The sequence below is a fragment of the Caenimonas terrae genome, assembly GCF_042655405.1.
GTDB classification, from domain to species: Bacteria; Pseudomonadota; Gammaproteobacteria; order Burkholderiales; family Burkholderiaceae_C; genus Ramlibacter; species Ramlibacter terrae_A.
On sequence record NZ_JBHSMF010000009.1, the window covers coordinates 981,249 to 1,035,645 of the forward strand.

Annotated in this window: 54 protein-coding genes and 2 tRNA genes (1 of these 56 running past the window's edge); 36 read left to right on the forward strand and 20 right to left on the reverse strand. The window is 68.5% G+C overall.

Annotated features, from left to right (window positions below):
• On the reverse strand, positions 1-22 hold the beginning of the coding sequence (locus ACFPOE_RS18510; protein WP_376851765.1) for a LysR substrate-binding domain-containing protein. The gene continues 893 nt to the left of window position 1, outside the view; only the first 22 of its 915 coding nucleotides appear in the window; the start codon lies at positions 20-22; the stop codon falls past the left edge of the window.
• 119 nt (positions 23-141) lie between these two features.
• Between ACFPOE_RS18510 and ACFPOE_RS18515 the strand changes: the two genes are divergently transcribed.
• The 15 genes from ACFPOE_RS18515 to ACFPOE_RS18585 all read left to right on the forward strand — a co-directional run bounded on the left by ACFPOE_RS18515 (position 142) and on the right by ACFPOE_RS18585 (position 12,223).
• Entirely contained in the window at positions 142-858 is a 717-nt protein-coding gene (locus ACFPOE_RS18515; RefSeq protein WP_376851766.1) for a substrate-binding domain-containing protein, read from the forward strand.
• Positions 855-1,913 (forward strand): amidohydrolase family protein, encoded by a 1,059-nt coding sequence (locus ACFPOE_RS18520; protein WP_376851767.1) that lies wholly within the window; start codon positions 855-857, stop codon positions 1,911-1,913. Before ACFPOE_RS18515 ends, ACFPOE_RS18520 begins: the two co-directional genes overlap by 4 nt.
• Positions 1,914-1,950: 37 nt before the next feature.
• Positions 1,951-2,634, forward strand: a complete 684-nt coding sequence (gene ligK / locus ACFPOE_RS18525) for a 4-carboxy-4-hydroxy-2-oxoadipate aldolase/oxaloacetate decarboxylase (RefSeq protein WP_376851768.1) — start codon at positions 1,951-1,953, stop codon at positions 2,632-2,634.
• 12 nt (positions 2,635-2,646) lie between these two features.
• Positions 2,647-3,624, forward strand: a complete 978-nt coding sequence (locus tag ACFPOE_RS18530; RefSeq protein ID WP_376851769.1) for a tripartite tricarboxylate transporter substrate binding protein — start codon at positions 2,647-2,649, stop codon at positions 3,622-3,624.
• A 67-nt stretch (positions 3,625-3,691) separates the two neighbouring features.
• Positions 3,692-4,597 carry an amidohydrolase family protein gene (locus tag ACFPOE_RS18535; RefSeq protein WP_376851770.1) on the forward strand — a complete coding sequence of 302 codons (906 nt, stop codon included), beginning with the start codon at positions 3,692-3,694 and terminating at the stop codon, positions 4,595-4,597.
• A 2-nt stretch (positions 4,598-4,599) separates the two neighbouring features.
• On the forward strand, positions 4,600-5,040 hold the full coding sequence (ligA, locus tag ACFPOE_RS18540) for a protocatechuate 4,5-dioxygenase subunit alpha (protein WP_376851771.1): 441 nt from the start codon (positions 4,600-4,602) through the stop codon (positions 5,038-5,040).
• A gap of 1 nt (position 5,041) precedes the next feature.
• Positions 5,042-5,896 (forward strand): class III extradiol dioxygenase subunit beta, encoded by an 855-nt coding sequence (locus tag ACFPOE_RS18545; RefSeq protein ID WP_376851772.1) that lies wholly within the window; start codon positions 5,042-5,044, stop codon positions 5,894-5,896.
• A 69-nt stretch (positions 5,897-5,965) separates the two neighbouring features.
• Positions 5,966-6,922 (forward strand): Gfo/Idh/MocA family oxidoreductase, encoded by a 957-nt coding sequence (locus ACFPOE_RS18550; RefSeq protein WP_376851773.1) that lies wholly within the window; start codon positions 5,966-5,968, stop codon positions 6,920-6,922.
• Positions 6,922-7,923, forward strand: coding sequence for an aldo/keto reductase (locus ACFPOE_RS18555; protein ID WP_376851774.1), 1,002 nt, complete (start codon positions 6,922-6,924; stop codon positions 7,921-7,923). Before ACFPOE_RS18550 ends, ACFPOE_RS18555 begins: the two co-directional genes overlap by 1 nt.
• Positions 7,924-8,038: 115 nt before the next feature.
• A complete protein-coding gene (locus ACFPOE_RS18560) occupies positions 8,039-8,518 on the forward strand; it encodes a Spy/CpxP family protein refolding chaperone (protein WP_376851775.1) in 480 nt (159 codons plus the stop codon).
• Positions 8,519-8,522: 4 nt separating this feature from the next.
• Positions 8,523-9,209 carry a response regulator transcription factor gene (locus tag ACFPOE_RS18565; RefSeq protein WP_376851776.1) on the forward strand — a complete coding sequence of 229 codons (687 nt, stop codon included), beginning with the start codon at positions 8,523-8,525 and terminating at the stop codon, positions 9,207-9,209.
• A complete protein-coding gene (locus tag ACFPOE_RS18570) occupies positions 9,196-10,521 on the forward strand; it encodes a sensor histidine kinase (protein WP_376851777.1) in 1,326 nt (441 codons plus the stop codon). Before ACFPOE_RS18565 ends, ACFPOE_RS18570 begins: the two co-directional genes overlap by 14 nt.
• A gap of 118 nt (positions 10,522-10,639) precedes the next feature.
• Positions 10,640-11,056: a protocatechuate 4,5-dioxygenase subunit alpha gene (locus ACFPOE_RS18575; RefSeq protein ID WP_376851778.1), complete on the forward strand. Its 417-nt coding sequence runs from the start codon at positions 10,640-10,642 to the stop codon at positions 11,054-11,056.
• Positions 11,032-11,871: a class III extradiol dioxygenase family protein gene (locus tag ACFPOE_RS18580; protein ID WP_376851779.1), complete on the forward strand. Its 840-nt coding sequence runs from the start codon at positions 11,032-11,034 to the stop codon at positions 11,869-11,871. Before ACFPOE_RS18575 ends, ACFPOE_RS18580 begins: the two co-directional genes overlap by 25 nt.
• A gap of 103 nt (positions 11,872-11,974) precedes the next feature.
• Positions 11,975-12,223, forward strand: a complete 249-nt coding sequence (locus tag ACFPOE_RS18585; RefSeq protein WP_376851780.1) for a zinc ribbon domain-containing protein — start codon at positions 11,975-11,977, stop codon at positions 12,221-12,223.
• A gap of 159 nt (positions 12,224-12,382) precedes the next feature.
• Here ACFPOE_RS18585 and ACFPOE_RS18590 read toward each other — a convergent pair whose 3' ends face one another.
• Both ACFPOE_RS18590 and rpoD read right to left on the reverse strand, forming a co-directional pair.
• Entirely contained in the window at positions 12,383-13,456 is a 1,074-nt protein-coding gene (locus tag ACFPOE_RS18590; protein WP_376851781.1) for an AI-2E family transporter, read from the reverse strand.
• 359 nt (positions 13,457-13,815) lie between these two features.
• The gene (gene rpoD / locus ACFPOE_RS18595; RefSeq protein ID WP_376851782.1) at positions 13,816-16,032 is read right to left on the reverse strand and encodes an RNA polymerase sigma factor RpoD; all 2,217 of its coding nucleotides are present in this window, start codon (positions 16,030-16,032) and stop codon (positions 13,816-13,818) included.
• Between the two features lie 34 nt (positions 16,033-16,066).
• On the opposite strand from rpoD, the gene ACFPOE_RS18600 reads away from it, so the two are divergent.
• A complete protein-coding gene (locus ACFPOE_RS18600) occupies positions 16,067-16,192 on the forward strand; it encodes a hypothetical protein (RefSeq protein WP_376851783.1) in 126 nt (41 codons plus the stop codon).
• 264 nt (positions 16,193-16,456) lie between these two features.
• Here ACFPOE_RS18600 and dnaG read toward each other — a convergent pair whose 3' ends face one another.
• Positions 16,457-18,238 (reverse strand): DNA primase, encoded by a 1,782-nt coding sequence (dnaG, locus tag ACFPOE_RS18605; protein WP_376851784.1) that lies wholly within the window; start codon positions 18,236-18,238, stop codon positions 16,457-16,459.
• A 43-nt stretch (positions 18,239-18,281) separates the two neighbouring features.
• Here dnaG and ACFPOE_RS18610 point away from each other — a divergent pair, with 43 nt between their 5' ends.
• Together ACFPOE_RS18610 and ACFPOE_RS18615 are read left to right on the forward strand one after the other, a co-directional pair.
• Entirely contained in the window at positions 18,282-19,928 is a 1,647-nt protein-coding gene (locus ACFPOE_RS18610) for an acyl-CoA synthetase (protein ID WP_376851785.1), read from the forward strand.
• 37 nt (positions 19,929-19,965) lie between these two features.
• The gene (locus ACFPOE_RS18615; protein ID WP_376851786.1) at positions 19,966-20,877 is read left to right on the forward strand and encodes a YihY/virulence factor BrkB family protein; all 912 of its coding nucleotides are present in this window, start codon (positions 19,966-19,968) and stop codon (positions 20,875-20,877) included.
• Positions 20,878-20,887: 10 nt separating this feature from the next.
• Here ACFPOE_RS18615 and ACFPOE_RS18620 read toward each other — a convergent pair whose 3' ends face one another.
• From ACFPOE_RS18620 to ACFPOE_RS18645, 6 genes are read right to left on the reverse strand one after another with little or no spacing between them, the layout of a single operon-like run.
• Positions 20,888-21,631 carry an amino acid ABC transporter ATP-binding protein gene (locus ACFPOE_RS18620; protein ID WP_376851787.1) on the reverse strand — a complete coding sequence of 248 codons (744 nt, stop codon included), beginning with the start codon at positions 21,629-21,631 and terminating at the stop codon, positions 20,888-20,890.
• A gap of 21 nt (positions 21,632-21,652) precedes the next feature.
• On the reverse strand, positions 21,653-22,750 hold the full coding sequence (locus tag ACFPOE_RS18625) for an amino acid ABC transporter permease (protein ID WP_376851788.1): 1,098 nt from the start codon (positions 22,748-22,750) through the stop codon (positions 21,653-21,655).
• A 4-nt stretch (positions 22,751-22,754) separates the two neighbouring features.
• Positions 22,755-23,954, reverse strand: coding sequence for an amino acid ABC transporter permease (locus ACFPOE_RS18630; protein WP_376851789.1), 1,200 nt, complete (start codon positions 23,952-23,954; stop codon positions 22,755-22,757).
• The gene (locus ACFPOE_RS18635; protein ID WP_376851790.1) at positions 23,954-24,988 is read right to left on the reverse strand and encodes an amino acid ABC transporter substrate-binding protein; all 1,035 of its coding nucleotides are present in this window, start codon (positions 24,986-24,988) and stop codon (positions 23,954-23,956) included. Before ACFPOE_RS18635 ends, ACFPOE_RS18630 begins: the two co-directional genes overlap by 1 nt.
• 57 nt (positions 24,989-25,045) lie before the next feature.
• Positions 25,046-26,875, reverse strand: coding sequence for a gamma-glutamyltransferase family protein (locus ACFPOE_RS18640; RefSeq protein ID WP_376851791.1), 1,830 nt, complete (start codon positions 26,873-26,875; stop codon positions 25,046-25,048).
• A 15-nt stretch (positions 26,876-26,890) separates the two neighbouring features.
• Positions 26,891-27,649, reverse strand: coding sequence for a 3-hydroxyacyl-CoA dehydrogenase (locus tag ACFPOE_RS18645; RefSeq protein WP_376851792.1), 759 nt, complete (start codon positions 27,647-27,649; stop codon positions 26,891-26,893).
• Positions 27,650-27,790: 141 nt separating this feature from the next.
• Here ACFPOE_RS18645 and ACFPOE_RS18650 point away from each other — a divergent pair, with 141 nt between their 5' ends.
• On the forward strand, positions 27,791-28,693 hold the full coding sequence (locus tag ACFPOE_RS18650; protein ID WP_376851927.1) for a patatin-like phospholipase family protein: 903 nt from the start codon (positions 27,791-27,793) through the stop codon (positions 28,691-28,693).
• A gap of 160 nt (positions 28,694-28,853) precedes the next feature.
• On the opposite strand, the gene phaP is transcribed toward ACFPOE_RS18650, so the two are convergent.
• Positions 28,854-29,396, reverse strand: a complete 543-nt coding sequence (gene phaP, locus ACFPOE_RS18655) for a TIGR01841 family phasin (RefSeq protein ID WP_376851928.1) — start codon at positions 29,394-29,396, stop codon at positions 28,854-28,856.
• A 201-nt stretch (positions 29,397-29,597) separates the two neighbouring features.
• Between phaP and ACFPOE_RS18660 the strand changes: the two genes are divergently transcribed.
• The 3 genes from ACFPOE_RS18660 to ACFPOE_RS18670 are packed head-to-tail and all read left to right on the forward strand — an operon-like array spanning position 29,598 to position 31,683.
• A complete protein-coding gene (locus tag ACFPOE_RS18660; protein WP_376851793.1) occupies positions 29,598-30,527 on the forward strand; it encodes a histone deacetylase family protein in 930 nt (309 codons plus the stop codon).
• Positions 30,524-30,961, forward strand: a complete 438-nt coding sequence (locus tag ACFPOE_RS18665) for an acyl-CoA thioesterase (RefSeq protein ID WP_376851794.1) — start codon at positions 30,524-30,526, stop codon at positions 30,959-30,961. The genes ACFPOE_RS18660 and ACFPOE_RS18665 overlap by 4 nt, the downstream gene beginning before the upstream one ends.
• The gene (locus ACFPOE_RS18670) at positions 30,958-31,683 is read left to right on the forward strand and encodes a nitroreductase (RefSeq protein ID WP_376851795.1); all 726 of its coding nucleotides are present in this window, start codon (positions 30,958-30,960) and stop codon (positions 31,681-31,683) included. Before ACFPOE_RS18665 ends, ACFPOE_RS18670 begins: the two co-directional genes overlap by 4 nt.
• A 3-nt stretch (positions 31,684-31,686) precedes the next feature.
• On the opposite strand, the gene ACFPOE_RS18675 is transcribed toward ACFPOE_RS18670, so the two are convergent.
• Positions 31,687-32,283 carry a hypothetical protein gene (locus ACFPOE_RS18675; RefSeq protein WP_376851796.1) on the reverse strand — a complete coding sequence of 199 codons (597 nt, stop codon included), beginning with the start codon at positions 32,281-32,283 and terminating at the stop codon, positions 31,687-31,689.
• On the reverse strand, positions 32,280-32,504 hold the full coding sequence (locus ACFPOE_RS18680) for a CsbD family protein (RefSeq protein WP_376851797.1): 225 nt from the start codon (positions 32,502-32,504) through the stop codon (positions 32,280-32,282). The genes ACFPOE_RS18675 and ACFPOE_RS18680 overlap by 4 nt, the downstream gene beginning before the upstream one ends.
• Positions 32,505-32,741: 237 nt before the next feature.
• Here ACFPOE_RS18680 and ACFPOE_RS18685 point away from each other — a divergent pair, with 237 nt between their 5' ends.
• From ACFPOE_RS18685 to ACFPOE_RS18700, 4 genes are read left to right on the forward strand one after another with little or no spacing between them, the layout of a single operon-like run.
• Complete coding sequence (locus tag ACFPOE_RS18685) at positions 32,742-33,980, forward strand: citrate transporter (RefSeq protein WP_376851798.1); 1,239 nt, start codon at positions 32,742-32,744, stop codon at positions 33,978-33,980.
• Positions 33,977-34,960 (forward strand): 2-hydroxyacid dehydrogenase, encoded by a 984-nt coding sequence (locus tag ACFPOE_RS18690; RefSeq protein WP_376851799.1) that lies wholly within the window; start codon positions 33,977-33,979, stop codon positions 34,958-34,960. Before ACFPOE_RS18685 ends, ACFPOE_RS18690 begins: the two co-directional genes overlap by 4 nt.
• A 13-nt stretch (positions 34,961-34,973) precedes the next feature.
• Positions 34,974-36,317: a DNA recombination protein RmuC gene (locus ACFPOE_RS18695; protein ID WP_376851800.1), complete on the forward strand. Its 1,344-nt coding sequence runs from the start codon at positions 34,974-34,976 to the stop codon at positions 36,315-36,317.
• Positions 36,318-36,325: 8 nt separating this feature from the next.
• Complete coding sequence (locus ACFPOE_RS18700; RefSeq protein ID WP_376851801.1) at positions 36,326-37,468, forward strand: MFS transporter; 1,143 nt, start codon at positions 36,326-36,328, stop codon at positions 37,466-37,468.
• Positions 37,469-37,512: 44 nt separating this feature from the next.
• On the opposite strand, the gene ACFPOE_RS18705 is transcribed toward ACFPOE_RS18700, so the two are convergent.
• Positions 37,513-38,376, reverse strand: coding sequence for an LOG family protein (locus ACFPOE_RS18705; protein WP_376851802.1), 864 nt, complete (start codon positions 38,374-38,376; stop codon positions 37,513-37,515).
• 129 nt (positions 38,377-38,505) lie between these two features.
• Between ACFPOE_RS18705 and ACFPOE_RS18710 the strand changes: the two genes are divergently transcribed.
• The gene (locus ACFPOE_RS18710; protein ID WP_376851803.1) at positions 38,506-39,135 is read left to right on the forward strand and encodes a hypothetical protein; all 630 of its coding nucleotides are present in this window, start codon (positions 38,506-38,508) and stop codon (positions 39,133-39,135) included.
• Here the strand turns inward: ACFPOE_RS18710 and ACFPOE_RS18715 are convergent.
• Complete coding sequence (locus ACFPOE_RS18715; RefSeq protein ID WP_376851804.1) at positions 39,132-39,929, reverse strand: heme-dependent oxidative N-demethylase subunit alpha family protein; 798 nt, start codon at positions 39,927-39,929, stop codon at positions 39,132-39,134. The two genes, ACFPOE_RS18710 and ACFPOE_RS18715, sit on opposite strands and share 4 nt — an antisense overlap.
• Positions 39,930-39,996: 67 nt before the next feature.
• Positions 39,997-40,551 carry an elongation factor P gene (gene efp / locus ACFPOE_RS18720; protein WP_376851805.1) on the reverse strand — a complete coding sequence of 185 codons (555 nt, stop codon included), beginning with the start codon at positions 40,549-40,551 and terminating at the stop codon, positions 39,997-39,999.
• Between the two features lie 190 nt (positions 40,552-40,741).
• On the opposite strand from efp, the gene ACFPOE_RS18725 reads away from it, so the two are divergent.
• Complete coding sequence (locus ACFPOE_RS18725; protein WP_376851806.1) at positions 40,742-42,388, forward strand: phosphoethanolamine transferase; 1,647 nt, start codon at positions 40,742-40,744, stop codon at positions 42,386-42,388.
• Here ACFPOE_RS18725 and earP read toward each other — a convergent pair.
• A complete protein-coding gene (earP, locus tag ACFPOE_RS18730; protein ID WP_376851807.1) occupies positions 42,385-43,413 on the reverse strand; it encodes an elongation factor P maturation arginine rhamnosyltransferase EarP in 1,029 nt (342 codons plus the stop codon). The two genes, ACFPOE_RS18725 and earP, sit on opposite strands and share 4 nt — an antisense overlap.
• 21 nt (positions 43,414-43,434) lie before the next feature.
• On the opposite strand from earP, the gene uvrC reads away from it, so the two are divergent.
• The 8 genes from uvrC to ACFPOE_RS18770 all read left to right on the forward strand — a co-directional run bounded on the left by uvrC (position 43,435) and on the right by ACFPOE_RS18770 (position 51,668).
• Complete coding sequence (gene uvrC / locus ACFPOE_RS18735; protein WP_376851808.1) at positions 43,435-45,480, forward strand: excinuclease ABC subunit UvrC; 2,046 nt, start codon at positions 43,435-43,437, stop codon at positions 45,478-45,480.
• A gap of 67 nt (positions 45,481-45,547) precedes the next feature.
• Positions 45,548-46,114 (forward strand): CDP-diacylglycerol--glycerol-3-phosphate 3-phosphatidyltransferase, encoded by a 567-nt coding sequence (gene pgsA, locus ACFPOE_RS18740; RefSeq protein ID WP_376851809.1) that lies wholly within the window; start codon positions 45,548-45,550, stop codon positions 46,112-46,114.
• 4 nt (positions 46,115-46,118) lie between these two features.
• Positions 46,119-47,009, forward strand: a complete 891-nt coding sequence (locus ACFPOE_RS18745; RefSeq protein ID WP_376851810.1) for a DMT family transporter — start codon at positions 46,119-46,121, stop codon at positions 47,007-47,009.
• A 32-nt stretch (positions 47,010-47,041) separates the two neighbouring features.
• Positions 47,042-47,926, forward strand: coding sequence for an alpha/beta fold hydrolase (locus tag ACFPOE_RS18750; protein ID WP_376851811.1), 885 nt, complete (start codon positions 47,042-47,044; stop codon positions 47,924-47,926).
• Positions 47,923-49,008, forward strand: coding sequence for a tartrate dehydrogenase (locus ACFPOE_RS18755; protein ID WP_376851812.1), 1,086 nt, complete (start codon positions 47,923-47,925; stop codon positions 49,006-49,008). Before ACFPOE_RS18750 ends, ACFPOE_RS18755 begins: the two co-directional genes overlap by 4 nt.
• A 293-nt stretch (positions 49,009-49,301) precedes the next feature.
• A complete protein-coding gene (locus tag ACFPOE_RS18760) occupies positions 49,302-49,574 on the forward strand; it encodes an HU family DNA-binding protein (protein ID WP_141512898.1) in 273 nt (90 codons plus the stop codon).
• A gap of 23 nt (positions 49,575-49,597) precedes the next feature.
• Positions 49,598-49,673 (forward strand) — tRNA-Val (locus ACFPOE_RS18765).
• A gap of 60 nt (positions 49,674-49,733) precedes the next feature.
• Positions 49,734-51,668, forward strand: coding sequence for a SurA N-terminal domain-containing protein (locus ACFPOE_RS18770; protein WP_376851813.1), 1,935 nt, complete (start codon positions 49,734-49,736; stop codon positions 51,666-51,668).
• 9 nt (positions 51,669-51,677) lie between these two features.
• On the opposite strand, the gene ACFPOE_RS18775 is transcribed toward ACFPOE_RS18770, so the two are convergent.
• From ACFPOE_RS18775 to ACFPOE_RS18785, 3 genes are all read right to left on the reverse strand, one after another.
• Positions 51,678-53,201: a NosD domain-containing protein gene (locus ACFPOE_RS18775; RefSeq protein ID WP_376851814.1), complete on the reverse strand. Its 1,524-nt coding sequence runs from the start codon at positions 53,199-53,201 to the stop codon at positions 51,678-51,680.
• Positions 53,202-53,277: 76 nt separating this feature from the next.
• A tRNA-His gene (locus ACFPOE_RS18780) sits at positions 53,278-53,353 on the reverse strand.
• 50 nt (positions 53,354-53,403) lie between these two features.
• Complete coding sequence (locus ACFPOE_RS18785) at positions 53,404-54,378, reverse strand: NADPH:quinone oxidoreductase family protein (RefSeq protein WP_376851815.1); 975 nt, start codon at positions 54,376-54,378, stop codon at positions 53,404-53,406.
• Positions 54,379-54,397 lie beyond the last annotated feature (19 nt).

Consider the following 54,397-nt stretch of genomic DNA (forward strand, 5'->3'; position numbering starts at 1 on the left):
ATTCGAGTTGCTTGAGGTCCAAGGGATCAATCGGAAGAGGCAGTGGATTTGAATAGCGTGGAGGCAATTATGCTGGAATGCTATAGCTGCTAGTGGGCACATCAGCTTGGCTTGACCGGGTCCCGCACGCAGAATCCCCGCATGGCCTCCCTCCCCGCTCTCAAGGGCATTTCCTCCATGGCCACCCGCCAGCTGCTGGGCGAACTGCTGTCCGATTACCGGCAGCGCAGCGGCCAGGCCGTGGCGATCGAATCGGTCGGCGGCGTCGATGCGGCCAGGCGGGTGCAGGCCGGCGAGGCCTTCGACCTGGTGGTCCTGGCCTCGGACGCGATCGACAAGCTGGTCGCCGGCGGCAGCGTGCTCGCCGGCAGCAAGGTGGACCTGGTGCAGTCCGGCGTCGCCGTCGCCGTCCGGGCCGGTGCTGCGCGTCCGGACATCGCCAGCGAAGACGCGGTCAGGCGCGCCGTGCTGGCCGCGCCCACCATCGGCTATTCCACCGGCCCCAGCGGCGTCGCGCTGCAGAAGCTGTTCGAACGCTGGGGCGTCGCCGACCAGCTCAAGGCCCGCACCGTCCAGGCGCCGCCCGGCGTGCCGGTCGGCGCGCTGGTGGCGCGCGGCGACGTGGCGCTGGGCTTCCAGCAGTTGAGCGAACTGATGAACCTGGAGGGCATCGACGTGCTCGGGCCGCTACCCGCGGCGATCCAGGTCACGACCACCTTCTGCGGCGGCGTCTGCGCCGCGTCGCAACACGCCGGCGCGGTGCGCGAGCTGCTCGCCTTCATGGCGTCGCCCGAGGCGGCGCCGGCCAAACAACGCAACGGCATGGAGCCGGCCGCAACCACAAGGAACCAGCAATGAGCCTGATCATCGACTGCCACGGCCACTACACCACCGCACCCAAGGCGCTGGAGAACTGGCGCAACCAGCAGATCGCCGGCATCAAGGACCCGTCGGTGATGCCCCGGGCGTCCGACCTGAAGATCAGCGACGACGAGCTGCGCGAATCGATCGAGAGCAACCAGCTGCGCCTGATGAAGGAGCGCGGCAGCGACATCACGCTGTTCTCGCCGCGGGCGAGCTTCATGGCGCACCACATCGGCGACTTCAACGTGTCCTCGACCTGGGCCGCGATCTGCAACGAGCTGTGCTTTCGCGTCAGCAAGCTGTTCCCCGACAACTTCGTGCCGGTGGCGATGCTGCCGCAGTCGCCGGGCGTCGACCCGAAGACCTGCATCCCCGAGCTGGAGAAGTGCGTCAGGGAATACGGCAACGTCGGCATCAACCTGAACCCGGATCCGTCGGGCGGCCACTGGACCAGCCCGCCGCTGACCGACAGGCTCTGGTACCCGATCTACGAGAAGATGGTGGAGCACGACCTGCCGGCGATGATCCACGTCAGCACCAGCTGCAACCCGGCGTTCCATACCACCGGCGCGCATTACCTGAATGCGGACACCACGGCCTTCATGCAGCTGATCCAGGGCGACCTGTTCAAGGACTTCCCGACGCTGCGCTTCCTGATCCCGCACGGCGGCGGCGCCGTGCCGTACCACTGGGGCCGGTTCCGCGGCCTGGCGCAGGAGATGAAGCGGCCGCTGCTCAAGGACCACCTGCTGAACAACGTGTTCTTCGACACCTGCGTCTACCATCAGCCGGGCATCGACCTGCTCAACACCGTGATCCCGGTCAAGAACGTGCTGTTCGCCTCCGAGATGATCGGCGCCGTGCGCGGCATCGACCCGGAAAGCGGCCACTACTACGACGACACCAAGCGCTATATCGAGGCCTCGAAGATCCTCAGCGCCGACGACAAGCACGCGATCTACGAAGGCAACGTGCGCCGCGTGTTCCCATTGCTCGACAAACAGCTCAAGCAACGTACGGCTTTGGGGACTGCCCGCACTAGCTCGTGAGCGTTGCGCTCTGTCCCCAACTGATTAGGAGAAAGCCATGTTCGAACTCGGAGTGGTTTACCGCAACATCAAGCGCGCCGACAAGGCCGCCGCCGACGGCCTGGCGCGGCTGGGCTCGGCCACCGTGCACGAGGCGATGGGCCGCGTCGGCCTGATGAAGACCTACATGCGGCCGATCTATGCCGGTGCGCAGGTCTCCGGCACCGCCGTCACGGTGCTGCTGCAGCCGGGCGACAACTGGATGATGCACGTGGCGGCCGAGCAGATCCAACCCGGCGACATCGTGGTGGCCGCCTGCACCACCGACAATACCGACGGCTTCTTCGGCGACCTGCTGGCCACCAGCTTCATGGCGCGCGGCGCCCTCGGGCTGGTGATCGACGGCGGCTGCCGCGACGTGAAGACGCTGCAGGAGATGGGCTTTCCGGTCTGGAGCCGCGCGATCAGCTCCAAGGGCACGGTCAAGTCCACCCTGGGCTCGGTCAACATCCCGGTGGTCTGCGCCGGCGCGCTGGTCACCCCGGGCGACGTGATCGTCGCCGACGACGACGGCGTGGTGGTCGTGCCGGCCGCGATGGCGCGCAAGACGCTGGACGCGGCGACGGCGCGCGAGGCCAACGAGGGCGAGAAGCGCGCCAAGCTGGCTTCCGGCGTGCTGGGACTGGACATGTACAACATGCGCGGGCCGCTGGAAAAAGCCGGCCTTCGCTATATCGATTAACCCGGGAACCCTATGAACATCCGTGATTTTCTCGCCGCCACTGCCAGCCTGGCTTGCGCTCTCGCCCTGCTGCCGCTGCAAGCGCAGGCCCAGCAATATCCCGTCAAGCCGATCAAGGTGGTCGTCGGCTATTCGGCCGGCGGCGCGGTCGACATCGTCGCGCGCACGCTGGGCCAGAGCCTGTCGGCCAGCATGGGCCAGCAGGTGCTGGTGGAGAACAAGCCGGGCGCCGGCACCAACATCGCCGTCAAGTCGGTGATCGACGCGCCGGCCGACGGCTACACGCTGCTGATGGCCGCCAACGCGCTGGCCGCCAACATGGCGCTGTACACGCCAGCGCCCTTCGATGCCGAGAAGGACCTGGTGCCGGTGGCGCTGGTCGGCCGGGTGCCGGTGGTGATCGCCGCCAATGCGTCGGCGCCGTTTTCCACCGTGGCGCAGCTGATCGCCGCCGCCAAGGCCAAGCCCGGCTCGATCTCTTTCGCCTCGCCCGGCAACGGCTCGACGCCGCACATGGCCGGCGAGCTGTTCGCCCGCGCAGCCGGCATCCAGCTGCAGCATGTGCCGTACCGCGGCGGCGCCCAGGCCATCACCGACGTCGTCGGCGGCCAGCTGCCGCTGCTGGCCATGAACGCGCTGGAGGTCAAGCCTTACGTGGCCAGCGGCCGGCTCAAGGTGCTGGCGGTGCTCAGCGCCCAGCGCTCGCCGATCTTCCCGGACGCGCCCACCATCGCCCAGTCCGGCTTCCCCGGCTTCGAGGCCTCGGTCTGGTACGCACTGATGGCGCCGGCCGCCACGCCCAAGGCAGTGGTCGAGAAGCTGCATGCGGAAGTGCAGAAGGCGCTGCAGACGCCCGAGGTGCGCGAGCGCATGAGCTCGGTCGGCGGCGAAGTGATCACCGGCAGCCAGGCCGACCTCGCCAAGCTGCTGCACAGCGAGCGCATCCGCTACGCCAACCTGGTGCGCGAAGCCAAGATCACACCCGATTGATTGATTGAATGAGTTCAGGACAGGGCGGACCGCTGCGCGGGTCCGGCCCGTCCCGCAAGGAAACCCGATGTTCACCAAGACCCCCGGCTGGCTGGACTGGTACGCCGGCCCCAGCAAGCCGCAGTTCAAGCTGCCGCCCGGCAGCGTCGACGCCCACTGCCACGTGTTCGGCCCCGGCGACCAGTTCCCGTTCGCGCCCGAGCGCAAGTACACGCCCTGCGACGCCTCCAAGGCGCAGCTGTTCGCGCTGCGCGACCACCTGGGCTTCGACAAGAACGTGATCGTGCAGGCCACCTGCCACGGCGCCGACAACAGCGCGCTGCTCGATGCGCTCAAGTCCTGCGACGACCGCGCCCGCGGCGTCGTCACCGTCAAGCGCGACGTCACCGACCGGCAGCTGCAGGACATGCACGCGGCCGGCGTGCGCGGCGTGCGCTTCAATTTCGTCAAGCGGCTGGTGGACTTCACGCCCAAGGACGAACTGATGGAGATCGCCGCCCGCATCGCCCCGCTGGGCTGGCACGTGGTGATCTACTTCGAGGCGGTGGACCTGCCCGAGCTGTGGGACTTCTTCACCGCGCTGCCGACCACCGTGGTGGTGGACCACATGGGACGCCCGGACGTCAGCCTGCCGGTGGACGGCCCGCAGTTCGAGCTGTTCATCAAATTCATGCGCGAGTACCCCAACGTCTGGTCCAAGGTCAGCTGCCCGGAGCGGCTGAGCGTCACCGGCCCGCCGGCCTTGGACGGCGAGCGCAATGCCTACCGCGACGTGGTGCCGTTCGCCCGCAAGATCGTGGAGACCTTCCCCGACCGCGTGCTGTGGGGAACGGACTGGCCGCATCCGAATCTGAAGGATCACATGCCCGACGACGGCCTGCTGGTGGACTTCATTCCCCACATCGCCACGACGTCCGAACTGCAGCGAAAATTGCTGGTCGACAACCCAACCCGCCTTTACTGGGGGAAGTGAAAATGCCACTGGACAAACCTTACCTGGACGTGCCCGGCACGACCATCTTCGACGCCGAGCAATCGCGCCGCGGCTACCACCTGAACCAGTTCTGCATGTCGCTGATGAAGGCCGAGAACCGGGAGCGGTTCAAGGCCGACGAGCGCGCCTACCTGGACGAATGGCCGATGACCGAGGAGCAGAAGCAGGCCGTGCTGGAGCGCGACCTGAACAAGGCGATCGCGCTGGGCGGCAACATCTACTTCCTGGCCAAGCTGGGCGCCACCCACGGCAAGAGCTTCCAGCAGATGGCCGGCAGCATGACGGGCATGAGCGAAGAGGAATACCGCAACATGATGATCTCCGGCGGCCGCTCGGCCGAAGGCAACCGCCGCATCGGCGAGGGGGGCAACGCGCAGGCGCACCGCCAGCCGCAGGGCAGCTCCGACAAGAAAGGCCTCTGAGATGGCAAGAATCACCGCCAGCGTCTACACCTCGCACGTGCCCGCCATCGGCGCCGCGCTGGACATGGGCAAGACCGACGAGCCGTACTGGCAGAAGGTGTTCCAGGGCTACGAGTTCGGCAAGCAGTGGATCAAGGACAACCCGCCGGACGTGATCTTCCTGGTCTTCAACGACCACGCCACCGCGTTCAGCCTGGAGATGATCCCCACCTTCGCGATCGGCACCGCCGCCGAATACATGCCGGCCGACGAGGGCTGGGGCCCGCGCCCGGTGCCCAAGGTGATCGGCCATCCCGAGCTGGCGGCGCACATCGCGCAGTCGGTGATCCAGCAGGACTTCGACCTGACCATCGTCAACAAGATGGACGTGGACCACGGCCTGACGGTGCCGCTGTCGCTGATGTACGGCCAGCCCAAGGCCTGGCCGTGCCCGGTGATCCCGTTCGCGGTCAACGTGGTGCAGTATCCGGTGCCCAGCGGCCGGCGCTGCCTGAACCTGGGCAAGGCGATCCGCAAGGCCGTTGAAAGCTACGACGAGGACCTCAAGGTCCACATCTGGGGCACCGGCGGCATGAGCCACCAGCTGCAGGGGCCGCGCGCCGGCCTGATCAACAAGGACTTCGACACCGCCTTCATGGACCGCATGATCGCCGACCCGGAAGGCCAGGCCGCCGTGCCGCACATCGACTACGTGCGCGAAGCCGGCAGCGAGGGCATCGAGCTGGTGATGTGGCTGATCGCCCGCGGCGCGATGTCGGACCTGGCCGGCGGCCCGCCGCCCAAGGTGGTCCATCGCTTCTATCACGTGCCCGCGTCGAACACGGCGGTGGGGCACCTGATCCTCGAAAACCAGTAACCCCGTTCGCCCTGAGCCGGTCGAAGGGCTTCGACCGGCTCGGCCCGAACGGATTCAAGGAGCAATCTCGTGAGCAAGACAATCAAGGTCGCACTGGCCGGTGCCGGCGCCTTCGGCATCAAGCACCTGGACGGCATCAGGAACATCGACGGCGTCGAGGTCGTTTCCCTGGTCAGCCGCGACCTGGCCAAGACCAAGGAAGTGGCCGACAAGTACGGCATCGGGCACGTCACCACCGACCTGGCCGAGAGCCTGGCGCTCAAGGAAGTGGACGCCGTCATCCTGTGCACGCCGACCCAGATGCACGCGGCGCAGTCGATCGCCTGCATGAACGCCGGCAAGCACGTGCAGGTGGAGATCCCGCTGGCCGACAGCTGGAAGGACGCGCAGGAGGTGGTCGCGCTGCAGAAGAAGACCGGCCTGGTCGCGATGTGCGGCCATACCCGCCGCTTCAACCCCAGCCACCACTACGTGCACAAGCAAATCGAAGCCGGCAAGTTCAACGTGCTGCAGATGGACGTGCAGACCTTTTTCTTCCGCCGCACCAACATGAACGCGCTGGGCCAGCCGCGCAGCTGGACCGACCACCTGCTGTGGCACCACGCTGCCCACACGGTGGACCTGTTCGCCTACCAGTGCGGCAGCCCGATCGTGAAGGCCAATGCGGTGCAGGGTCCGATCCACCCGGCGCTGGGCATCGCGATGGACATGAGCATCCAGCTGCAGGCCGCCAACGGCGCGATCTGCACGCTGTCGCTGTCGTTCAACAACGACGGTCCGCTGGGCACCTTCTTCCGCTACATCGGCGACACGGCGACCTACATCGCGCGCTACGACGACCTGTTCAACGGCAAGGAAGAAAAGATCGACGTCTCCAAGGTCGACGTGTCGATGAACGGCATCGAGCTGCAGGACCGCGAGTTCTTCGCGGCCATCCGGGACAAGCGCGAGCCCAACGCCAGCGTGGCGCAGGTGCTGCCCTGCTACCAGGTGCTGGACCAGCTCGAGAAGCAGCTGGGCAAGTGATGCAGCAGCGGCAATTCGGACCGTTCCAGGTCAGCGCCATCGGCCTGGGATGCATGAACCTGAGCCACGCCTACGGCACGCCGCCGCCGGCGCAGCAGGGCGAGCGGGTGCTGCTGGCGGCGCTGGATGCCGGCGTCACGCTGTTCGACACCGCGGCCCTGTATGGCTTCGGCGCCAACGAGACGCTGGTCGGCCGCGTGCTCAAGCCGCACCGCAACCGGTTCAAGCTCGCCAGCAAGGGCGGCATGGCGGCCGTGACCGGCGAGGACGGCGTGCCGCGGCGCGTGATCGACGGCCGCCCGGAGGCGATCCGGCGCAACTGCGAGGACAGCCTGCGCCGGCTGCAGACCGACGTGATCGACCTCTACTACCTGCACCGCTGGGACAAGAAGGTGCCGATCGAGGACAGCGTCGGCGCGATGTCGGACCTGGTGCGGGCCGGCAAGGTGCGCGCGCTCGGCCTGTCCGAGGTGTCGGCGGCCACCCTGCGCAAGGCGCACCGGGTCCACCCGATCGCCGCGGTGCAGACCGAATACTCGCTGTGGACCCGCAATCCGGAGATCGCGGTGCTGGACGCCTGCGCCGAGCTCGGCGCCACCTTCGTCGCCTTCAGCCCGGTGGCGCGCGGCTTCCTGTGCGATGCGCTGCCTGACGTGAGCACGCTGCAGCCCAAGGACATCCGCCAGGGCATGCCGCGCTTCGAGCCGGCCAACTACGCCGCCAACCTGCAGCTGCTGCCGCCGTACAAGGCGCTGGCGCAGGAGGCGGGCTGCACGCCGGCCCAGCTCGCGCTGGCCTGGCTGCTGCACAAGGCGCCGCACATCATCCCGATTCCCGGGACGACCAGCGTGGAGCACCTGAAGGAAGACCTGGCCGCGGCCGACGTCAAGCTGTCGCCCGACATGATGGACAGGCTGGAGGCGCTGATCAACCAGCAGACGGTGCACGGCAACCGCTACAGCGCCCAGTCGCGCAGCGAAGTGGACACCGAGGAGTTCTGAGGCGGCGGCTGAAAAATAACGAAACAAACCGAAACCGGCGGGAGATGATCCCCGGCGGGGCGCGGCGCAGGATCAAGGCCATGTTCAACCCCGCATGGAAGAAGGAAGCCCCGTCATGAAATCCTGGATCAAACGCACCCTGTTCGGCCTGTTCGGCGCCTCCATCGCCGTGGGCGGCCTGAGCGCCTGCAGCCATTACCGGCACGAGGGGCCGGGCTGGCAGCGCAGCGCCGAGGACCAGGCCCGGATGCGCGACCGCGTCATCGAGCGCGTCTCGGCCAAGCTGGAGCTCGACGCGCAGCAGAAGCAGAAGCTGGTGGCGCTGGCCGACAAGCTGCACGAGCAGCGCCAGGTGCTGCTGCCGCAGGGCGCCGATCCGCGGGCGCAGGCGCAGCAGCTGGTTGCCGGCGACAAGTTCGACCGCGCCAAGGCGCAGGCGCTGGTGAGCGAGAAGACCGCCGCCGTCAACGCCCGCAGCCCCGAGGTGATCGCCGCGCTGGGCGATTTCTACGACAGCCTGAATCCGGCCCAGCAGGCCAAGGTGCGCGAGTTCATGCAGCGGCGCCACGGCGGCCACTGGTGGCACCGCGGGTAGGGCGATGCAGCGCATCCTGCTGATCGACGACGACGAGCAGCTGGGTGCGCCGCTGGCCGCCTATTGCGCGCGCTTCGAACTGGAGCTGGTGCAGGCGCTGCGGCCCAGCGCCGGCCTGGCGCTGCTGCGCCAGGGCCGCTTCGACGCCGCCATCCTGGACGTGATGCTGCCGGAGATGGACGGCTTCGAGCTGTGCCGCACCATCCGCAAGGAGAGCGACATCCCGCTGGTGATGCTGACGGCGCGCGGCGAGGTGATGGACCGCGTGGTCGGCCTGGAGCTGGGCGCCGACGACTACCTGCCCAAGCCGTTCGAGCCGCGCGAGCTGGTGGCGCGGCTGCAGACCGTGCTGCGGCGCCGGGTGGCGGCGCCGGCCGCGCGCGCCTCCGGGACGCTGCGCTTTGCCGGCCTGAGCGTGGACCCGGCGACCCGCAGCGTGCTGCGCCAGGGCCAGCCGGTGGAGCTGACCAGCACCGAATTCGACCTGCTGTACCTGCTGGCCCGCTCGCCCGGCCAGGTGTTCAGCCGCGACGACATCCTGAACCAGCTGCGCGGCCACGAGGCCGAGCTCTTCACCCGCGCGGTGGACATCGTGGTCAGCCGGCTGCGCAAGAAGCTCGAGCCGCTGGATGCCATCAAGACGCTGCGCAATGCCGGCTATTCGCTGGCGCTGGCCGATGCCCCCGACTGACATCGCGCGCTGGCACCGGCGTGCCCGCCGCGCCCTGGGCCACTCGCTGCGGCTGCGGCTGGTGGCGCTGTTCCTGTTGCTGGCGCTGGGCATGACGCTGGCGTTCCTGGGCGGCATGCAGAAAGCTCTCGCCATCGGCTGGCGCGAGGCGGCGCGGCCGCTGGTGGGCGATTACGTGGACCGGCTGGTGGCGGAGATCGGCTCGCCGCCCAGCGTCGAGCGGGCGCGCGCGCTGGCCGCGCGGCTGCCGGTGAGCGTGCGCATCTTCGGGCCGCAGGTCAACTGGGATTCGGGCCCGGGCGGCGGCGGCCATGGCGCCGGCTGGGACGGCAACGAGGGCTCGCACCTGCGGCCGCTGCTGCAGCGGACCACCGCCGACGGCCACCGCATCCAGCTCGGGTTGAACCTGGTGCTGCTGCAGGACCACCCGCGCCGGGTCGGCTGGATCACGCTGGCCGTGCTGCTGGCGCTGACCGGACTGGCCTACGGCTACGTGCGCCGGCTGCTGCGGCCGCTGGACGACATCCGCATCGGCGCGGCGCGCTTCGGCGCCGGCGACTTCGCCACGCCGATCCCGATCCGCCGGCGCGACGAGCTGGGCCAGCTGGCCAGCGACGTCAACGCCATGGCGCACGGCATCCACCAGATGCTGGAGGCCAAGCGGGCGCTGCTGCTGGCGATCAGCCACGAGCTGCGCAGCCCGCTCACCCGGGCCCGCGTCAACACCGAGCTGCTGCCCGAGACGCCCGAGGTTCTGGCGCAACGCCAGGCGCTGCTGCGCGACCTGGCGCAGATGCGCGACCTGGTGACCGACCTGCTGGAGAGCGAGCGCCTGGGCCAGGGCCACGCGGCGCTGCACCTGGAGCCGACCGACCTGGGCGCGCTGGCGCGCGAGGTGGCCGGGCAGCTGGCCGAGGTCGGCGGCGCGCAGCCGCTGCGGCTGGACATTCCGCCCGGCCTGCCGGCCGTCGCGGTGGACCGCGCCCGCGTCCGGCTGCTGCTGCGCAACCTGCTTGACAACGCCTTGCGCCACAGCGCCGGCGCCGCGCATCGGCCCGGGCTGGCGCTGCGGCCCGAGGGGCGGGGCGTCGCCATCACCGTGCGCGACCACGGCAGCGGCGTGGAGGAGGCGGCACTGGCCCATCTGGCCGAGCCGTTCTACCGGCCCGATGCCGCGCGCGAACGCAGCACCGGCGGCGTCGGCCTGGGCCTGTACCTGTGCAAGCTGGTGGCGCTGGCGCACGGCGGCAGCTTTGCCATCCGCAATGCGGCGCCGGGCCTGGAAGTGCAGGTGGTGCTGCCGGGGCGGTGAAGCGCCAGCCGGCCCGCGGCGCTGGCCCGCGCCATTCGACCCGCAGTTGATCCAGATCAGGATTCGTTGCGCCTGCCGGCGGCACACTGGCCCCATCGTCCGAGCGGAGGGTCTTTCGATGGGTTCCAATGGCACCGCGCCGATTCCAGGCACCACGCTGTTCGACGGCGTGCAGGCCCAGAAGGGCTATGCGCTGAACAAGATGTGCTACTCCTTCAACGACGCCGACAACCGCGCAACGTTCCGCTTCGACGAGGTGGGCTACATGCTGCGGTATGGGCTGAGCCCCGAGCAGATCGCGGCGATCCGCAAGCGCGACGTGCTCGCCCTGCTGGCGCTGGGCGGCAACGTGTATTACCTGGCCAAGTTCGCCGGCATCCTGGGGCTGGACGTCCAGGACCTGGGCGCCGCGCAGACCGGCATGAGCAAGCAGGCATTCCAGGACCGGCTGGTGGCGCAGAACCTCCAGCCCGCCAGCTGGGGCGGCCACGCCGACGCGAGGGCCGCGCAATGGCAAGAATCGTTGGCGGCCTGACCACCTCCCACGTGCCGGCGATCGGCGGCGCCATCGCCAAAGGCCGGCAGCAGGAGCCGTACTGGAAGCCGTTCTTCGATGGTTTCGTTCCGGTGCGGGCCTGGCTCGCCGAGCACAAGCCCGACATCGCGGTGGTGTTCTACAACGACCACGGCCTGAATTTCTTCCTCGACAAGATGCCGACCTTCGCGGTCGGCGCCGCCCCGCAATACCGCAACGCCGACGAGGGCTGGGGCATCCCGACGCTGCCGCCGTTTCGCGGCCACCCGCAGCTGTCCTGGCACATCATCAACCGGCTGGTGGAGCGCGAGTTCGACATCACCACCTGCCAGGAGATGCTGGTGGACCATGCCTTCACGCTGCCGCTGAAGCTGTTCTGGCCGGAGGGCGCCTGCCCGGTCGCCACGGTGCCGGTCTGCATCAACACAGTGCAGTTTCCGCTTCCCAGCGCCAAGCGCTGCATGGCGCTGGGCCGCGCGGTCGGCGAGGCAATCGCGTCCTGGGACAGCGACAGCAAGGTGGTGGTGATCGGCAGCGGCGGCCTGAGCCACCAGCTCGATGGCGAACGGGCCGGCTTCATCAACAAGCCGTTCGACCTGAAGTTCATGGACAGCCTGGTGTCGGAGCCCGACTGGGTCACCCGCTACAGCATCCACGAGCTGGTGGAACAGGCCGGCACGCAGGGCGTGGAGTTGCTGATGTGGCTGGCCGCCCGGGCCGCCGTGCCCGGCCCGGTGCGACGGGTGCACGGCAATTACCACATCCCGATCTCCAACACGGCGGCGGGAATGCTGGCGCTCGAACCCGTGGCCTGAGCGGCCGGGGTACATACGCCGTGCGTGGGGGCATTGGCGGCGCGGCACTGGCCGTCGGCATACTGGATCGAGGCGCCGCCGCGGCGCCGCACGAGGGAGCAGCATGGAGCAGCCGTCCGGGTCGCAGCAACCTGCCTTCGAGCGGGTCAGTTTCGTCAGGCCTTGCGTGTATTGCGGGGCCCGGCTGGCGGTGTTCGTCTCACGCGAAGCCGGCAGCGGCGAGACGCACAACTATGAGTGCCCCGAATGCGGCAAGGATTACCCCGTCCACGCCGCGCTCGAGCCGCTGGTGAGCCTGCTGGAGCCGCGCACCGACGGCAAGGATGACCGCTACATGGAAACCCTGTTCTGAGACGGCATTCTTGCCGGCTAGAGGCTCACCGCGCACCGCCTTCAGCTTCGGGCCAGGCTTCGCGAACACTCGACGTGCGTCCAGCATCAGGGGGTGCTGCAGGGCCAATTCGCGTGAGGCAAGGCCGAACCGCCGCCCCCCTGGTACGTCTGGCGCCATTCATCCGGTGTCTTTTCCGCCGGTCGACACAACCCATTCACGCCAGATCGCGGCCGCAACGGACAGGATCACCGGGCCCAGGAACAAGCCGATCAAGCCGAAGGCGGCGATGCCCCCGAGCACCCCGAACAGCACGAGCAGGATGGGCGCACGTGTCGCATTGCTCACCAGCAGGGAGCGCAGCAAGTTGTCGACGGGATGAATCAGCAGGATGCCCCACGCAAGCATCCCGACTGCCTGAAGCGGATGACCGCTCAACAGCAGCCACAAGCCGATCGGTCCCCAGACCAGGAAGGTACCGACCATCGGGATCACGGACGCCGCGGCGGTGATGACGCCGAACAGCACCGGCGCGCCCACGCCGAACATCCAAAAGCCCAGGGCGGCAATGGCTCCTTGCACCAGGGCAGCAAGCAACACGCTCTGGACGATCGACCGGCTCATCGTGCCTGCGGTGGCGAGGTAGGCATCGGCGCGCCAACCCAGCAGGCGGCGCAGCGTGAACCGCACCTGCGCCAGCGCGGCATCTCCATCGCGATAAAAGAAGAACAGTGTCATCACGGCCAGCGCGAGCTTTCCGATATTCCGGCCCATGTCACCGACGAGCCCCAGGAGCAGGCCGGATGCCTGCTTGAGCCACTCGACGAACTGGAGTTTCAAGCCGGCGACATCGGCTAGATGGGCACCGAGCCAGTCGTGCAATGCCGGGCCGATCCACGGAATGCCGATCAATGCATCGGCAATGCTGCCTGCTCCGCCATCGAGCAGGACGGCGGCTTTGCGATAGGCGGCGACCGCGTCCGCCTGGACCAGGATGAGCACCGAGATCAGAGGAAGCACGAGCCCCGCTGCGACGCCTGCTGCCATCAGGAAGGCACTCGCGTTGACGCGGTTGCCCAGCGCGGCCTTCAACCGGAGGTAAGCCGGCCACGTGACATGGGCCAGAATTGCGGCCCAGGCGATCGCGGCCAGGAATGGCGCCAGGACCAGGTAGACGAGCGCCACCAGCATCACCGCCAAGGCGAGTGATGCCAGACGCGCTCCCCACTGTGCGGACGCTCCTGAAAGGTTCATGTTCCGTTTGTCGCGCCCGCCCAGGGAACCGGCAGCGGCGAGTCGCAGCCGACGGTAACCGCAGTTTGCAGCGCTGCTCTTGACGTTGCGCAACCGCCCGCAATTGCGGGTCGGCCAGGCAGGGGCGCATGAGCACCAGGAGGAAGGAATCCAGGACATCGAGAACTGCGCCGCCTGTCACCGCAGCGCGGACAAGGAGTCTGCGGAGCGAGGGTCGCACGGTCGGCGCAAGCGAGACTGAGAGCTGCGTCAGCTGGAGAATGCCGTCTGCAAGAAAGGAAGCGCCCCGGAGGGCGCTTCTTGTGGTCGGCACCCGGGTCCCGGGGCGAGCCCGGGACGACAGGCCGCGGTGGCCGGCGTTACAGCGTGTCGATGAACGAACGCAGCTTGTCCGAGCGGCTCGGGTGCTTGAGCTTGCGCAGGGCCTTGGCCTCGATCTGGCGGATCCGCTCGCGCGTCACGTCGAACTGCTTGCCCACTTCCTCCAGCGTGTGGTCGGTGCTCATCTCGATGCCGAAGCGCATGCGCAGCACCTTGGCTTCGCGCGGCGTCAGGGAATCGAGGATGTCCTTGACCACGTCGCGCAGGCCGGCCTGCATCGCCGCCTCGATCGGGGCGGTGTTGGTGCTGTCCTCGATGAAGTCGCCCAGGTGGCTGTCGTCGTCGTCGCCGATCGGCGTCTCCATCGAGATCGGCTCCTTGGCGATCTTCATGATCTTGCGGATCTTGTCTTCCGGGATCTCCATCTTGGCCGCCAGGATGCCGGCGTCCGGCTCGAAGCCGAATTCCTGCAAATGCTGGCGCGAGATGCGGTTCATCTTGTTGATGGTCTCGATCATGTGGACCGGGATGCGGATGGTGCGGGCCTGGTCGGCGATGCTCCTCGTGATCGCCTGCCGGATCCACCAGGTGGCGTAGGTGGAGAACTTGTAGCCGCGCCGGTACTCGAACTTGTCCACCGCCTTCATCAGGCCGATGTTGCCTTCCTGGATCAGGTCCAGGAACTGCAGGCCGCGGTTGGTGTACTTCTTGGCGATGGAGATCACGAGCCGCAGGTTGGCCTCGATCATTTCCTTCTTGGCGTCGCGCGAGCTCGACTCGCCTTCGTTCATCCGCTTGTTGATGCCCTTGAGCTCCGACAGCGGCACCACCACGCGCGATTGCAGGTCGGCCAGCTTCTGCTGCAGTTCCTGGATCGGCGGGATGTTGCGGGCGATGATGACCGACCACGGCTTGCCGGCGGCGGCCTGCTTTTCCACCCATTTCTGGTTCAGCAGGTTGGGCGGGAAGTCCTTGACGAACACTTCCTGCGGCATGCCGCACTTGTCGACGATGATGCGGCGCAGCTCGCGTTCCTTCTTGCGCACGTCGTCGACCTGGCCGCGCACCATGTCGCACAGCTTCTCGATGGTCTTGGCGGTGAAGCGGATCGTCATCAGCTCTTCGGACAGCTGGGTCTGCGCCTTCACATAGGACGGCGTGCCGTAGCCTTCCTTGTCGTAGATCTTGTGGATCTTCTCGAACAGGCCCTGGATCCGCGCGAAGCGCTCCAGCGCCTGGGTCTTGAGTTCTTCCAGCTTCTTGGTCAGCGCCTTGGAGCCGCCGTTGCCGTCGTCGTCGTCGTCGGCGTCGAATTCGTCGAAGTCTTCCTCGGCCACGTAGTCGTCGGCCTCGTTCGGGTTGGAGAAGCCGTCCACCACGGTGGAAATGACCACCCGGCCTTCACGGATCTCGTTGGCCAGCCGCAGGATTTCGGCGATGGTCGCCGGTGAGGCGGAGATCGCCTCCATCATCGCCATCAGGCCGCCTTCGATGCGCTTGGCGATCTCGATCTCGCCTTCGCGCGTCAGCAGCTCCACGGTGCCCATCTCGCGCATGTACATGCGCACCGGGTCGGTGGTGCGGCCGAATTCGCTGTCCACGGTGGACAGGGCGGCTTCGGCTTCTTCCTCGGCTTCTTCGACGGTGGCGGCCGTGGGCGTGGTGTTGTTCAACAACAGCATCTCGGCGTCCGGCGTCTGCTCGTACACCGCGACACCCAGGTCGTTGAGCATCGTGACCACGACTTCCAGCGTCTCGGCGTCGATCAGCTTGTCGGGCAGGTGGTCCGAGATCTCGGCATGCGTGAGGTAGCCGCGGGTCTTGCCCAGCGTGATCAGCGTCTTCAGGCGCTGCCGGCGCTTGGCCATGTCTTCCTCGGACAGGACGGTTTCGTCCAGGCCGAATTCCTTCATCAAGGCCCGTTCCTTGGCCTTGCTGATCTTCATGCGCAGGGGCTTGACCTTCTCGGTGGTGGTGGCCGCCTCGACCACCGGCTCGCCGGCCAGATCGTCCTCGATGTCCGACATGTCCATGTCGTCGCTGCTCTTGGCCTCGTTGCCGGCCTTGGGCTTGCGCCCGCGCTTGGCGCCGGTGGCGGGAGCGGCAGCGCCGTCGGCGCTGGCGGCCTTGGGCGGGCGGCCCGGCTTCTTCTTGACGACTTCGGCAACGGGAGCGGCGGCCTTGGCCGGCTTCTTGAGCTCTTCCTTGGCGGTGGCTTTTTCGGACTTGGCGACGGGGGACTTCGATGCAGGCACGGACTTCACTTTCGTTGCGGGCTTGACTGGGACCTTGGGCTGGGACTTCGCGGCGGGCTGGGCAGCCCTGGGCGACGCCCTGGTCGGTTTGGGCACCGGTTTGATCACTTTTTTCGCAACGGGTTTCGTGGCGGGCTTGGCAGCCTTTCCCGACTTTTGAGCAGCAGGCATGAAGACCTCAGGAGTTCAAAAAACTGAAAACGATGCGCCACGACGACCCGGCGCGGGAGACGTGAACCCTCTGCACGCCCGGTCAGGGCATGCGGCTGGTCCATCAGGGGCAAGATGGGTGGGCGAACATTTGGTGTGCAGTCCTTGCGGGTATTGGCGTGTCGGGCGCTGATGGCCACGGTTTCGCCGGTCCGGAGGTGCTGCTGTCGCTCTTGCCGCTAGCAACCCTACATTATACCTTCGGCGAGCGATTTCAAGCCCGTGTTTTCGCCTTTTGGGCTTCAATCCGCTGCCTGAGCTGTTCGTAGGCCTGCGGATCGGTGGGGGCGCGGGCCACCAGGTCGTTCATTTCCTCGTCGCCGCGGCGCTTGCGCTCCAGCGCCAGGATCTGGCGCAACTCCTGCAAGTCGTTCTCGATGTCGGGCAGCACGCCGGCCACCTGGGCCACGGCGAAGGCCTCGTGCTGGTGGCCCTGGAGGGCATCGCGCAAGGCTTCCCAGGGCTGCGGGCCATGGTCGTGGACCTGGCTGTCCAGCCAGGCGAACAGGGGGCCGTGCGGCGGCGCCAGTTCGCACAGCAGGGTGTGGTCGTCCTGGCTCAGCGTTTCCCAGGCCGTCGGGTCCCGCAGCACGATCTGCAGGGCCCGGTCGCCGCGGCCGGGCGGCAGCTGCCGCCCGGGCCGGGCCGGCCGGGGCGCTGACTCCGGCCGCCGCGGCCGCGACCAGGGCGCGCCGGCCGGCTTCTGGCCCCACAGGCCGGAAAGCTCGGCCACGTCGAGCTGGGCCAGGCCGGCGATTTCCGCCAGCAGCTGGCGCTTGAGCGCGCCATCGGGCAGGGCGTTCCACAGCGGCCTGGCATTGGCCGCCATGTGGGCGCGCCCCTCCGCCGTGCCGAGGTCGCAGCCCTCGCGCGCCGAATCGATCAGGAAGCGCGACAGCGGTGTCGCCTCGCTGACGTAGCGCGAAAAGGCATCGCGGCCGAACTCGCGGATGTAGCTGTCCGGGTCGTGCTCGGTCGGCAGGAACAGGAACTTGACCGAGCGCACGTCGGTGGCATAGGGCAGGGCGCCGTCCAGCGCCTTGCGCGCGGCGCGCCGGCCGGCGGCGTCGCCGTCGAAGCTGAAGACCACCGAATCGGTGAAGCGGAACAGCTTCTGCACATGGTCGGGCGTGCAGGCCGTGCCCAGCGTCGCCACCGCGTTGGGAAAGCCCAGCTGGGCCAGCGCCACCACGTCCATGTAGCCCTCGGTGACCAGCACGTATCCCTGCTCGCGCAGCGCCTGCCTGGCCTCGTACAGGCCGTAGAGCTCGCGGCCCTTGCTGAACACCGGCGTCTCCGGGGAATTCAGGTACTTGGGCTTCTCGTCGCCCAGCACCCGCCCGCCGAAGCCGATGCACTCGCCCTTGACGTTGCGGATCGGGAACATGATCCGGTCGCGGAAGCGGTCGTAGCGCTTGTCGTCGTCTTCGTTGACGATCACCAGCCCGCTTTCGGCCAGGAGGGGGTCGTCGTAGTCCGGGAACACGCTGGCCAGGCTGCGCCAGCCCTCGGGCGCATAGCCCAGGCCGAATTCCCGGGCGATCTCGCCCGACAGGCCCCGTCCCTTGAGATAGGCGACCGCCTTCGGCGAGTTCTTCAGGTGCTTGCGGTAGGCCTCGCCGGCCTTTTCCAGCACGTCGGTCAGCGTCGCCTGCTTCGCCCGCTGCTGGGCGGCCCGCTCGCGGTCCTGCGGCGTGGCGTCGTCCTCGGGGATCTGCATGCCGAACTGCTGCGCCAGGTCCTGCACCGCCTCGATGAAGGTCATTCCGTTGTTCTCGATCAGGAAGCTGATCACGTTTCCGTTCTTGCCGCAGCCGAAGCAGTGATAGAACTGCTTGCTGGGGCTGACCGAGAACGACGGCGACTTCTCGCTGTGGAACGGGCACAGGCCCATGTAGTTGGCGCCGCCCTTCTTCAGCTGTACCGAGCGGCCGACGATCTCCACGATGTCGGCGCGGCTCACGAGCTCCTGGATGAAGGTCTGGGGAATCGCCATGGCCTGTGTATTCTTACCTACCGGGGAAAAACAGGAGACCAGCATGAATAGCATCTTCGAGCAGGGCCTGCCGCGCAACGAGGCGAACCACGCACCGCTCACGCCGCTGTCCTTCCTGCAGCGCAGCGCCGAGGTCTATCCGCAGCGGCTGGCCGTGATCCACGGCGAGCTGCGCCGGACCTGGAGCCAGGTCTATTCCCGCTGCCGCCAGCTGGCCAGTGCGCTGGCCCGGCACGGCATCGGCAAGGGCGACACGGTGGCCGTGATGCTGCCCAACACGCCGCCGATGGTGGAGGCGCATTTCGGCATCCCGATGGCCGGTGCCGTGCTCAATGCGCTCAACACCCGGCTGGATCCGGAGACGCTGGCCTTCATGCTGGACCACGGCGAGGCCCGGGTGGTGATCGTCGACCCGGAATTCGCCGGCGTCATGCACAAGGCCATCGGGCTGCGCCAGTCGACCGCGCCGCTGCTGGTGATCGACGTCGAGGACGAGCTCTACACCGGCGCCGTCCAGCGCATCGGCGGCACGAGCTACGAGGCCTTCATCGCCAGCGGCGACAGCGGTTTCGACTGGCAGCTGCCGGCCGACGAATGGGAGGCGATCGCCCTGAACTACACCAGCGGCACCACCGGCAATCCCAAGGGCGTGGTCTACCACCACCGCGGCGCGGCGGTGAACGCGATCTCCAACATCCTCGAATGGGACATGCCCAAGTTCGCGACCTACCTGTGGACGCTGCCGATGTTCCACTGCAACGGCTGGTGCTTCCCCTGGACCGTCGCGGCCCGCGCCGGCGTCAACGTCTGCCTGCGCCGGGTGGAGGCCGGGGCGATGATCGACGCCATCAAGCGGCACGGCGTCACGCATTACTGCGGCGCGCCGATCGTGCACGGCATGCTGGTGAACGCGCCCGAGGCGATGAAGCAGGGCCTGCCCGCCGGCGTCAAGGCGATGGTGGCCGGCGCGTCGCCGCCTGCCTCCATGATCGAGGGCATGGAGCGCCTGGGCTTCGACCTGATCCACGTCTACGGCCTGACCGAGGTCTACGGCCCGGCGACGGTCTGCGCCAAGCACGTGCAATGGGACAGCCTGGACATCGGCGAGCGGGCCCGGCTCAACGCCCGCCAGGGCGTGCGCTACCACCTGCAGCGCGACGCCCGCGTGATCGACCCGCACACGATGCAGCCGGTGCCGCTGGACGGCGAGACCATGGGCGAGATCATGTTCCGCGGCAACATCACGATGAAGGGCTACCTGAAGAACCCCGCCGCGACCCAGGAGGCGTTCGCCGGCGGCTGGTTCCACACCGGCGACCTGGCCGTGCAGTCGGCCGACGGCTACATCAAGATCAAGGACCGCAGCAAGGACATCATCATCTCCGGCGGCGAGAACATCTCCTCGATCGAGGTGGAGGACGTGCTGTACCGCCATCCCGACGTGCTGGCGGCGGCGGTGGTCGCCAAGCCCGACCCGCGCTGGGGCGAGACGCCCTGCGCCTTCGTCGAGCTCAAGGCCGGCGCGGCCACCACCGCCGCCGACATCGTGGCCCACTGCAAGAAGCACCTGGCCGGCTTCAAGGTGCCGCGGGCGGTGGTGTTCGGCGAGCTGCCCAAGACCTCCACCGGCAAGATCCAGAAGTTCGAGCTGAGGAAGAAGGCTGGCTCAGCCGCCGCCATCGACGTCTGAACACCGCGCGCCGCGCGCGGGCGGCATACTCGCCGGAATGCGAATCCTCAGCCACCAAGCCGAATACGTCGTCACGAATCCGGGCAAGTTCGCCTGGAGCGTGCTCAAGGGCTTCAAGAAGAACCAGGGCCTGCTGCTGGCCGGGGCGGTCGCCTATTACGCGCTGCTCTCCGTGGTGCCGCTTTTGATCCTGAGCGTGATCGCGCTGACCAACTGGGTCGACCAGGGCGAACTGCTGCAGACCATCGGGCGCTATCTGGAGTGGCTGATGCCCGGCCAGTCCAAGGCGATCGTCGGCGAACTGGACAACTTCCTCACCCACCGCGACGTCATCGGCTGGGTGCTGCTCGGGACCATGCTGTTCTTCAGTTCGCTGGCCTTCACCGTGCTGGAAAACGCGATGTCGGTGATCTTCCTGCACCGCATCGCCAAGCGGAAGCGCCGCTACTGGATCTCCGTGCTGCTGCCGTACGGCTACATCCTCAGCCTGGGCTTCGGCTTGCTGGTGGTGACGCTGGTGTCCGCCAGCCTGCAGGCGATCGGCGAAAACAGCATCCACCTGCTGGGCTACGAGTTTTCGCTCAGCGGCGTGTCCGGCGTGCTGCTGTACCTGCTGGGCCTGGCGGGCGAGATCTTCGTGCTGACCTCGGTCTACATGGTGATGCCGGTCGGGCGCCTGTCGTGGCAGCACGCGCTGGGCGGCGGCGTGACCGCGGCGTTGCTGTGGGAGATCACGCGCCACATCCTGGTCTGGTACTTCAGCACGCTGTCGCAGGTCAACGTGGTCTACGGCTCGCTCACCACCGCCATCGTGGTGCTGCTGAGCCTGGAAATCGCGGCCACGCTGCTGCTGCTCGGGGCGCAGGTGATCTCGGAATACGAGCGCATCGACCGGCCGAAGCAGCCGGAACCGGCCAATCCGCTGCGCACCGACGACGCGCCGGCCTGAGCCCGCGCCTTCAGTGGTTCAGGATCGAGGCCAGGAAAGCCTGGCCGCGCTCGGTGCGGGGCGCGCGGAAGAACTGCTCCGGCTCGCTGGCCTCGACGATCTGGCCCTCGTCCATGAACACGATGCGGTCCGCCACCGAGCGGGCGAAGCCCATCTCGTGGGTCACGCACAGCATGGTCATGCCCTGGCCGGCCAGCCCGATCATCACGTCCAGCACCTCCTTGATCATCTCCGGGTCCAGCGCCGAGGTCGGCTCGTCGAACACCATGATCTTGGGCGTCAGGCACAGCGCCCGCGCGATCGCGACCCGCTGCTGCTGGCCGCCGGAGAGCTGCAGCGGGTACTTGTTGGCCTGCTCGGCGATCCGCACCCGCTCCAGCTGCGCCATCGCTCGCTCGACCGCCTCCTTGCGCGGCAGGCCGGCGACCCAGGTCGGCGCCAGGATCAGGTTCTCCAGCACCGTCAGGTGCGGGAACAGGTTGAACTGCTGGAACACCATGCCGACCTGCCGCCGCACCGCGTCGACGGCCTTGAGGTCGTCGCCCAGCAGCAGGCCGGCCACCGTCAGCCGGCCTTCCTGGTATTCCTCCAGCGCGTTGACGCAGCGCACCAGCGTGGACTTGCCGGAGCCCGACGGCCCGCAGATCACGATCCGCTCGCCCTGCCGCACCGACAGGTCGATGTCGCGCAGCACGTGGAAGCTGTCGGAGTACCACTTGTTCACCTTGTCGAACTGGACGATGGGGTCGGTCATGCGCTTCCTGTGGTGCCGCGCTCAGCGGGCGTGGCTGCGGGCCAGGCGCTTCTCGACGCGCAGGCTGTAGCGCGACATCGAAAAGCAGATGGCGAAGTAGATCGCCGCGATGAAGACATAGGCTTCGATCTTGAACGGCCGCCAGTTCGGGTCCGACCCGACGGCCAGCTGCAGCGAGCCGGTCAGCTCGTACAGCGAGACGATGGTCACCAGCGAGGTGTCCTTGAGCAGCGAGATGAAGTTGTTCATGATGCCCGGCACCACGGCCGACAGCGCCTGCGGCAGCACGATCTTGCGCTGGGTCTGCCAGTAGCCCAGGCCCAGGCTGGCCGCTGCCTCCAGCTGGCCGCGCGGCAGGGTCTGCAGGCCGCCGCGCACGATCTCCGCCATGTAGGCGGCCGCGAACAGCGTGATGCCGACGATCACCCGCAGCAGCACGTCGGGCGACTTGCCCACCGGCATGAACAGCGGAAACATGAACGAGGCCATGAACAGCACCGAGATCAGCGGCACGCCGCGCACCAGCTCGATGTAGACCACGCACAGCGACTTGATCGCCGGCAGGTCGCAGCGCCGTCCCAGCGCCACCAGCACCGAGATCGGGAACGCCAGCACCATCGACACCACGCTGAGCAGCAGCGTGAGGGGCAGGCCGCCCCAGCGGTCGGTCGGCACCGCGTCCAGGCCGGCCACGCCGCCGCCCATCAGGACGAAGAATCCGGCCAGGCCGGCAACCCAGAGCAGCGCCAGCCAGGGCCGCCACAAGCGCGGACTGCAGCTGGCCAGCACCGGCGCCAGCAGCGCCAGCGTGGCCAGCTCGGGCCGCCACGATTCGTTCTGCGGATAGCGCCCGAGCAGGATGAAGCGGGCCTTTTCCGGGATCACGCCCCAGCAGGCGCCCAGGCCGCGGGCGGCCTGGCAGCGGTCGGCGTCGGGCGCGAACACAGCGTGCAGCACGCCCCAGCGCACGAATGTCGTGGCCAGCCAGGCCAGCAAGGCCAGCAGCAGCAGCGAGGCCAGGGCATTCGGGATGCTGGAGAACAGGTTGCTGCGCATCCAGGGCAGCGGGCCCGAGATGCGGCGCGGTGCCGGCCGCGGCGCGATGAGGGGGTCGGCCATGCTGCTAGCGCTCCCGCAGCGCAGCGCGCCGGTTGAGCCAGTTCATCAGCGCGGAGGTCGCCACCGACAGCGTGAGGTACACCGCCATGATGATCGCGATGCATTCCACCGCGCGTCCCGACTGGTTCAGCGCCGTGTTGGCGATCGACACCACGTCCGGATAGCCCACCGCGACCGCCAGCGACGAATTCTTGGTGAGGTTCAGGTACTGGTTGGTCAGCGGCGGGATGATCAGCCGCATGGCCTGCGGCAGCACCACCAGCCGCATCGAGCGGGCCCGCGACAACCCCAGCGAGGCGCTGGCTTCGTGCTGGCCGCGCGCCACCGAGGCGATGCCGGCGCGCACCACTTCGGCGACATAGGAGGAGGTGTACAGCACCAGCCCCAGCAGCACGGCCAGGTATTCCGGGCTGAGCGCGCTGCCGCCTTCCACCTGCAGTTCGCCCACTTCCGGAAACTGGAACTGCGCCGGCGCGCCGCCGGCCAGCCAGCCGAGCCAGGACAGCGCAACGAGCAGCAGCAGCACCACGCTGGCCACCGGCAGCGGCCGGCCGGTGCGCTCGAAGCGGGCACGGGCGAAGCGCACCCAGGCGAAGGACGCCGCGCATCCCAGGGCCAGCCCGCCGACCGCCAGCCAGTGGCCCGCCTCCCAGGTCAGCGCCGGAAAGGACAGGCCGTTCTTGCTGAGGAAAAACAGGTGGCCGACCCGCAGGGCGTCGCCCGGCAGCGGCAGGTATTCGGTCAGCAGCAGGTACCACATCAGCAGCTGCAGCAGCACCGGGATGTTGCGGAAGATCTCGACATAGGCGTAGCACAGGCCGCGCAGCAGCGCGTTGCGCGAGAACCGGCCCACGCCCAGCAGGGTGCCCAGGATGGTTGTCAGCACGATGCCGACCACCGCCACCCGCAGGGTGTTGACCACACCCGCCAGGAACGCCTTCCAGTACGCATCGGCCGAGTCGTAGGGCAGCCAGCCTTCGCCGATGTCGAAGCCGGCGGGCTGGGCCAGGAAATCGAAGCCGCTCTGGATGCCGCGCAGCCGCATGTTGGTCAGCGTGTTGCTCACCAGCAACCAGCCGAGGAAGCCGACCACGGCCAGGGCCAGCAGCTGGTAGGCCAGCGCGCGGGTGCGCCGGCTGCGCCAGGACAGGGTGCGCCGCCGCGGCGGCGGCGCCCGGCGCGCGGCGGCTGGCGCGTGCGCCATCAGCGCACGGGCGGTGCGTACATCAGGCCGCCCTTGGACCAGAGGTTGTTGACGCCGCGCGGCAGCGCCAGCGGGCTCTTGGGGCCGACGTTGCGCTCGAAGATCTCGCCATAGTTGCCGGTGGCCTTGAGGGCGCGGGCCAGCCAGTCCTTGTCCAGGCCCAGCAGCTTGCCGGTGTCTTCGGTGGTGCCCAGCAGGCGGCCGACCACCGGGTCCTTGCTGTCCCTGGCCATGGCATCGACGTTGGACTGGGTCACGCCGTATTCCTCCGCCTCGATCAGGCCGAACACCACCCACTTGGCGATGGCGAAGAACTCGTCGTCGCCGCGCCGCACCGCCGGGCCCAGCGGCTCCTTGGAGATCAGCTCGGGCAGGATCACGTGTTCGGCCGGGTTCTTGGCTTCCTTGTTGCGGATCGAGGCCAGCCCGGACGCGTCGGTGGTGTAGGCCTGGCAGCGGCCGGAGAAGTAGGCGGCGTTGGTCGCCTCCAGCTTCTCGAACACCACCGGCTTGATGTTCAGGCCGTTGGCCTTGGAGTAGTCGGTCAGGTTCTTCTCGGTGGTGGTGCCGGACTGCACGCAGACCGTCGCGCCCTTGAGCTGCTTGGCGCTCTTGACCTTGTTCTTCACCGGCACCATGAAGCCCTGGCCGTCGTAGTAGGTGACGCCGGTGAAGTTCAGCCCCAGCGAGGCGTCGCGCGTGAGCGTCCAGGTGGTGTTGCGCGAGAGGATGTCCACCTCGCCGGACTGCAGGGCGGCGAAGCGCTGCTGCGCCACCAGCGGCACCCACTTGACCTTGCTGGCGTCGCCCAGGATGCTGGCCGCGATCGCCTTGCACACGTCCACGTCCAGCCCGGTCCAGTTGCCGGCGCTGTCGGCCTGCGAGAAGCCGGCCAGGCCGGTGTTCACGCCGCACACCAGCTGGCCGCGCGCCTTGATCGCATCGAGGGTCTTGCCGGCGAACGCGGGCGCGCTGGCCAGGCCGAGGGCCGCGGCCAGCACGGCCAGCGAGGTCTTGACGGGAAGCTTGAACATGGGGGGTCTCCGGAGTTTGCGCGATTGTTTCGCACAATCCGTGCCAGCCGCCACCGGTTATTCCCCGATGACAATGCCCTCGCGGCGCGGGTCGGCGCCGCCGAACCAGCCGTCCGGCATGGTCTGGATCGCCTGCACCCCGCTGGTCATCGCCTGTTCCCGCACCGGCGCGCCGCGGGCCCGCAGGGCATCGACCTCGGCCCGCGTGAAGCGCTTTTCCTCCAGCAGCGTCGGGCCGTTGAGGGAACCGAAGTTCGGCAGGTCGATCGCCTGCTGCACGTTCATGCCCCAGTTGAGGACTCCGTACAGCGCCTTGGCGGTGAAGTGGATGATCATCGCCCCGCCCGGGCTGCCGACGGTCATCACCAGGTTGCCGGTGGCCTTCTCGAACACCAGCGTCGGCGACATCGACGAGCGCGGCCGCTTGCCCGGCTGCACCCGGTTGGCCACCCGGCGGCCGTCGCTGCCGGTGGGCAGGAAGCTGAAGTCGGTGAGCTGGTTGTTCAGCAGGAATCCGCCCGGCGCGCCGGTGACGTTGACCATCTGGCGCGAGCCGAAGCCCGATTCGACGGTCGTTGTCATCGCCAGCGCGTGGCCGTCGCGGTCGACGATGCTGATGTGGGAGGTGCCGTGTTCGGGCTGGTCGGCCATCGGCGCCTGCAGGACGCGCACGCCGCCCGGCCGGCCCGGCTGCGCCACTTTCATGCTGCGCTCGGTGATCAGGCCGGCGCGCTCGCGCAGGTAGGACGGATCGAGCATCGAGCTCCATCCGCCGGGTGGCGGATCGACGAAGTCGGGGTCCGCCACGTATTGCGCGCGGTCGGCGAACGCCAGCCGCGATGCCTCGGTGTAAAGGTGCAGCCACTCGGCCGAGGGCGCCAGCCAGGACGCGCCGGGCACGGCGGGGATGCCCGGCACCGGCGGATCGTCGGCGGCGTCGGTGTTGCCCAGGATGCCCAGGATCTGGCCGATGGCGATGGCACCGGAGCTGGGCGGCGGAAAGCCGCAGATGCGGTAGATCCGCGCGGCGCGGTGGTCGTGGCACAGCGGCGGGCGCTGCCTGGCCTGGTAGCCGGCCAGGTCGGCGAGCGACAGCCGGCCCGGATTGGTGGCGTGCCCGTGCACCTTGGCGACGATGGCCCGCGCGATCTCGCCCCGGTAGAACGCATCCGCCCCCTCGCTGGCGATGCGGCGCAGCACGGCGGCGTAGTCGGGGTTGCGCAGCAGCGTGCCGACCGCGTGGGCCTGGCCATCGGGCTGCAGGAAATAAGCGGCGGCCACGGGATCGCCTTTCAGGCCGGCGTCGTGGCCGGCCAGCGCATGGAGCCGGGCGCTGACCGGGAAACCCTTCTCGGCCAGCGCGATGGCCGGCTGGAACAGTTCGGCCCAGGGTCGCTTGCCGTGCAGCTTGTGCGCCATCTCCAGCATGCGCAGCACGCCCGGCACCCCGACCGAGCGGCCGCCGATCACTGCATCGCGGAACGCCATCGGCTTGCCGTCGGCGCGCAGGAACAGCTTTTCGTCGACGGCGGCCGGCGCGGTCTCGCGGCCGTCGAAGGCCTGCACCTGGCGGCCGTCGAAATGCAGCAGGAAGGCCCCGCCGCCGATCCCGCTGGACTGCGGCTCCACCAGCCCCAGCACCATCTGCACGGCGATGGCGGCGTCGATGGCGGATCCGCCGGAGCGGATCACGGCGGCGCCGGCCTCGGCCGCCAGCGGATTGGCGGCAGCGACCGCGAACTTGCTGGTCGCCCAGCCGGGCTTGTCGACGTAGCCGGAGGACAGTTCCGGCGGATCGGGCGGCGCATCGTCGCCGACCACCGGGCTGCCGGCGCAGGCGGCGAGCAGCAGGGCCAGGCCCAGCGCGGCGAGCAGGCGGTTCGCCATGCGGGGCGGGCCGGCTTAGCGGGGTGCCAGCCGGATGGCGCCGTCCAGGCGGATCACCTCGCCGTTGAGCATGTCGTTCTCGAAGATGTGCCGGGCCAGCATGGCGTAATCCTCTGGCGTGCCCAGGCGGGACGGGAAGGGCACGCTGGCGGCCAGCGACTCCTGCACTTCCTTGGGCATGCCGAACATCATCGGCGTGCCGAAGATGCCCGGGGCGATCGTCATGTTGCGGATGCCGTTGCGCGCCAGGTCGCGCGCGATCGGCAGCGTCATGCCGACGATGCCGCCCTTGGAGGCGCTGTAGGCGGCCTGGCCGATCTGGCCGTCGTAGGCCGCGACCGATGCGGTGGAGATCAGCACGCCGCGCTCGCCGGTGGCTTCGGGTTCGTTCTTGCTCATGGCCTCGGCGGCCAGCCGGATCATGTTGAAGCTGCCCACCAGGTTGACCATGATGGTCTTGCTGAACACGCCCAGGTTGTGGGCGCCGCTCTTGCCGACGGTCTTCTCGGCCGGCGCGATGCCGGCGCAGTTGACCAGGCCCATCAGCTTGCCCATGGAGACTGCCTTGGCGACGACGGCCTGGCCGTCCGCTTCCTGGCTGACGTCGCAGCGGACGAAGGCGCCGCCGATCTCGCGGGCGATCGCCTCGCCCTTGTCGGCCTGCATGTCCGCGATCACGACCTTGCCGCCGTTGGCCGCCAGCATGCGGGCCGTCCCTTCACCCAGCCCCGAGGCCCCGCCCGTGACGATAAAGACCTTGCCGCTGATTTCCATGACGATGCTCCTGAGTGACTGTGGTGCTGGCGAAATTATCGCTCGGCGCCGCGCCGGGCCTGGATCGCCGGCGGCCGCTCCGGACCGGCCCGGCGATGCGCCGACAATCGGCCGGACGTGAACCATCCCTACAACACCCCGATGTCCCGCAGGCTGGCCCTGCTGCTGGCAGCCGCCGTCCTGGCCGGCTGCGCCTCCCGTCCCACGCCGGCACCGGTCGTGGCCGAACCGCCGGCCGCGGTCGCCAAGAGGCCGCCCAGGATCGGGCTGGCGCTGGGCGGCGGCGCCGCCCGCGGCTTCGCCCACGTCGGCGTGATCCAGGTGCTGGAGGAGGCCGGCCTGCGGCCGCAGCTGGTGGTCGGAACCTCGGCCGGCAGCCTGGTGGCCGCCTTGTATGCCAGCGGCCGCAGCGGCAGCCAGCTGCAGCAGGTGGCGCTGGACATGGAGGAGGCGGCCTTCACCGACTGGACGCTGCCGATCTTCAACCGCGGCATGCTGCGCGGCGAGGCCCTGGCCCGCTACGTCAACGCGCAGGTGGGCGGCAGGCTGGTGGAGGCGATGCCGATGCCGCTGGGCATCGTCGCGACCGACCTCAACAGCGGGCTGGGCGTGCTGTTCCAGCGCGGCGACACCGGCACCGCGGTGCGCGCCTCCAGCGCGGTGCCGGCGTTGTTCCTGCCGGTGCGCATTTCCGGCCACGACTACGTGGACGGCGGCCTGGTGTCGCCGGTGCCGGTGCGCTATGCCAGGCAGATGGGCGCGGAGCTGGTGGTCGCGGTGGACATCTCGAGCGCGCCGGAAGCCAATCCGGCCGGCGACCCGCTGCAGATCCTGCTGCAGACCTTCGCGATCATGAGCAAGAGCATCAACAGCTTCGAGCTCAAGCAGGCCGACGTGGTGGTGCGGCCGGCGCTGGCCGGCGTGGGCAGCGCCGATTTCACCTCACGCAAGCGCGCGATCGAGGCCGGCCGCTCGGCGATGCTCAGGATGCTGCCGCAACTGAAGGCCGCGATCGAGGCCAGGGGCGTTGCGCCTGCGCCATAAAAAAAGCCCCGATCTTGCAACCGGGGCTTGAAGGATCCCTGAACCGTTGAAGGTGTCGAAAGGACCCGAGGAGACAACCTGAAGAACTCTCGTTCTCACGAGTGTCTGTCTGAGGTTCCTGCTCCAGTTGGAGACGGGAACTTGTTTTTCAAGGAGCGAATTAACGCTTCTTGGCGGTGGCCTTGGTGGCGTTCACGGCGGTGTTGGCAACCGCGTTGAAGTTGGCTTCGGCGACGTCGGAAGCTTGCTTGACAGCCTTCTGGACCGATTCCAGGGCGTTGTTGCCGGCGGCAACGGCGCTCTTGAACACGGCGACGGCGGTCTCGCTGCCGGCCGGAGCGTTCTTGGCGGCGTTGTCGACAACGGCCAGGAACTTCTTCTGCGTTTCGGCGGCTTGCGCTTCGAAAGCGCGGCCGAATTCGGCGCCGGTGCCCGAAGCGATGTCGTACAGGTGGCGGCTGTAAGCGGCGGTCTTCTCAGCCAGCGGCTGGAACAGGGCGGCTTGCAGGGCCAGCAGCTCTTGCGCGTCCTTGACGGTCAGGAAGGCTTGCGTGGTGCCGGCGGCCTCGGTCAGCGCGGCCTTGGAGGCCGTGACATTCAGCTCGACCAGCTTCTCGACGCCTTCGAAAGCCTTGGTGGTCAGGCCGAAGAGGGTTTCGACGGAAGCCTTCTGGGCAGCCATGATTTGTTCGGGGGTCATCATTTGGAATCTCCTGAGAGGGGTGAGGTGGGGAATCATCATCTGCCCTGAACCGGCCCCATCGGCCTTGTTATGTTGCAGTGCAGCATGGGTTGAATTATAGGGAAGGACGGCCCGGGCGCAAGGGCTTTTTGCTGCGTTGCACCATTCTAGAAGCGAGCCCCTAAAAACCGGTTCCGCCCGGCGCCCGGACACAATCGGCCGATGCAGGTCTTCTACGCCACGCAGTTCGTGCTGCCGCTGCCGCCGGGCCACCGCTTCCCGATGGCCAAGTACCAGCTGCTGCGCGACCGGCTGGCGGCCGAGCGCCCGGAGATCCGGCTGCAACAGGCCGAGCCGGCCAGCGACGGCGAACTGGCGCTGGCCCACAGCCCGGCCTATATCAAGGCGATCAGCGACGGCTCGATCAGCCCGCAGGCGATGCGCGAGATCGGTTTCCCCTGGAGCGAGGCGATGGCGGACCGGGCGCGCCGCTCGGTCGGCGCCACCATCGCCGCCTGCCGGGCCGCGTTGCGCGACGGGGTCGCGGCCAACATCGCCGGCGGCACCCACCATGCCTGCGCCGACAAGGGAGGGGGCTTTTGCGTGTTCAACGATGCAGCGGTTGCCGCCAGGCTGCTGCAGGCCGAATGGGGACGGTCGCGTGCGCGGCCGCTGCAGGTGGCGGTGATCGACCTGGACGTGCACCAGGGCAACGGCACGGCGCGGATCTTCCGCGCCGACCCGACGGTGTTCACGCTGTCGATGCACGGCCAGAAGAATTTCCCGTTCCGCAAGGAGGCCAGCGACCTGGACGTCGACCTGCCGGACGGCTGCCGCGACGACGAGTACCTGCAGGCGCTGGAGCAGGCGCTGGCCGAACTGGAACGGCGCTTCGAGCCGGCGCTGGTGGTCTACCTGGCCGGTGCCGACCCGCACGAGGGCGACCGGCTGGGCCGGCTGAAACTCAGCTGGGACGGGCTGGAGGCGCGCGACCGGCGGGTGTTCGACTGGGCGTTCCAGCGCCGCATTCCGCTGGCGTTCGCGATGGCCGGCGGCTACGGCGTGCGGATCGAGGACACGGTGCAGGTGCAGCTCAACACCTTCCGGGTCGCGGCGCAGTACTGGCAGCGCTGGCAGAATCAGCCGCGATGACCGACGCCAAACCCCAGCCCGAACCGCGCAGCGCCTACCGTGCCTTCCGCACCATCAGCACCCGCTGGATGGACAACGACGCCTACGGCCACGTCAACAACGTCGTCTACTACAGCTGGTTCGACACCGCGGTCAACGCCCACCTGATCGAGCAAGGCGCGCTGGACGTGCAGCACGGCGACACCATCGGCCTGGTGATCGAGACCCAGTGCAACTACTTCGCGCCGGTGGAGTTCCCGCAGACCGTGGAAGCGGGCCTGCGCGTTTCCCGCATCGGCCGCTCCAGCGTGCGCTACGAAGTGGGGCTGTTCGTCCAGGGCGAGCCGGTGACGGCGGCCAAGGGCCACTTCATCCACGTCTATGTGGACCGCGCGCAGCGCCGCCCCACCGAGCTGCCACCCCGACTCAAGACCGTCCTGGAGGCCCTGCAGTGACCCTCTCCCAAGTCAGCACCGTGGTGCATGACCCCGCCAGCGTCGACGACGCGATCACCAGCCGGTTTTCCACCCGCGCCTTCCTGCCCCGGCCGGTGCCGCGCGAGACGATCGAGCAGATCCTGCAGGTGGCCAGCCGCGCGCCCTCGGGCACCAACACCCAGCCCTGGAAGGTCTACGTGCTGCAGGGCGACAGCCTGCGCAGCCTGTCCGACAAGGTGTGCGCCGCGCACGACGCGATCTACGCCGATCCGCAGCTGGCGCAGGACTACCGGGAGGAATACGAGTATTACCCGCGCAAATGGGTCAGCCCCTACATCGACCGCCGCCGCGAGAACGGCTGGAGCCTGTACGGCCTGCTGGGGATCGCCAAGGGCGAGAAGGACAAGATGCATGCGCAGCACCAGCGCAACTACCGCTTCTTCGATGCGCCGCTGGGCTTCATGTTCACCATCGACCGCATCCTGGAGCGCGGCTCGCTGCTCGATTACGGCATGTTCCTGGAGAACATCATGGTGGCGGCGCGCGGCCGCGGGTTGCATACCTGTCCGCAGGCGGCCTGGAACGGCTACGCGAAGATCGTGCTGCCGCACATCGGCGCCGGCCCGGACGAGATGCTGGTGTGCGGCATGTCGATGGGCTATGCCGACGAGGCCGCCCTGGTCAACGGCTTCCACACGCCGCGCGAGCCGGTGGCGTCCTTCACCCGCTGGCTCGGGTAGCCGCTACAGCCGGCGGAATTTCCTTTTGGCGTCGCGCAGGCAGGCGTCCCTGGCGTCGCCGGCCAGCGCCCCGCAGCGTTCCTTGGCGGCGTCGTAGAGGGCGTCCGCCTTGTCCTCGCGCGCGTCGTCGCGCTGCTCGATGGCCTGGCGCGAGTAGATGCCCTTGTCCACCGCCACCCGGCTGAGCCTGATCTCGCTGTGCGCCGCGACCGAGGCGGCCTTGGCGTCGGCCTTGCACACGTCCCTGGCCTTGCCGCGCAGGTCGCCGCACTTTTCCAGCGCCAGCCGGTAGTCCGCGTCGGCCTGGGCCAGCTTGACCCGGTCCTCGTTGGCCGGGGATTGCTTGTACTTGGCCTCGATCTGCGCCTTGGCCAGCTGGAAGCGGCCCCGGGCTTCGACCTTGCATGTGTCCTTCGCATTGCCCTGCAGCTTCCGGCAGCTGTCCCATTGCAGCCGGTAGGCGGCCTGGGCGCGGTCGTGGTCCAGGCGGTATTCGTCCTTCGCCAGCGATGCCGCGTTGGCGGCGCCGGCGAGCGCGCACGCCGCCAGCAGCAGCCCCGCAGCCAGCGGCCGCAGCGGCAATGGGCGGCGCGGCTTCACTGCGACTTCTCGAAGACGAAGGTCGGGTTGCGCGCTTCGAACTCGCTCACCTGCCGGTCGGCTTCCGCCTTGACGATGCCGTGGCGCTCCTGGATGCGGCCCAGCAACTGCTCGCGCTTGCCGGCGATGACGTCGAGGTCGTCGTCGGTGAGCTTGCCCCATTGCTCCTTGAGCTTGCCCTTGAGCTGTTTCCAGTTGCCTTCGATCTTGTCGTGGTTCATGGTGCTTTCTCCGGTGGTGTGGGCCGCAGCGGACCGGCGGGATGCGCGTGCTGCCGCGGCTTCCTACCCTAGGCGCGCCGGCTCGCAGCCGGGGTAGGCGCCCGAGGCCAGCCACCGTAGGTGCGTGCCTACGGGCCCGGCCATGCGCGCGGGAGCCGGCCGGGGCAAGCCCCATAATCGGCGCCACAAAACATCCAACATTTGACCGGAGACGTCATGGCCGTTGCGGGAATTCCCGTGGATTTCATTCTGTTCGCCCTGACCCTGCTCGGCGTCGCACTGTTCCACCACCACACCCTCGCGGTCGCGCTCACCGGCCTGGCCGTGATCGCGCTGTTCAAGCTCACGCTGGGCGATTTCTCGGGCGTGCCCGGGCTCCCGGGGCTGGCCGGCTTGCTGGCCCACGAATGGGTGACGCTGGCCAACCTGCTGGGCCTGCTGCTCGGGTTCGCGCTGCTGGCCGACCACTTCGAGCGCAGCGGCCTGCCCGGGCTGTTGCCGCGCTACCTGCCGGACGACTGGAAAGGGGGCTTCTGCCTGCTGCTGCTGGTGTTCGTGATCTCCAGCTTCCTGGACAACATCGCGGCGGCGATGATCGGCGGCAGCATGGCCGGCGTGCTGTACCGCAAGCGGATCCACATCGGCTTCCTGGCGGCCATCGTCGCGGCCAGCAACGCGGGTGGCTCCGGCAGCGTGGTGGGGGACACCACAACCACCATGATGTGGATTGCCGGCGTGAAGCCGATGCAGGTGTTCGAGGCCTATACGGCCGCGGGCGTCGCCACCCTGATCTTCGGCGTCATCGCCGCCCGCCAGCAGCACGCGCTGCAGCCGATCATGAAGGACAGCCCGCTGGACGCCTCGTTCGAAGGGCCGCGGCTGGCCATCGTGGCCGTCATCCTGCTGGCGGCCATCGGCGCCAACGTGTTCTTCAACCTGACGGCGCCGGCGGTGCTGGAGCATGTGCCGGTGATCGGGCTGGCCGTCTGGGCCGCGATCCTGGTGACGGCGCCGTGGCGGCGGCCGACCTGGAGCCTGCTGCCGGGCGCGCTGCGCGGCAGCATCTTCCTGCTTTCGCTGGTGATGTGCGCCGCCATGATGCCGGTGAAGGCGCTGCCGCCGGCCTCCTGGCACAGCGCCTTCGGCCTGGGTTTCATCAGCGCCGTGTTCGACAACATCCCGCTGACCGCGCTGGCGCTGCGCCAGGGCGGCTACGACTGGGGCTTCCTGGCCTACGCGGTGGGCTTCGGCGGCTCGATGCTCTGGTTCGGCTCGTCGGCCGGCGTGGCGCTGTCCAACATGTACCCCGAGGCCAAGTCGGTCGGCGCCTGGCTCAAGGGCGGCTGGCACGTGGCCGTCGCCTACGTGATCGGCTTCCTCGTGCTGCTGCTCGTGCTGGGCTGGCATCCGGACACTCCGTTGCAGTCCTCGGCGGGCGCGGCGACTTCATCCCCTGCACCTTCCAGAACGCCATGAACAAGCCCAGGATCCTGGTCGCGCGCGCGATCTTTCCGGAAACCATCGCCCGGCTCGAACAGCACTTCGAGGTCGAACACAACCAGCCCGACGAGATCTGGAGCAGGCAGCAGCTGGCCGACCGGCTCAAGGACAAGGCCGGGGCCTTCACCACCGGCAGCGAGCGCATCGACGCGCAGGTGCTGGACGCGGCGCCGGGCCTGAAGATCGTCGCCAACATGGCGGTCGGCTACAACAACTTCGACGTCGACGCGATGACCGCGCACGGCGTGCTGGCCACCAACGCCCCCGACGTGCTGACCGAGACCACGGCCGATTTCGGCTTCGCGCTGCTGATGGCGACGGCCCGCCGCATCGCCGAGGGCGAGCATTTCCTGCGCGCCGGCAAGTGGGACCGCTGGAGCTACGACATGCTGGCCGGCACCGACGTGCACGGCTCGACGCTGGGCATCCTGGGCATGGGCCGGATCGGCCAGGCGATCGCGCGCCGCGGTGCGCACGGCTTCGGCATGAAGGTGATCTACCACAACCGCTCGCGCCTCAGGCCCGAGCAGGAAGCGGAGGTCAAGGCGCGTTACGTCGACAAGGAAGAACTGCTCAAGACGGCCGACCACCTGGTGCTGGTGCTGCCCTATTCGCCGTCGTCGCACCACGCGATCGGCGCCAGGGAACTGGCGCTGATGAAGCCCACCGCCAACCTGATCAACATCGCCCGCGGCGGCATCGTCGACGACGCCGCGCTGGCGGATGCCCTGCGCGAGCGGCGCATCGCCGCCGCCGGCCTGGACGTGTTCGAGGGCGAGCCCAAGGTCCACCCGGCGCTGCTGACCGTGCCCAACGTGGTCCTCACGCCCCACATCGCCAGCGCAACGATGCCCACGCGGCTGGCGATGGCCGACCTGGCTGCCGACAACCTGATCGGCTTCCTGGTGCACGGCAAGCCGCTGACCCCGCTCAATCCCGAAGTGCTGAAGAAGTAAGAAGAAGGCCCTCTTGGAACTCTGGATCCTCATTGCACTGGTTCTGGCCAGCCTCGTCCTGCTGTTCATCCTGGTGGTGCGCAAGCCGCCCGCAGTCACCGATGGTGGCCGCGCCGAACTGATGGCCGCCAACGAGCGGCTGGAGCGCGAGCTGCGCCGCGAGATCAGCGAATCGTCGCGCGGCGCCCGGCTGGAACTGACGCAGACCCTGGCCACCTTCCAGGACGCGCTGGTCAAGCAGGGCGCCGAAGCCACCCGCACCCAGAACACGCAGATCGACGCGTTCGCGCAGCAGCTCACCCTGCTGCAGAAGACGCTGTCGGACACGCTGTCGGTGCAGCTGCAAAGCCTGGGCGAGTCGAACGCCCGGCGGCTGGGCGAGGTGCGCGCCACGCTCGACGCCCAGCTGCAGCAGCTGCAGCAGACCAATTCCGCCAAGCTCGACGAGATGCGCAAGACCGTCGACGAGAAGCTGCAGACCACGCTGGACAAGCGCCTGGGCGACAGCTTCAAGCAGGTGGCGGACCGGCTGGAGCAGGTGCACAAGGGCCTGGGCGAGATGCAGACGCTGGCGCAGGGCGTGGGCGACCTGCAGCGCGTGCTGACCAACGTCAAGTCGCGCGGCATGTTCGGCGAGGTGCAGCTGGAGGCATTGCTGGAGCAGGTGCTGACCGGCGAGCAGTACGCCAAGCAGGTGGAGACCAAGCCGCGCAGCAACCAGCGGGTCGATTTCGCGATCCGCTTTCCCGGCCGCAGCGCCGACGGCACGCCGGTGTGGCTGCCGATCGACGCCAAGTTCCCGCGCGACGACTACGAGCGCCTGCTCGACGCCCAGGACCGCGCCGACCCGGCGGCGGCGGACATCGCATCGCGCGCCCTCGAGTCGCGCATCCGCACCGAGGCCAAGTCGATCTGCGAGGCGTACCTGTGCCCGCCGCACACCACCGACTTCGCGATCCTGTTCCTTCCGGTGGAGAGCCTGTACGCCGAGGTGCTGCGGCGCCCCGGCCTGATGGACAGCCTGCAGCGCGATTACCGCGTGACGCTGGCCGGGCCGACCACGCTGCTGGCGATGCTCAACAGCCTGCACATGGGGTTCCGCACGCTGGCGCTGGAGCAGCAGGCCTCGGAAGTCTGGAAGGTGCTGGGCGCGGTCAAGACCGAATTCGAGCGCTACGGCACCTGGGTCGACCGGATCCGCGAACAGGTGCGCAAGGCGTCCGACACGCTGGACACGGCCAGCACCCGGACCAACCAGATGCGGCGCGCGTTGAAGGTGGTGGAAGCGCTGCCCGACGCACAGGCGCAGGCCTTGCTGCCGCCGGCGGCCGAAGGCGAGGAAGACCTGCCGGCATGAGCGGCAGCATGAACCGGGAACTGGCCCGCGTCATCGCCGGCCAGGTCTGCATCCACGCCTGCATGGCCGGCACCCGGATGGCGGCGCCGCTGCTGGCGCTGCGCCAGGGCTACAGCGCCGCCGCGGTCGGCATCATGCTGGCGTTGTTCGCGCTGACGCAGGTGTTCCTGTCGTTGCCGGCCGGCCGCTTTGCCGACCGCCACGGCCTGCGGCTGCCGATCGGCCTGGCGGCGGTCGCGGCCTTCGCCGGGGCGGCGCTGGCGGCCGCCTTTCCGGTGCTGCCGGTGCTTTGCCTGAGCGCGCTGCTGACCGGCGGCGCGACCGGCGCGGCGTCGATCGCCACCCAGCGCCACGTCGGCCGCGCGGCCGAGAACCCGACGCAGCTCAAGCAGGTGTTTTCCTGGCTGTCAATCGGCCCGGCGTTTTCCAATTTCATCGGCCCGTTCTGCGCCGGGCTGGTGATCGACCATGGCGGCTTCCGGCTGGCCTTCCTGCTGATGGCGCTGGTGCCGGTGTTCGCCTGGGTGTTCGTGCGCAAGGTGCACGAACTGCCGCCGGTGGCGCGGCCGGCCGGCGAACAACCCGGCAAGGCGTGGGACCTGATGCGCGAGCCGATGTTCCGGCGCCTGCTGCTGGTGAACTGGTTCCTGTCGTCCTGCTGGGACGTGCACACCTTCGTGGTGCCGGTGCTGGGCAACGAGCGCGGCCTGTCGGCCTCCGTCATCGGCAGCATCCTGGGCGCCTTCGCCGTCGCCGCGGCCGCGATCCGGGTGCTGCTGCCGCTGATCGCGTCGCGGGTGCGGGAGCGCACCGTGATCACTGGCGCCATGGCGGCGACGGCGCTGGTGTTCGCGGTCTATCCGCTGATGCGCTCGGCCCTGTCGATGGGCGCCTGCTCGGTGTTGCTGGGCGTGGCGCTCGGATGCGTGCAGCCGATGGTGATGAGCACGCTGCACCAGATCACGCCGGAGCACCGGCATGGCGAGGCGGTGGCGCTGCGGATGATGGCCATCAACGCCTCCAGCGTCGCGATGCCCATGCTGTTCGGCCTGGCCGGCGCCGTCATCGGCATCGCCGGCGTGTTCTGGTTCGTCGGCGCCACCGTCGGTCTGGGCACGCGGCTGGCGTGGGGCTTGCGCACCGAGCACTGATTGGCTCGGAGACGCCTATCTGAACGCAGAGGGCGGTAACCCGATCAAAGGCGATAGAACTGCTTGATGATGTTCCAGGCGTCGACGGGGTCGTCGGCGTACTGGAACAGGTTCAGGTCGTCGGGCGAGATCACGCCTTCCTCGATCAGCACGTCGAAGTTGATCAGCCGCTTCCAGTAGTCCGAGCCGAACAGCACGATCGGCACCTGCTTGGCCTTGCGCGTCTGCACCAGCGTGATCACCTCGAACAGTTCGTCCAGCGTGCCGAAGCCGCCGGGAAAGGCCACCAGCGCCTTGGCCCGCATCATGAAATGCATCTTGCGCAGGGCGAAATAGTGGAACTTGAACGACAGTGCCGGCGTGACGTACGGGTTGGCCGCTTCCTCCATCGGCAGCGCGATCGCCAGCCCCACGCTGATGCCGTCGCCCTCGTGGGCGCCGCGGTTGGCGGCCTGCATGATGCCGGGGCCGCCGCCGGTGCAGATGAACAGCATGTCGCTGGGATCCTTGCCGGCGCTGTGGTGGGCGACGATCTTGCCGAAGGCGCGGGCCTTTTCGTAATAGTGCGAGTTGCGCGCCAGCGCGCGGGCGCGGCGGATCACCGTTTCGTCGCCGCCGGCCTCGGCTGCCGCCACCATCGCGGCCGCTTCCTCCTCGCTGCGAAAGCGGGCGCTGCCGAACACCACGATGGTGTTCTCGATGCCCAGGGCCTGCTGCTCCAGGTCGGGTTTGAGCAGTTCCAGCTGGAAGCGGATGCCACGGGTTTCGCGCCGCAGCAGGAATTCGGGATCGGCGAAGGCCAGCCGGCTGGCGTCGGGGTCGAGCGGCAGGCCGGCGTCGGAATGGGCCTTCAGCGTGGCCCAGGCGTCCGACAGGCGCTTGTCGTGGATGTTGCGGGTAGAGCTCATGGCGCCATTCTGGTCCATTGCGGCCCTCTGGCGCCGCCGGGCCGTTGCCGCTATGCTTGCGCGCAAATTGCACCTCAGGGGGGCTCATTGAAGGCGATGGCTTATCACGTCCTGCACGAAGGCCGCCGTATGGGCCCATACGACCGCCGCACCATCGTCGGCCTGCGCATCAAGAAGACCCTCAGCAGCGAGCACGAGCTGGAGGCCAGCGACGGCAGCCGCCTGACGGTGGCCCAGCTGATCGGGCAGCCGGCCAATCCGGAATTCAACGCGATGCGCAGCGGCGCCTACACGTCGGCGCGCCACACCTGCAGCGCCGGCATGATCGACAGCGAGCCGGGGCCGATCGAGATCCTGCCGTTTCGCGGCGAGGTCGAAGTGCGCGTGCACGCCGACGTGCTGCGCATCGCCGGCAGCTATCGCACCGGGCGCGCCATCAAGGAGGGCCGGGTCAAGCTGCCGCTCAGGGACATCGCCTATGCGCGCAGCAGCGGCTCGCGCATCGACCTGTGGCTGCGCGCCGGCGACGGCTCCGGGGCGCTCCTGCAGCGCCTGGCGCTGGACCTGTTCAGCGACGAAGCGGCGGCCGAACTGCTGCAGTGGCTGCCCGATGTCCAGCCCTGGCCGCACGGCGAGGCGCTCAGCGCGCCGGCGCCCAGCGCCAACGCCTCGATCAGTTCCTTGCTGTGGGCCGCGGTGATCGGCATCGCGCTGGTCGCCGGCCTGGTGCTCTGGGTGGCGCTGCGGCGCCGGTTCTAGCGCCGGCCGTCCAGCCACCGCAGCAGCGGTTCGCGCGCCCGCTCCAGTCCCTTGTAGGCCAGCACGGCGTCGCTCATCGACGCCAGCGCGTCGCGCAGCCGCTGCGCCTGCCCGCCCGGAGCGACCGCATCGGCCAGCGGCTGCAGCATCACGCGGATGGTGAAGACGGCCTGGCGGGTGCCGCGGCCCACCGGGAAGAAGGTCTGGCGCTCGGCGCGCAGGAAGCACTGCCCGGCGAAGGCCTGGGCGTCGTCCGCTGGCGGCCAGGGCTGGCGCGGATGGCGCCGGGGATGCTGGTCGTGGCGCGGCGACGGCGTCACGGTCCAGACGAAGCGCTCCCAGCAGTCGCCGGCGGTCACCAGTTGCACCAGCTTGCCGCCCGCGGCCAGCAGCAGTGCGTTGTCGGCCACGGGCGCATGGACAGCGGCAAACGACAGCCCCAGCTTGTCCTCCGGCGCCCAGTGCGACGGCACGCAGACGCACAGCCAGGGCAAGGTGGTGCTGGCGCCGTCCAGGATGGCCAGGTCTTCCTCGCAGGCCAGTTCGACCGGCTGGCCGGGCCGCAGCGCGATGCCATCGGTCCGCGCCCGGTCGGCGATCGCCTCCAGCGCCGGTGCCGGATCGAACCCCGGCACCAGCAGGCGCGACTGGCCGGCCTCGACCACCAGCCGCTTCTCGCGCGCCAGTGCGCCGTCCGGATCGAGCCGCGTCAGCTGCGGCGCGCCCGCCTCCAGCCGCCGCAGCCCGGGCTGCATGCGGAAGGGCACGGCGATCTGGTCGAAGTCGAAATCCATGGCGAAATGAAAAAAAGGCTCCTGTCGGAGCCTTCGGATTGTGCCGCTTGCCTGCGGCAGCGGCTGGTCAGACGCGCTTGCGGTATTCGCCGGTGCGGGTGTCGATTTCCACCTTGTCGCCCTGGGCCACGAAGATCGGCACGCCGATCTCGAAGCCGGTGGCGATCTTGGCGGGCTTGAGCACCTTGCCCGAGGTATCGCCCTTGACGGCCGGCTCGGTCCAGGTGATCTCGCGCTCCACGCTGGTGGGCAGTTCCACCGAGATGGCCTTGCCGTCGTAGAACACCACTTCGACCGGCATGCCGTCTTCCAGGTAGTTCAGCGCGTCGCCCATGTTCTCGGCCTCGACCTCGTACTGGTTGAATTCGCTGTCCATGCAGACGTACATCGGGTCGGCGAAGTAGGAATAGGTGCAGTCCTTCTTGTCCAGGACCACCTGGTCGATCTTGTCGTCGGCCTTGAACACCACTTCGGTGTTGAAGTTGGCAATCAGGCTCTTGAGCTTCATGCGCACGGTGGCGGAATTGCGTCCGCCCCGGCTGTATTCGGTTTTCAGGACGACCATCGGGTCTTTGCCGTGCATGATCACATTGCCGGCGCGGATTTCTTGAGCGGTTTTCATAGCTTGAGGTTTGGCGAAAAAATAGGCCGCTGGAAACGCGCTGGGCGTGGTGGCTGCGGCGGGGCGCGTTGAAGCGCAAAGCCCTGAATTTTAGCGTTTTTTGATGACCCCGGCTGAGCCGGGGCGCTTGGCCCCGCCGGCCAGCCCCTGCTGCGGGCTCGGCCAGCGCCGGCAGGCATACTCTGCGCCCATGAGAATCTCCGTCGCGGTTCGGCCGTGGCTGGCGCGTCCCGCCGTCCACCCTGAGACGCTGGTGCTGGCCTGTGCGGCCTTCGTGATGCTGGTCGGCAACGGCCCGTTCTGGCACGCCGCGCTGGCGGGCCGCAGCTGGCACCAGCCCGGCACCTGGGGTTTTTCGGCCGCCCTGTTCGTCTCGATCACCGCGCTTTACGTCGCCGCCACGGCGCTGGTGTCCAGCCGGTTCACGGTGCGTCCGCTGCTGACGCTGGTCCTGCTGGTCAGCGCCGGCGCCTCCTACTACATCGAGCGCTATTCGGTCTACCTGGACCGGGCGATGCTGGCCAACGTGCTGGCCACCAACTACAAGGAGGCGCGCGAGCTGGTGGGCCTGGGGACGGCGGTGCACGTGCTGCTGTTCGGCGCGCTGCCGGCGGCCCTGCTGTGGTGGCCCCGCCTGAAGGCGCGGCCGCTGGCGCGCGGCCTGATGGTGCGGGCCGGCTGGGTGCTGGCGGCAGCGGCGCTGGGGCTGGGCAGCATGCTGCTGGTGTTCGCCGATTTCGCCTCGCTGATGCGCAACAACGAGGAGATGCGCTATCTGATCACGCCCGGCAACGTCGTCGCATCCTTCAGCGCCAACGTCTGGGGCCGGGCCAAGCGGCCGACCCAGCCGAAGCTGGCGATCGGGACCGACGCGAAGATCGCCGGGGCGGCCCGCGCCCGGCCGACCCTGTTCGTGCTGGTGGTGGGGGAGACGGCGCGTTCGCAGAACTTCTCCCTCAACGGTTATGCCCGCCAGACCAACCCGGAGCTGGCCCGGCGCAACGTGATCAGCTTTCCCGACGCCGTGGCCTGCGGCACCTCCACCGAGGTCTCGCTGCCCTGCATGTTCTCGCCCTACGGCCGCAGCCGCTACGACGAAGAAAAGATCCAGACCCACGAATCGGTGCTCAACGTGCTGGCCCGCGCCGGCGTGCAGGTGCTGTGGCGCGACAACCAGTCAGGCTGCAAGGGGGTCTGCGACGGGCTGCCGATCGACCAGCTCGATCACGCCGGCATCGCACCGTTCTGCACCGGCGACACGTGCCTGGACGAGGTGCTGCTCTCAGGCATGGACCAGGTCCTGCGCGATCGCACGGGCAACCTGCTGGTGGTGATGCACCAGCTGGGGAGCCACGGGCCGGCCTACTTCAAGCGCTACCCGCCGTCCTTGCGCCGGTTCCAGCCGGATTGCCGCAGCGAGGACCTGCGCCTGTGCAGTTCGGCCGAGATCGTCAACGCCTACGACAACTCGCTGCTGTACACCGACTTTTTCCTGGGCAAGGTGATCGACTTCCTGCAGCAGGCCCAGCAGACCCACGACACGGCGATGCTGTATGTCTCCGACCATGGCGAGTCGCTGGGCGAGGGCGGCCTGTTCCTGCACGGCATGCCCTATGCCATCGCGCCGCACGTGCAGACCCGGGTGCCTTTCGTGCTGTGGATGTCGCCGTCGTTTCGCGCCACCCTGGGCATCGACGAACAGTGCCTCAGGGGCAACGCCAAGCCCGAGGCCGCCAGCCACGAGCAGTTGTTCCATACGCTGCTGGGCGTGTTCGGCGTTCAGACCTCGGCCTACGAGCGCCGCTTCGACCTGTTCGCGCCCTGCCGCTCCCACTAGGGGGCAAAGCGAAGCAGCTGCGTGACGAGGTCGTCCTGCAGCAGCAGGCGCGCGCGGGCGGCAGCGGCGCACGCCTGCCAGGCGGGCAGCTCCAGCGGCGGCAGCGCCGACGCGATGCCGTTCCAGCCCAGGTGGAAGGCGCCCAGCGACGGCGGCGCCTGCAGCCACTCCAGGAAGGCCGCCAGCTTGGCGTGATGGGCATCGTCCTGCTGCGGATAGATCTGCCAGGCGAACGGCGCTCCGGCCCAGAGCGCGCGCACCAGCGAATCCTCCCCGCGCACGAAATTGAAGTCGCAGGACCACAGCAGGTGGTCGTAGCCGTCCTGCGTCAGCAGCGGCAGCCATGAGATCTGCAGCCTGGCCGCCGCCTGCCGGCGCAGCGCCGCCTGCACTGCCGCGGTGGCGCGGCCGGCTGTCACCAGCAGGCGGGTCGGCTCGCTGGCCTGGTCCAGTTGCCGCAGCAGCTGCGGCAGCGCCGCCGGCTCGTAGCAGAACAGGGACACCAGCCGTTCGCCGCCGGCGCCGATGCCGAGGGCGCCCAGCCAGGCAGCGCGGTCGAACTGCGCCTGCCGCTGCAACAGGTCGGGCTCGCGCAGCAGGCCACCGGTGGCCGCGGTGAAGCCCGGATAGAAGAAGTGCTTGGCCAGGCCCTTGCCCGGCCCGCTTTGCACCGGCGACGGCAGCCGGTGGGCGCGCTCGGCATAGGCTTCGGCGGTGAGGTATTCCAGGTTGATCCAGCGCGGCGGCCGCGGGCGTGCCGCCATCGCGGCGACGACGCTGTCCGGCAGTTCGCAGCCGAATGCTTCGACCACCACGTCGCCGGGCGAGCCGAACGCGCTCGACTCGGTCCAGTCCCCGACCTGCACGCCAGGATCGCCGTCCGGCGCCATCCAGGAAAGTGCCGATGCGTCGTCGATCCACAGCCGCACCGCTTGCCCGCGGCCGGCGAGCCCGCGCGCGAGCCGCCAGCAGACGCCGATGTCGCCGTGGTTGTCGATGACCCTGCAAAAGATGTCCCAGCGCATGGTCCCGGGATAATACGGGCCATGTCAGAGGCGCATTCCGAACAATTGCTGGCCCAGGTGGCGGCGCTGCCGCACATGCCGGGCGTGTACCGCTATTTCGACGCCGCCGGCGGCGTGCTGTACGTGGGCAAGGCGCGCGACCTGAAGAAGCGGGTCTCCAACTACTTCCAGAAGAGCCATGCCGGCACCCGCATCGGCCACATGATCGGCAAGATCGTGCGGCTGGAGACGACGGTGGTGCGCTCGGAGGCTGAGGCACTGCTGCTCGAGAACAACCTGATCAAGACGCTCAACCCGCGCTACAACATCCTGTTTCGCGACGACAAGAGCTATCCCTACCTGAAGATCACCGGCACGCCGGACAAGCCGCGCGAGGGCGACGCCGCCGCCTCGGCGGCTGTCTTTCCGCGGGTCGCCTATTACCGCGGCTCGGTCGACCGCAAGCACCGCTACTTCGGTCCCTATCCCAGCGCCTGGGCAGTGAAGGAGTCGATCCAGCTGCTGCAGAAGGTGTTCCGCCTGCGGACCTGCGAAGACACGGTGTTCGCCAACCGCACCCGGCCCTGCCTGCTGTACCAGATCAAGCGCTGCTCGGGTCCCTGCGTCGAGCTGGTCTCGCCCGACGACTACCAGTACGACGTGCAGAGCGCGGAAGCCTTCCTGCGCGGGGACACCCAGAGCGTGCTGGCCAACCTGGAGGCGCGGATGATGGCGCATGCCGACCGGCTGGAGTTCGAGCAGGCGGCCGAGCTGCGCAACCAGATGGGCGCGCTGTCGCGGGTGCTGCACCAGCAGTCGGTGGAGACCAGCTCGGACAACTCGGACAAGGACGTCGACATCCTGGCCGTCAGGGTGCAGGGCGGCAAGGCCTGCGTCAACCTGGCGATGGTGCGCGGCGGCCGCCACCTGGGCGACCGGGCGTCCTTCCCCAGCCACATCGAGGAAGCCTCGGCGGTGCAGGACTTCATGGAGTCGGAGGAAGGCGCCACCGGCGCCGTGCCGCCGCAGCCGGTGGAAGTGCAGGTACTGGAGGCGTTCATCGCGCAGCACTACCTGGGCGTGCCGGCGCCGCCGGCGCTGATCACCAGCGTCGCGGTCAGCCGCGAGCTGATCGAGGCCCTGTCGCAGCAAAGCGGGGTGCGCATCACGGCGGTCCACAATCCGCGCGAGCAGCGCCGGCTGTGGCTGGAGATGGCGGACAAGAACGCCGAGATCCAGCTGGCGCGGCTGCTGGCGCAGGAGGGCTCGCAGCAGGCGCGCACCCGCGCCCTGGTGGAGGCGCTGGACCTGGCGCCGGACAACCTGGACGCGTTCCGCATCGAGTGCTTCGACATCTCGCACACCGCGGGCGAATCGACGCAGGCCTCGTGCGTGGTCTTCCATCACCACAAGATGCAGAACAGCGAGTACCGCCGCTTCAACATCAACGACATCACGCCCGGCGACGACTACGCCGCCATGCGCCAGGTGCTGACGCGCCGTTATTCCCGGCTGGCGGAACAGGGCCGCGATCCGCCCGATGCCACGCCGCCGGAGCCGGCGCCGCCCGAGCCGCCGGTTGCGGCGCAGCCGCACGCGGCCGCCGCCGTGGAAGCCCCGGCCAAGCCCGGGGCCCAGCGGATGCCGGACCTGGTGCTGGTGGACGGCGGCAAGGGCCAGGTCAGCATGGCGCGCGAGGTGTTCGCCGAACTGGGGCTGGACCTGTCGCTGATCGTCGGCGTCGAGAAGGGCGAGGGCCGCAAGGTGGGGCTGGAGGAGCTGGTGTTCGCCGACGGCCGCGCCAAGGTCTCGCTCGGGCGCGATTCGGCGGCGCTGATGCTGGTGGCGCAGATCCGCGACGAGGCGCATCGCTTCGCCATCACCGGCATGCGGGCGCGCCGCGCCAAGGTGCGGGTCGGCGGCAGCAAGCTGGAGGAAATTCCCGGCATCGGCGCCAAGAAGCGGGCACGCCTGCTGCAGCGCTTCGGCGGCATCCGCGGCGTCGCCGCCGCCGGCGTCGACGACATCGCCACCGTGGACGGCATCTCGCGCGACCTGGCCGAAGAGATCTATCGGGCGCTCCACTGAAGCGGATGCGGTCCTGCGTCCGCTGTCCGCTTCCGGATGCCCGCTGTTCTTCTGACAGAATCGGGGCATGTTCCTCACGATCCCGACGATCCTGACCTGGACGCGCATCGTCGCGATTCCGCTGATCGTGGGGGTGTTCTATCTCGGGCTCAAGCCCGAGACGCAGAACCTGATCGCCACGGTGATGTTCGTGGTGTTCGCCGCCACCGACTGGCTCGACGGCTTCCTGGCGCGCAAGTTGAACCAGACTTCGGCCTTCGGCGCCTTCCTCGATCCCGTTGCCGACAAGTTCCTGGTCTGCGCCTCGCTGCTGGTGCTGGTGCACCTGGGGCGGGCCGACGTGTTCGTCGGCCTGATCATCATCGGCCGCGAGATCGCGATCTCGGCGCTGCGCGAGTGGATGGCGCAGATCGGCGCTGCCAAGAGCGTGGCGGTCCACATGCTGGGCAAGCTCAAGACCACCGCGCAGATGGTCGCGATCCCGTTCCTGCTGTTCGACGACGAGCTGTTCGGCTTGATCGACACCCGGCCCTGGGGCACCGGGCTGATCTGGATCGCAGCCATCCTGACCGTCTGGTCGATGGTCTATTACCTGCAGAAGGCGCTGCCGGAGATCCGCAAGCGGGTGCAGTAGCGCGATGGCCAATGCTTCCCGCCAGGATGCCCTGGTCCGGGCCATGCCCGTCGTCTTCGTCCTGATCTGGAGCACCGGCTTCATCGTGGCGCGCTTCGGCATGCCGTTTTCGCCGCCGATGAAGTTCCTGGCGCTGCGCTACTTCTTCTCGCTGCTGTGCTTCGTCGCCTGGGCGCTGGCGGTGCGGGCGGCCTGGCCCTCGGGTGGCCGGCAATACGTCCACCTGGCCGTGACGGGCGTCCTGATGCACGCGGGCTATCTGGGCGGGGTCTGGACCGCCGTCAAGCTGGGGATGGGCGCGGGCCTGGCGGCCCTGCTGGTCAGCCTGCAGCCGGTGCTGACTGCGATCTGGGTCAGCTCGCGCGGGGGCAGGGTGACGGCGCGCCAGTGGTCGGGGCTGGCGCTGGGGCTGGCGGGACTGGCGATGGTGGTGTGGAACAAGCTGGGGCTGGGCGAGATCCACCCCGCCAACCTGCTGTGCGCCTTCATCGCGCTGGTCTGCATCACGGTGGGCACGCTGTACCAGAAGCGCTTCGTGGCGCCGTGCGACGTGCGCACCGCCAACCTGGTGCAGCTGGCAGCCGCCTTTGGCGTCACGCTGCCGCTGGCGCTGCTGGAGACCGAAACCATCCGCTGGAGCGGCGAGATGGTCGGGGCGATGGGCTGGTCGGTGCTGGGGATGACGCTTGGCGGCAGTTCGCTGCTGTACCTGCTGATCCAGCGCGGCGCCGCCACTGCGGTCACCAGCCTGCTGTACCTGGTGCCGCCGTGCACGGCGCTGATGGCGTGGCTGCTGTTCGCCGAACCCATCACCCCGTTGACGCTGGCTGGCATGGCGCTGACCGCCTTCGGCGTCAGCCTGGTGGTGCGCGCCGCGGCACCGGCGCGGGCCTGACCCGGCGGGAGCTGCGGTGACAGAATCACGCGATGCTGGCTGAATTCGAGAGCTTCGATGTCGCGCGGGCCGGCGTGCGGCTGGCGGCCGGGCGCGCCGGCCAGGGCCCGCCCTTGCTGCTGCTGCACGGGCATCCGCAAAGCCATGCGATGTGGCACCTGGTGGCGCCGCAGCTGGCGCGCGATTTCACGGTGGTGTGGATGGACCTGCGTGGCTACGGCGATTCGGGCCGGCCCGCCGACGACGAATCGCACCGCATGTACTCCAAGCGCGAAATGGCGCTCGACGCGCTTGCCGTGATGCAGCAGGCCGGCTTCCCGCGTTTCCAGGTGCTGGCGCACGACCGCGGCGCGCGGGTCGCGCACCGGCTGGCGGCCGATCATCCGGCGGCGGTCGAGCGGATGCTGCTGCTGGACATCGCGCCGACGCTGGCGATGTACGAGAACACCTCGCGCGCCTTCGCCACCGCCTACTGGCACTGGTTCTTCCTGATCCAGCCGCCGCCCCTGCCCGAGGCGCTGATCGAGCCGGACCCGGTGCGCTACCTGCGCAGCGTGATGGGCAGGCGGCACGCCGGGCTGGCCGTCTTCGCGCCGCCGGCGCTGGCCGACTACGAACGCTGCATCCGGATCCCGGGCAGCGCCCAGGCGATCTGCGCCGACTACCGCGCCGGCGCCGGCATCGACCTGGAGCACGACCGGGCCGACATCGCCGCCGGGCGCCGGCTGGAGCAGCCGCTGCGCGTGCTGTGGGGCGAGCACGGCGCGGTCGGCCAATGCTTCGACGTGCTGGCGCTGTGGCGCGAGCGCGCGCTGCAGGTGGCGGGCGCCAGCCTGCCCTGCGGCCACTACATCGCGGAAGAGGCGCCGGCCCTTCTGCTGGAACAAGCCATGACATTTTTCAGGAGAGCACCATGAGCAAGAAGAGAATCGCCGTCATTGCGGGCGACGGCATCGGCAAGGAAGTGATGCCCGAGGGCGTGCGCGTGATGGAGGCGGCCGCCACCAAGTTCGGCATCGACCTGCAGTTCGACCACTTCGATTTCTCGAGCTGGGACTACTACGAGAAGCACGGGCGGATGATGCCCGAGGACTGGAAGGACAAGGTCGGCAGCCACGACGCGATCTATTACGGCGCCGTCGGCTGGCCCGAGAAGATCCCCGACCACGTCTCGCTGTGGGGATCGCTGCTGCTGTTCCGGCGCGAGTTCGACCAGTACATCAACCTGCGGCCGGCGCGCCTGATGCCCGGCATCATCGCGCCGGTGGTGCGCCGCGACGGCACGCCGCGCCAGCCCGGCGAGATCGACATGTACATCGTGCGCGAGAACACCGAGGGCGAGTACTCCAGCATCGGCGGGCGCATGTACCCCGGCACCGAGCGCGAGATCGTCATGCAGGAAAGCGTCTTTTCGCGCTTCGGCGTCGACCGGGTGCTGAAGTTCGCCTTCGACCTGGCGCAGTCGCGGCCGAAGAAGCACCTGACCAGCGCGACCAAGTCCAACGGCATCGCGATCACCATGCCGTACTGGGACGAGCGGGTCGAGGAGATGGCGAAGAAGTATCCGCAGGTCAAGCAGGACAAGTTCCACATCGACATCCTCACCGCCCACTTCGTGCAGCGGCCCGACTTCTTCGACGTCGTGGTCGCCAGCAACCTGTTCGGCGACATCCTGAGCGACCTCGGGCCGGCCTGCACCGGCACCATCGGCATCGCGCCCAGCGCCAACCTCAACCCCGACCGCAAGTTTCCCTCGCTGTTCGAGCCGGTGCACGGTTCGGCGCCGGACATCGCCGGCAAGAACATCGCCAACCCGATCGGCCAGATCTGGTGCGGCGCGATGATGCTGGACTTCCTGGGCCACAAGGACGCGCACGATGCGGTGCTGCGGGCGATCGAAAAGGTGCTCGCGCCGCAAAGCGGTGCGCCCCGCACCAGGGACCTTGGCGGCACCGCGAGCACCGCCGACATGGGCCGTGCGATCGCCTCTGCGCTGTAGCGCTGCCGCGTTGCGGATGCGTGATTTAGTTGCACTGCGGCGCAGCATGAAAGGCCGCAAACCCGCATCAATGCTCGCTCGGAGGGCCCGGAATCGACGCCCCGTGTTGTAAAGCTGCATGTCGTATTGACAGGGTGGGAGTCCGTGGCTTTAATCGCTCCAGTGGCTTTGCGCCACGACAAAAAGTCTCCCGCTTCCTTGCATCTCCATGGCTTGCGCCGGTGCAGGGTTGGGGAGACAAATATTTTTTGAAGAGACAACTTGATCAACTCTTTCTCTGACGAGGGGCCCCTGTGAACAAAACCGAACTGATTGAGCACATCGCAAAACATGCCGACATCTCCAAGGCCGCGGCGACGCGCGCGCTGGAATCGATGATCGGTGCCGTCAAGACAACGCTCAAAAAGGGCGGTTCGGTTTCGCTGGTCGGTTTCGGCACCTTCGCGGTCGGCAAACGGGCCGCACGGGCAGGCCGCAATCCCCGGACCGGCGCAGCGATTAAAATCAAGGCTGCCAAGGTTCCCAAGTTCCGTCCGGGCAAGGCGCTCAAGGATGCGCTGAACTGAACGGGGCCATTTTTCCCCCGGTGGGGTGCTTAGCTCAGCTGGTAGAGCGGCGCCCTTACAAGGCGTAGGTCGGCGGTTCGAACCCGTCAGCACCCACCACCCGAGAAAAGGCGAACAGATGTTCGCCTTTTGTGTTTTCTGCACTAGTGAGTTTTCAGCATGTTTGATTTCGTCCGCAAGCACACCAAGGTCATGCAGTTCGTGCTGTTCTTGCTGGTCTTCCCCTCGTTCGTGCTGTTCGGGCTCGAGGGCTACAACCGCTACAAGGAAAAGGGCGAGCCGGTGGCCCGGGTCGACGGCCACGACATCCTGCAAAGCGACTGGGACAACGCCCACAAGGCGGAGGTCGAACGGATCCGCCAGAGCGCGCCCAACCTCGACCCCAAGATGTTCGACACGCCCGAAGCGCGCTACACCACGCTGGAGCGGCTGGTGCGCGAGCGGGTGCTGGCGGCGGCAGCAGTGCAGTCGAAGCTGGTGACCAGCGACGCCCAGCTGGCGCGCGAGCTGCAAAGCAACCAGCTGATCGCTTCGCTGCGCGGGCCCGACGGCAAGCTGGACATGGTGCGCTATCGCCAGCTGGTGGGCGGCCAGGGCATGACGCCCGAGATGTTCGAGAACAGCGTGCGGCAGGACGTGTCCATGCGCCAGGTGCTGGCAGGCCTGGGCGGCAGCACCCTGGCGACCGGCGCCGTGGCGTCGACGGCGATCAATTCCTTCCTGGAGAAGCGCGAGGTGCAGACGGCGATGTTCGCCACCCCGGCGTTCGCGGCCAAGGTCAATGCAAGCGACGCCGACCTCGAGGCTTATTACAAGCAGAACATCGCGCAGTTCCAGGCGCCGGAAGAAGCGGTGATCGAGTACGTGGTTCTCGACCCGGACGCCGTGATGAAAGACATCAGCGTGCCGGAAGCGGACCTGAAGACCTATTACGACCAGAACATCCAGCGCCTGACCGGCCAGGAAGAGCGCCGCGCCAGCCACATCCTGGTGGCGGCGCCCAAGGGCGCGCCGGCCGAGGAGCGCGCCAAGGCCAAGGCCAAGGCGGAGCAGCTGCTGGCCGCGGTGAAGAAGGCGCCCGACAGCTTCGCCGAGGTGGCGAAGAAGAATTCCCAGGATCCGGGTTCGGCGGCCAAGGGCGGCGACCTGGACTTCTTCGCCCGCGGCGCGATGGCCAAGCCGTTCGAGGACGTGGCGTTCTCGCTGAAGAAGGGCGAGATCAGCGACGTGGTGGAGACCGAGTTCGGCTACCACATCATCCGCGTGACCGACATCAAGGCGCCCAAGCAGCGCAGCTTCGAGGAGATGAAGCCGCAGCTGGAGACCGAGCTGAAGAAGCAGCAGGCCACCAAGAAGTTCGCCGAAGCCGCGGACATCTTCAGCAACGCCGTCTACGAACAGGCCGACAGCCTCAAGCCGGCGGCCGACAAGCTGAAGCTGCAGGTGCAGACGGCCTCCGGCATCACGCGGCTGCCTGCGCCTGGTGCCAAGGGCCCGCTGGCCAGCCCGAAGTTCCTGTCGGCGCTGTTCGCGCCGGACGCGGTGGACAAGAAGCGCAACACCGAGGCCACGGAAACCGGCCCCAGCCAGCTGGCGTCGGGGCGCATCGTGAAGTACACGCCGGCGCATGCGCGGCCCTTCGCGGAGGTCAAGGAGCAGGTCCGCGAGCGCCTGGTGGCGGCCCGCGGTGCCGAGCTGGCGAAAAAGGAAGGCATGGCCAAGCTGGCGGCCTGGAAGGCCAACCCGGCATCCGCCGAACTGCAGCCTGCCATCACGGTGTCGCGTGAAGACGCGCAGAAGCAGCCGCCCGGACTGGTGGAGGCCGCCCTGCGCGCCGACCCGGCGGCGCTGCCGGCCTTCGTCGGCGTGGACCTGGGGCCGCAAGGCTATGCCGTGGTCAAGGTCGTCAAGGTATTGCCGCGCGAGCCGGCGACCGCGGAAGCGGCCAAGCAGGAACTGCAGCAGTATTCGCGGGCCTGGGGCCAGGCGGAGAACATGGCGTACTACAACATGCTCAAGGACCGCTTCAAGACCGAGATCAAGGTGCCCAAGCCGGCCAGCGCGCGCAGCGACGGCCTGGTGGTGGCGCGTTGAGCGCGTCGCTCAGGGCCGCTGCACCAGCTGCGGCAGGCTGAACTCCGAGGTCTGGCCGTTGGCGATGCGGGTTGCGGTGGCGGTGAAGTAGACCTTCTTGGTGCCGTCCTTGAGCGGGTCGCTGCCGGCGGCAAACGAGAAGGTTGCCAGGCCGGCGGCGTTGCTGTTCACGTCGACCTTGCCCAGGTACACCTCGCCTTCGCCTCGGCCGGCGACGCCGTCGCCGCGGCTGGCGAACACCTCGATGGTGAATGTCATGCTGGCGCGCGACGAGAGCGTGCCGTTCACCGTGAAGCCGTTCGAGCCGAATGCCGATCCGGACAGCACCGGGTAGTTCTGGGGTGGCGTGCAATCGGGGATGCGGTCCGGGCAGGCGGAGCCATCGTCGTTGGGGATCGAGCCGTCGAAGCCGTTGAGGCTGAAGTCCAGCCGCGAATTCTGCGCCGCCTGGTCCGGGCAGACCCCCGAATCGGAGACCATGCTGGCGCCGTTGAGCGGCCCGCACCGGTGGATGTCCTGGCCGTTGGCGTAGATCAGGTTCTGGCTGACGGTGTTCAGCTTGGTGCCGCCGCTGGTCTGGACCACGCCGGCCCGGTTGCCGGTCACCGTGTTGCCCGTCACCTTGTAGCCGGTTCCGCCCATCTGCAGCCCGATGGTGTTGTTCACCAGCGTGTTGCCGGTGACGGTGTGGCCGTCCGCGCCCAGCTGCAGCGCCGTCGCATAGCCTTCCAGGCGGTTGCCATCGAGCAGCACGTTGGCGCTGGAGATGATCTCGATGCCGGAGGACGCAATGCCGTTGGCGTCGATGGTGAAGCTGTTGGCGCGCACGACGGTTCCCGACGATCCGCGCGCCACGTCCAGGCCGTCCGTGTTGTTCAGGAACACGTTGCGCTCGATCACGTTGTGGGTGCTGTTGCCGGCGGCGCCGCCGGCGGCCGAGCCGTCGTCGCCCGTGACCAGGATGCCGGCCGCACCGAGATTGCCGACCAGCCGCATGTGGTGGATGAAGTTGTCGTGGCTGCGCAGGGACATGATGCCGATGCAGAAGTTGCGCACCTCGAAGCCGGTGATCTCGACGTCGCGCGAATCGGCTACCTGCAAGCCGGGATGGCTCAGCGAACGGGTGTTGGGGCCGAACTGGCCCGCCGTTTCGCCCGGGCAGGCTGTCGGCGCGCCGGGCACGGAGAACTGCGTCAGGTCGAGCCACGGCGAGCCGTCGAGGGCGACGGTGGGCGTCCCGGTCCCGGTCCATGGCCCTTCGATGCGCGCCGGGCCGACCAGGGGCGGCAATTGCGACAGGGGCCTGATCACCAGCGTGCCGCCGGCGGTGGGCGTGAGCACGATCCTGAACTTGCCCGGATCCGCGTTGCTTTTCAGGATGGCCCAGCGCAGCGTGCCGTCGCTGCCGTCGTCGCCTTCCTTGCTGACCACCAGCGGCGTGCCGTTTTCCGGGTTGTCGTTCGGGCCCCAGTTGCCGCCGCAGCCGGCCAGCAGCAGGGCGCTGGCGATGCCGGCAAGCAATCCAGTTCGCATGTCGTTCTCCCCGTGTTGCCGGATCGTAGAACGAAAAAGGCCTCCAGCAGGGTGCCGGAGGCCTTCGATGAGAGGGTGGGGTGGCTGATGGGGCTCGAACCCACGACAACAGGAATCACAATCCTGGACTCTACCAACTGAGCTACAGCCACCGCGAGTGCAGGATTATAGCCGGGACGCGGCCGTCGCCGCGGATGCCGCCTCAGTTGACCATCACCAGCTTGCCCTTGACCCCGCGCGAACCCATGTGCGCATAGGCTTCCTTGAGCTCGGCCATGGGCATGGTGCGGTCGATCACCGGCTTGATCTTGCCCTGTGCGTACCACTGGGCCAGCTCCTTCATCATCGCCGCGTTGGCCTGCGGTTCGCGCCTGGCGAAGTCGCCCCAGAACACGCCGACGATCGACGCGCCCTTGAGTAGCGGCAGGTTCAGCGGCAGCGCCGGAATCGGTCCGGCGGCGAAACCGACCACCAGGTAGCGGCCGCGCCAGCCGATCGAGCGGAACGCGGGCTCTGCGAAGTCGCCGCCCACCGGGTCATAGATCACCTCGGGGCCCTTGCCGCCGGTGGCGGCCTTGATCGCATCGCGCAGGTTTTCCTTCGTGTAATTGATGGTGGCGTCGGCGCCGAGCGACTTGCACAGCTCGCACTTCTCGTCGGTGGATGCGGCCGCGATCACCCTGGCGCCCATCACCTTGGCGATCTGGATCGCCGCGGTGCCGACGCCGCCGGCCGCGCCCAGCACCAGCACGGTCTCGCCGGCCTTCAGTTGCGCCCGGTCCACCAGCGCGTGGTGCGATGTCGCATAGATCATGATGAAGGCGGCTGCATCCACATGCGAAAAGCCCGCCGGCAGCGGCATGCACAGCGCCGCCGGTGCGATCGTGTGGGTGGCGAAGCCGCCGGTGCCCGACAGGCAGGCCACGCTCTGGCCGACCTTGAGCTGCGTCACGCCTTCGCCCACCGCCTGCACCACGCCGGCGTATTCGGAGCCCGGGACGAAGGGCAGCGCCGGCTTCATCTGGTACTTGTTCTGGACGATCAGCAGGTCGGGGAAGTTCAGGCTGGCGGCCCTGATCTCGATCAGCACTTCGCCGGCGCCGGGCTGCGGCGTGGGCAGTTCCTTCCACTGGAGCGCGTCGATGCCCGTGGGGTTTTCGCAAAGCCAGGCGTGCATTGTTTTCTCCTCAAACCAT

Coding starts and splice junctions, on each gene's coding strand:
- ACFPOE_RS18515 (WP_376851766.1), top strand. CDS start 142: ATGGCCTCCCTCCCCGCTCTCAAGGGCATTTCCTCCATGGCCACCCGC.
- ACFPOE_RS18520 (WP_376851767.1), top strand. CDS start 855: ATGAGCCTGATCATCGACTGCCACGGCCACTACACCACCGCACCCAAG.
- ligK (WP_376851768.1), top strand. CDS start 1,951: ATGTTCGAACTCGGAGTGGTTTACCGCAACATCAAGCGCGCCGACAAG.
- ACFPOE_RS18530 (WP_376851769.1), top strand. CDS start 2,647: ATGAACATCCGTGATTTTCTCGCCGCCACTGCCAGCCTGGCTTGCGCT.
- ACFPOE_RS18535 (WP_376851770.1), top strand. CDS start 3,692: ATGTTCACCAAGACCCCCGGCTGGCTGGACTGGTACGCCGGCCCCAGC.
- ligA (WP_376851771.1), top strand. CDS start 4,600: ATGCCACTGGACAAACCTTACCTGGACGTGCCCGGCACGACCATCTTC.
- ACFPOE_RS18545 (WP_376851772.1), top strand. CDS start 5,042: ATGGCAAGAATCACCGCCAGCGTCTACACCTCGCACGTGCCCGCCATC.
- ACFPOE_RS18555 (WP_376851774.1), top strand. CDS start 6,922: ATGCAGCAGCGGCAATTCGGACCGTTCCAGGTCAGCGCCATCGGCCTG.
- ACFPOE_RS18560 (WP_376851775.1), top strand. CDS start 8,039: ATGAAATCCTGGATCAAACGCACCCTGTTCGGCCTGTTCGGCGCCTCC.
- ACFPOE_RS18565 (WP_376851776.1), top strand. CDS start 8,523: ATGCAGCGCATCCTGCTGATCGACGACGACGAGCAGCTGGGTGCGCCG.
- ACFPOE_RS18570 (WP_376851777.1), top strand. CDS start 9,196: ATGCCCCCGACTGACATCGCGCGCTGGCACCGGCGTGCCCGCCGCGCC.
- ACFPOE_RS18575 (WP_376851778.1), top strand. CDS start 10,640: ATGGGTTCCAATGGCACCGCGCCGATTCCAGGCACCACGCTGTTCGAC.
- ACFPOE_RS18580 (WP_376851779.1), top strand. CDS start 11,032: ATGGCAAGAATCGTTGGCGGCCTGACCACCTCCCACGTGCCGGCGATC.
- ACFPOE_RS18585 (WP_376851780.1), top strand. CDS start 11,975: ATGGAGCAGCCGTCCGGGTCGCAGCAACCTGCCTTCGAGCGGGTCAGT.
- ACFPOE_RS18590 (WP_376851781.1), bottom strand. CDS start 13,456: ATGAACCTTTCAGGAGCGTCCGCACAGTGGGGAGCGCGTCTGGCATCA.
- dnaG (WP_376851784.1), bottom strand. CDS start 18,238: ATGGCGATTCCCCAGACCTTCATCCAGGAGCTCGTGAGCCGCGCCGAC.
- ACFPOE_RS18610 (WP_376851785.1), top strand. CDS start 18,282: ATGAATAGCATCTTCGAGCAGGGCCTGCCGCGCAACGAGGCGAACCAC.
- ACFPOE_RS18615 (WP_376851786.1), top strand. CDS start 19,966: ATGCGAATCCTCAGCCACCAAGCCGAATACGTCGTCACGAATCCGGGC.
- ACFPOE_RS18620 (WP_376851787.1), bottom strand. CDS start 21,631: ATGACCGACCCCATCGTCCAGTTCGACAAGGTGAACAAGTGGTACTCC.
- ACFPOE_RS18625 (WP_376851788.1), bottom strand. CDS start 22,750: ATGGCCGACCCCCTCATCGCGCCGCGGCCGGCACCGCGCCGCATCTCG.
- ACFPOE_RS18630 (WP_376851789.1), bottom strand. CDS start 23,954: ATGGCGCACGCGCCAGCCGCCGCGCGCCGGGCGCCGCCGCCGCGGCGG.
- ACFPOE_RS18635 (WP_376851790.1), bottom strand. CDS start 24,988: ATGTTCAAGCTTCCCGTCAAGACCTCGCTGGCCGTGCTGGCCGCGGCC.
- ACFPOE_RS18640 (WP_376851791.1), bottom strand. CDS start 26,875: ATGGCGAACCGCCTGCTCGCCGCGCTGGGCCTGGCCCTGCTGCTCGCC.
- ACFPOE_RS18645 (WP_376851792.1), bottom strand. CDS start 27,649: ATGGAAATCAGCGGCAAGGTCTTTATCGTCACGGGCGGGGCCTCGGGG.
- ACFPOE_RS18650 (WP_376851927.1), top strand. CDS start 27,791: ATGTCCCGCAGGCTGGCCCTGCTGCTGGCAGCCGCCGTCCTGGCCGGC.
- phaP (WP_376851928.1), bottom strand. CDS start 29,396: ATGATGACCCCCGAACAAATCATGGCTGCCCAGAAGGCTTCCGTCGAA.
- ACFPOE_RS18660 (WP_376851793.1), top strand. CDS start 29,598: ATGCAGGTCTTCTACGCCACGCAGTTCGTGCTGCCGCTGCCGCCGGGC.
- ACFPOE_RS18665 (WP_376851794.1), top strand. CDS start 30,524: ATGACCGACGCCAAACCCCAGCCCGAACCGCGCAGCGCCTACCGTGCC.
- ACFPOE_RS18680 (WP_376851797.1), bottom strand. CDS start 32,504: ATGAACCACGACAAGATCGAAGGCAACTGGAAACAGCTCAAGGGCAAG.
- ACFPOE_RS18690 (WP_376851799.1), top strand. CDS start 33,977: ATGAACAAGCCCAGGATCCTGGTCGCGCGCGCGATCTTTCCGGAAACC.
- ACFPOE_RS18700 (WP_376851801.1), top strand. CDS start 36,326: ATGAACCGGGAACTGGCCCGCGTCATCGCCGGCCAGGTCTGCATCCAC.
- ACFPOE_RS18705 (WP_376851802.1), bottom strand. CDS start 38,376: ATGAGCTCTACCCGCAACATCCACGACAAGCGCCTGTCGGACGCCTGG.
- ACFPOE_RS18710 (WP_376851803.1), top strand. CDS start 38,506: ATGGGCCCATACGACCGCCGCACCATCGTCGGCCTGCGCATCAAGAAG.
- ACFPOE_RS18715 (WP_376851804.1), bottom strand. CDS start 39,929: ATGGATTTCGACTTCGACCAGATCGCCGTGCCCTTCCGCATGCAGCCC.
- efp (WP_376851805.1), bottom strand. CDS start 40,551: ATGAAAACCGCTCAAGAAATCCGCGCCGGCAATGTGATCATGCACGGC.
- ACFPOE_RS18725 (WP_376851806.1), top strand. CDS start 40,742: ATGAGAATCTCCGTCGCGGTTCGGCCGTGGCTGGCGCGTCCCGCCGTC.
- earP (WP_376851807.1), bottom strand. CDS start 43,413: ATGCGCTGGGACATCTTTTGCAGGGTCATCGACAACCACGGCGACATC.
- uvrC (WP_376851808.1), top strand. CDS start 43,435: ATGTCAGAGGCGCATTCCGAACAATTGCTGGCCCAGGTGGCGGCGCTG.
- pgsA (WP_376851809.1), top strand. CDS start 45,548: ATGTTCCTCACGATCCCGACGATCCTGACCTGGACGCGCATCGTCGCG.
- ACFPOE_RS18745 (WP_376851810.1), top strand. CDS start 46,119: ATGGCCAATGCTTCCCGCCAGGATGCCCTGGTCCGGGCCATGCCCGTC.
- ACFPOE_RS18750 (WP_376851811.1), top strand. CDS start 47,042: ATGCTGGCTGAATTCGAGAGCTTCGATGTCGCGCGGGCCGGCGTGCGG.
- ACFPOE_RS18755 (WP_376851812.1), top strand. CDS start 47,923: ATGAGCAAGAAGAGAATCGCCGTCATTGCGGGCGACGGCATCGGCAAG.
- ACFPOE_RS18770 (WP_376851813.1), top strand. CDS start 49,734: ATGTTTGATTTCGTCCGCAAGCACACCAAGGTCATGCAGTTCGTGCTG.
- ACFPOE_RS18775 (WP_376851814.1), bottom strand. CDS start 53,201: ATGCGAACTGGATTGCTTGCCGGCATCGCCAGCGCCCTGCTGCTGGCC.
- ACFPOE_RS18785 (WP_376851815.1), bottom strand. CDS start 54,378: ATGCACGCCTGGCTTTGCGAAAACCCCACGGGCATCGACGCGCTCCAG.